The organism is Pseudomonas sp. FG13 (assembly GCF_057809755.1).
The window spans coordinates 228,084-273,313 of sequence record NZ_JBMDKO010000004.1; the positions used below are offsets into that span (position 1 = coordinate 228,084).

Sequence of the window (45,230 nt, forward strand, 5' to 3'; positions counted from 1 at the left end):
CTGTCGTTCGAATCCGGTGAGGGTGATTACCGCGTGCTTAAAAGTGTGCTGGACGGTTCCCTCGAACAGGCGCCGGACAACGTGTTGTTGTACGCCACGTCGAACCGCCGTCACCTGGTGCCGGAGAAGGAAAGCGACAACGAGAACTGGAAACGGGTCGACGGCGAACTTCATCCCAGTGAAGCCGTGGAGGACAAGATCGCGTTGTCCGACCGTTTCGGGTTGTGGCTGTCGTTCTATCCGTTTACCCAGGAGCATTTCCTCAACGTGGTGGAACACTGGATCGGCGAGCTGGCGGCGAAGGCCGGGCTGGCCTGGCAGCGTGACGAGGCGCTGGACGTGCTGGCGGTACGCTGGGCCACCGGACGCGGCAACCGCAACGGCCGTTGCGCCTATCAGTTTGCCCGTTATTGGGTGGGCCTGAAACTTCTGGAGCACAAGGCATGATCGATTTGAAGAGCACGGGCCTAGGCCTCGACGGCTACGGCTTGTTATCGGCACAACTGGAGTCCCTGCTGGCGGATGAGCGCGATTTCATCGCCAACGCCGCGCAGTTTTCGGCTTTCCTGTTCAGTCAGCTGGACGATTTGAACTGGGCCGGTTTTTACCTCAATCGCAACGAGGAACTGGTGCTGGGTCCGTTCCAGGGCCAGATCGCCTGTGTGCGGATTCCTTTCGGGCGGGGTGTTTGCGGCGCTGCAGCCGCGAGCGGCCAGACCCAACGTGTCGAGGATGTCCATGCTTTTCCCGGCCACATTGCCTGCGACAGCGCGTCGAACAGCGAGTTGGTGGTACCGCTGATCAAGGACGGGCGACTGATTGGCGTACTCGACCTGGACAGCCCGAAGCTGGCGCGCTTCAGCGAACGTGACCAGGCGGGCATCGAGCAATTGGCGGAGATTTTTCTGCGTTTGACCGATTGCTGAATGGGCAGGAACTTCAGTGGGAGCAAGGCTTGCCGGCGATGGCGGCGGCATGGTCGACATCGTTTTCAACTGAGCCACCGATCGCGAGCAGGCTCGCTCCCACAGGGATTGCGGCATGATCAGCATGACCGCAATCCCGCCTGGGCCAACAGGCTGTCCGCGTCGACGTCATCGATCTGCTGCGGATCGAGAAACTGGTTGGCGTAGCTCAGGTAGATCTGTTCATCGATGAACAGCCCGAACAGCTCGGGGTCGATGTGGGCCTCACGGCACATGGTGGCCATGATGCCCAGGGCTTCGCTCAGTTTCTTGGCTTTCTTGTAGGGGCGGTCGGCCGCGGTCAGTGCTTCGAAAATGTCCGCAATCGCCATCATGCGTGCCGGCAGGCTCATTTGCTCGCGCTTGAGCCGCTTGGGGTAGCCGGTACCGTCCATTTTCTCATGATGCCCCCCGGCGATTTCCGCGACATTTTCCAGATGGCTGGGGAAGGGCAACTGGCTGAGCATCAGGATCGTTTGCACCATGTGGTGATTGATCACGTAACGCTCTTCACGGGTCAGTGTGCCCCGCCTGATGCTGAGGTTGTAGAGTTCGCCACGGTTGTATTTCCATGGCGGGACGTCCAGCTGGAAGCCCCACGGGTTGTCTGCCGGGATCAATTCGGCATCGTGGTGCTCGAACAGATGCTCGGGTTTGTCGGCCAGCAACGGTTCCGAGACCGGAAGCGTTGGCTTGGGCGAGCGCGCCTGGCGTCGGTTTTCTTCCCAGGAAACCCCCAGGCGATCATCGAGGGTCCGGGTCCACGGACGTTGGGCAATGCGTTGCAGGCGTTGCAGGTCGGCGTCGGCCATGGCTTCGGCGCCCAGGTTGCAGTGGGCGACGAAGGCAAAGTCGTCGTCGAGGCTGGCCAGCGCCGCATCCCGTGACTGCGCCAGGGAGGACGGCTCGCCACCCATTGCCAGGGCCTGCCAGTAATCGATCCAGGCGTCGCGTTTCAGCACTTCGAAACGGGTGCGGATTTCGTGGATGCGGTCGTTCAGGGTTTCCAGTTTGGTGGCTTTGTCCACCACGTACTCGGGAGTGGTGACTTTTCCGCAATCATGCAGCCAGGCAGCGATGTGCAGGGCTTCCCACTCATCTTCCGTCGGTCGGTAGGCCTTGAACGCCGGTGTCTGGCTGGTGGCGGCGGCCTGGGCGAGCATCAGCGTCAGGACTGGCACTCGCTGGCAATGGCCACCGGTGTAAGGGCTCTTGGCATCGATGGCACCGGCCAGCAGTTGAATGAACGAATCCAGCAATTGTTTTTGCCTGGCCTGCAGGCGCTGGCTTTCGATGCTCACGGTAGCGGCACCGGACACGGCCTGCAGGAACGCGATGCGGTCCGGTTGCAGTTTTTCCAGGTCGGCCTCGGTGCCGCTGTCGTTGATCAACAGCACCAGGATACCCACGGTTTCCTGATGACGATTGCGCAGACGGATGCCGATCAGGTGCACGCGTGGAGCGTCCAATGCCCGCAGGACGCCTTGCAGGTCACCCGCCTGCTCGAAACCCAGGGAAGTGACGAGGTTATCCGAGACAGCCAGTTGCTGGAGCCATGGAGGGCTGTCGTTGCTGCTCAGCGCATGGCGCTGCAACTGGAAAGCGCCCAGGTCCTGTGGGGTCTGCTCGATCACCAACCCATAGGGTTTCATCTGATCGCTGTCGTTCTCGCGCAGGTAGATCAGGCCGGCTTGGGCCTGACCGATGTTCACGGTCTCGAACAGCACCCGCTCCAGCAGCGGGGCGAAGCGGGTTTCGGCGCGCAGGCTGGCGGTAATTTCGAAGAAGCTTGCCAGGGTCTCTTTCATCCGGGCCATCGAGAGGCTCAGCTGATCGACCTCCAGCACCAGGGAGCGGCGGGCCATCGGGTAATGGAAATCGAAGCTGCGAATGGCATCGGCCTCTTGCACCAGCGCGTCCAGAGGCTTGACCAGTATCCTGGAGGTCAGCCAGCCCAGGGGCAGGCACAGCAGCAGGGTGGCGAGGGTAATCAGCGCGCCTTGCCAGCGCATGCGATAGGCGTCGACCAGCAGTTCATCTTCCGGGACCAGCAACGCCAGTTCCAGGCCCTGGGGACCGCCTTCCTCCATATGGCTGCGGGAAACGATCCATCGACGTCCAGCCACCTCCAGGCGTGAGGCATCACTGCGCGCGTCCAGCACGGCGGCGATGGCCGGATTGAGGTCGCGGGCCTTGATCAGGCGTGCCGAGTGGGTATCGGTGAGTAAGCGGTTGCTGTCGGGGTAGCCCACCGCATTGCCAAGAGGGTCGAGCAGCACGATCTCGGTGTCGGTGGTGACCTTGTGCTTGGCAAGGGTCTGGGAAAGAGCCGCCAGGGTCAGGTCGGCACCGATGACCGCCTGGTCGCCGCTACGTCGGGCGAGGGTGGTACCGATGTCGTGGGTGGAGAAGAACACGTAGGGCTCGGTGGTGATCTGGCCGGCCGTTTCCAGCGCGCTGCGAAACCAGCTTCGGCGGCGTGGATCGAAGGTGTCACCGGGGTTGTCCTGGCGACCGATGAGCACCAGCGCCTGGTCGTAGAACAATGACTGGGAGCGGATCGGGCCTTCAGGGTTTGCGCGTTCCACGGTCCAGACCTGATAAAACGCGTTGGCAGGCGCTTTCAAGGCGGTCTTCAGTGCCTCGGTGCGTAGCGGCCGGACCATCAGGAAGTCACCGTTGCTATCGCCCAGATACAACGAAGCCAGGTTCGGGTTGTCTCGCAGCGCCTGGCTGAAGGGCCCTAACAGGGCCAGGCGTTGGTCCACGTTGGATGCCTGTGTCGCGGGATAGTCGGCCAGCAGGCTCAACACGTGGCGGATCGGTTCGTAGGTGTCGTACAGGTCCAGGCGCACGTCCTGTTCAATTCGGTTGAACAGCTTTTCACTGCTGGACAGGATGATCTGCGTCGTCTGCCGGTAGTTGAAGACCCCCAGTACCACACCAGTCAGCAACAGAAGCAGAGTGAACATCACGCTGATGTGGACGTGCAGGGGGAACCGACGTTGTTCCGGACGCGGCGCGCTGGGCATTGCAGTCCCTCCAGGAGTCAGGCGTTCTCAATGGTTTTGCACCGCGTTGCATTGACGCGAGCCAGGCAAGGCGCGGAGGGGAACACCATTGAGAACGCCCCTGGTGCGCACTGCCGAGCGAACAGCATAGTAAACCCCTGTTTATTTTGCCTTGGCGATCTCTGTTTCCAGGACCCGTTCCAGCTCGGTCATGGCGTGTTCGAGGGCTCCGGTGCATTCCTCGATCCGGTAACGTGCCAGTGCTTCATGGCAGGCCTGCTCCAGCGCCTCGCATCGCTGGATCAGCAAGGGCGACTGCACGATTCGGGCGGCACCTTTTATCTTGTGCGCCGCTTCGGTCAGTGCCTGCCGGTTCCCGCTTCGGGCGATAGCGAGTAGTTCCTGGCGATCCGATCTGTTGCTGTTGAGCAATTCTTCCAACAGGCGCTGGGTGTACAGGGGATTGCCGCCGGTGAGCGCGTGCAGGTTCTGTACATTGAAAACGTTTGAGCGACTGATGGGTTTGATGGCCTTCATCCATTGGCTGAGTTCGCTCAGGCTGATCGGTTTGAACAGGCAGTCGTCCATTCCTGCGGCTTGGCAGCGTTGTTTTTCCTCAGGCTGTGCATTGGCGGTGAACCCCAGAATGGTGCAGGGTGGCAATCGTTGTTCGGCTTCGTGCTTGCGAATCGCTCCGGCCAGTTCGTAGCCGCTCATGACGGGCATGTTGCAATCGGCAATGACCAGGTCGAAGTCCCCTTCAAGCCAGGTCTTGAGCGCTTCGGCACCCTCATGGGCGACCTGGTAGCGATGGCCGAGATATTCCAGTTGTTGCGACATCAGCAAGCGATTGGCCGAATGGTCGTCCACCACCAGAACGTTCAGGGCGGCCGTGGCGGTTTCTATTACCGGTTCAGGCTGTGTGCCCGTCGTGGTCGGGGGCAGAACGGTCAGCTTCAGGCAGACCCTGACCTGGGTACCGGTGCCTGGCTGGCTGTTCAAGTGCAGGCTACCGCCCATCATCCGGCACAGGTTGCGACTGATCACCAGCCCCAGCCCGGCACCCTTGCGAGCCATCCGGCCGGCATTGTCGGCCTGGGCAAAGGGTTCGAACAGCCGTTGCAGGTCGGTGGGGCTGATGCCGATGCCGCTGTCGCTGACTTCAAGTTGCATGTGCAGGGTATCGTCCTGGGCGGATCGAGTCAGTCTGACCTCGACCCTCACCCAGCCGTGTTCGGTGAATTTGAGTGCATTGCTGATCAGGTTCGAAAGCACCTGTTTGAACCGCAGAGGATCCACCAGCACATCAGGATTATCGTCCGCTGGTTCGAACCGCAATGACAGCACGAGATTTTTCTGCCGCGCCACGCCTTCGAACACTCGTGTCACCGATTGCAGCATCGCCCTGAGACTGACCCGTTCGGGTGCCAGGCTCAGGTGACCCGATTCGATGCGCGCGATATCCAGGATGTCGCCAATCAGCTCCAGCATGCCGGAGGCCGATTCGTAGGCCACTGCGATTGTCGAGCGATCCACGTGCCCTTTATCGGCGTGCATCAACGCCAGTTCAAGCATGCCGATCACAGCGTTCATGGGGGTGCGGATTTCATGGCTCATGGTTGCCAGGAAGGTGCTTTTGGCCCGGTTCGCGTCATCGGCCCGCTCCTTGGCGGCTCGCAACTCATCGAAAAGCTGTCGTCGTTCACTGATGTCGATCCAACCACCGATAATGCCCTGTACCTGGGCAGCGGAGTTTCGATAAGGGAGGATCCAGTGATAGATCGTCAGCTTTCTGTCCCCAATGTGCAGCGGCCGGTCCACGATCAGGGCAGTGCCTTCGGCCATGACGCGTTGATAGTCCGCCTGGTATTCCTGCGCTTCGAAGGCGTTGCTCATCGATCCGGGCATCACGTCCTTGCCGATGACGTCTTCACGTTTTGCACCGAACACTTCCAGGTAGCTGTCATTGCAACTTTGCAGGACGCCGTTGCGATCCCTTACGTAAATGGGGTGAGGGGTGCCGTTGACCAGTGAGCGCATGAATTCGAGCTGGTCGTTCAACGCCAGTTCGGCCCTTTGCCGTTGGCGGATCTGTCTCTGCATGTAGGCGTTCCAGGCCAATGAGATCAGCAATAGCAGGCCAACGCCGGCAACGATCTGGAAGAACAGGCGGTTATAGGTTCGCCAGGTGTGTTCCGATGCCGAAACGTAGCCTCGCCAACGGTTGTTGATCACGCCCAGTTCGTCGGGGTCGATGCTGGTCAAGGCTTTGTCGAGAATGGTGTTCAACTCGGTGGCGTTCTTGGCTGTGGCCAGGGAAAACAGGGCCTGCTGGGTGCCAACGGTGCTGCTGATTTGCAGCGTGTCCCGGAATGCGTGCGACGAGAGAAAATAATTGGCCATGACCAGGGCATTCACACTGCCGTCGGCCTGGCCTTGGGCGAGCAGTTCAATGGCGTGCGAGGGGGTTTCAGTCTCGACGATCCTGATGTCTGGATACTGCTTGTGCAACCACTCGATGACCGGGTTGCCCTTGGCGATCGCCAGGGTCCTGGTCCCGAACTGGTCGAGTGTGGCAGGCGTGTCGGACTGCTTTCGAGTCAGCAGGACGAACGAACTGTCGACGTAGGGGCGGCTGAATTTCACCTGTTGCTGCCGTTCGCTGCTGGGTACGAGTGCCGCAATCAGGTCGGCCTGGCCGTTCAGCAGCGCGGTAATCGCGTCGCTGTCGTTGCGCTTGTGCTGGATCTCCAGGCGCAGGCCTGTACGCAGCCGGATCAGCTCCAGCAGATCGGCACTGATCCCGCGAAAATCGCCGTCCGAATCAAAAAAAGTGAACGGGGCGAACGTTTCGTTCACGGCGACCCGAACTACCGGATGCCCGGCCAACCAGCGTCGCTCCCGATCGGTCAGTTGTATCCTGTGCTCCGTGAGGTAGAGGTCGGCGCCGGCACTCCAGCGTTTGGAGATCGCGGCTTGCTCGGCGATCGGGATCTGGTTCAGTGTGGTATTGATGATTTCCAGCAGCCGGGTGTCGTGACGTCTTAGCGCAAAACCGAATCCGTAGGATTCATGTTTGCCGAAGCTGGCCATGCGGATGTTGCTCAGGTAGCCCTTGCTGATCATGTAATGAGTGGAAATGGTATCGCCGAGGAATACGTCGGCCTGGCCGAAGGCAACGGCATTTATGGCGTTCTGATAGGACGGGTAGGTGGTGAGGTGCGCCTTTGGGTAGAGTTTTTCGATGTCCTGCAAGGGCAGGTAGTGATAGACCATGCTCAGCCGCAGTCCCTCGAGGTCCTCGTTCAGGGATCGGTTTTCATTGGTTCGGGTGACGAGAACGGGCTGGTCCACGGCATAAGGGGTCGACAGGACAAGGTCGGGGTCGCGGGCTTCGAAACCGTTGGCGCTACCCAGAAGGTCGATTTGTCCGTGCTTGAGCGCCGCGATCGCTGCCTCACGGGAACCGAATCGCAGGACTTTCATCGGCAGGCCGGTTGCGTCGGCGATGAGCCCGGCGTAATCGGCGGTCATGCCTTCGTAGTCGCGTCCGCTGGTGGACAGATCGAAGGGCGGGTAATCCGGCGCGGAGGTTCCCAGGACCAACTCCTTTCGCCCCAGCAGCCATGCACGCTGGGCCTCATCCAGGTTGACCTTGGGAGAAGCCGCCGTCGAGCGACCCAGAAGTGTGTAGGGCTCGGGCGCACCCGGCGCCGCGGCGAGAAATCCTGCATATAACCCTGCCATCAATAGCAGGAGGCATCCTTTCATGCATCTGAACATCCTGTTTATTCTCACACCAGTGCGTTTCGTTTCGCCATTTCAATCAGTTCTACCAGGGACTTGACCTTGAGTTTCTGCATCAACCGTTTCTTGTAGGTGCTAACGGTTTTATTGCTTAGAAACATACCTTTGGCTATTTCCTTGTTGGTGCGACCCTGGGCAAAAAGTTGCAATACCATCAATTCCCGATCATTGACGTTCTTGAACAGATCCAACTCTATACTGCGCGGATCGTCAGGGCGCATCGGATTCAGTGCCTGGCTGGGAAAATAGTTGTAGCCGGATAATACGGCCTTGATTGCGCTGACAAGTTCGCTGAGGTCTTCCTGTTTACAAACGTAACCGGAGGCTCCGGACTGCATGCACCGGATGCCAAACAGAGTCGGTGACTGTGCCGTGAGCACCAGCGTTTTGAGCGGGGTCGTCATGGCATTGAAGCGCGAGAGGATTTCCAGCCCGTCCAGCTTGGGGATGCTGATGTCCAGGATAACCAGATCCGGCATACACTCGCGCACCATTTGCATCGCATCGACGCCATTGTCGGTTTCTCCTACGACTTTATAACCTTCGTGCTCCAGAAGCATGCGAACGGCGAGGCGAATGACCGGATGATCGTCGACAATGAAAACGGAGTTCATGAATAAAGTCCCTTGCGAGCTTAAATAAAGCGCGCACCTTAGCCCAGTTAAAGCCGTGGTCGTATGAGGAGACGGGTGTACATATTCAATTTCAGAAGTTTCCTACAAAAAAAGAAGCGGAGTACTACGAGGTAATTAGGTTTTTAGTAGGTAATGGGAATGAGAAGGCCGCGTTTTTATGAGCGGGCTAAAGACCGGGAGAGGGTTTTAGAGCGTCAGCTTTTACAAGCAGGGCGAAAGTATGTTGTCAACACTGTGCAACTTACGTTGCGAATCCGTTGTGGGAGTGAGCCGGCTTCCGAAGCGGAGTGTCAGTCGCCATGAAGGCAAAGTGATCGGACGCTATCGTCGGATCGCCGCCCGGAGCAGGCTCGCTCCCACAGGGCAATGTCACTGGCGGGTACGACCGGTCATCTCCTGGGCCATTTCGCTGGCATAACTGTCTGTCATCCCGGCGATGAAATCGATCATCCGCAGGAACGCAGTATGCAAAGGACCATTGGGATCGGGGGCATTGTTCCCCAGCAGGTCGAGAATACGGCGATTCTTGAAGGAGGGTAGGCGGCCTCCATGCTGTTCCAGGGCTGCACCGCAAAAGCCGTTGAGCAGGATTTCAAGCGTGGTGTATGCACCGATTTCATTCAAGGTCTTACGTTTGTCCTGGAATATTTTCTTGCGCGCCATGTCCTTGGCATTCAACACGCAACGCTTGGCCGGGCCATGCATATGCTCTACCAGATCACCCGGCAACGTGCCGGCCAGTAACGCTTCCTGTTGCTCGACGAACGCCCGGGCGGCGGCGTTGGTCAGGTGTTCGATGGCCTTGCCCCGCAGGATCGCCAGTTTGCGTCGCCGGGAATCCAGTGGCCCGAGCTGGCGATAGGTGTCCGGAATATCGTCGCCCACCAGATCCAGGAGCAGCGACTCCACCTGGGAATAGTCCAGCAGTTCCATTTCCACGCCATCTTCCAGGTCGATCAGCGCGTAGCAGATGTCATCGGCGGCTTCCATCAGGTACACCAGCGGATGCCGTGCCCAGCGCTGGTCTTCAAGTTGTGGCAGGCCGAGCTTGTGGGCAATCTGCTCCAGCAACGGCAACTCGCTCTGGTAGCAGCCGAACTTGTGCTTCTTGTAGCCCAGGGAGTCGGCATGGCGGGCGGTCCAGGGATATTTCAGGTAGGTGCCGAGGGTGGCATAGGTCAGTCGGGTACCTCCATCGAACTGATGGTATTCAAGTTGCGTGAGGACCCGGAACCCTTGGGCGTTGCCTTCGAAGTTGAGAAAATCGCTGCGCTCGGCCTCGCTCATGGCGTCGAGCCAGCCGCGGCCAGCCGCCTGCTGGAACCAATAGCGGATAGCGTCTTCGCCGGAATGACCGAAGGGTGGGTTGCCGATATCGTGTGCCAGGCAGGCGGATTGCACCACCATCCCCAGGTCGCTCGGTTCGCACCAGTCAGGCAGGGCGCTACGGATGGTTTCCCCCACGCGCATGCCCAGGGAGCGCCCGACGCAACTGACCTCCAGCGAATGGGTCAGGCGCGTGTGGATGTGGTCGTTGCTGGACACCGGGTGTACCTGCGTCTTGCGTCCGAGGCGGCGGAAGGCTCCGGAAAAGATGATGCGGTCATGGTCCTTGTGAAAAGGACTGCGGCCCAGCTCTTCCGGGCTGTGTACAGGTTTTCCGAGACGTTCGCGAGTCAGCAGGGTATGCCAATCCAAGGCCGGTTGCTCCGTTGAGATAGAAATGCCCTAGCTTCCCGGTTCGTGAAGCGTCCCGCAAGCCCGTCAGGGCTTGCGTACGTTGCGGGCCAGTTTGATCAGCGGCACCAGGGTCGTTGCCAGTCGGATCAGGCGAATCAGCCCGCCGCTGCGTCCGCTGCGGGTCCGCTTGCCACCGATGAAGCCGAGCAAGGACACGGCTGCCATACCCCAGAGTGGCGCATGCTTGATGCCGAAGCCTTCGTGCCAGCTCTGGCCAAGGCCACGCATCCGCTGCAGCGGTTGCAACAGCTGGCGCGTTTCCTGACGGATTTCCTGGCGATGCATTTCCATGCGCAGGCGCACCAGTGCCTTGCGCATTTCCTGGCGGGTACGGGCTTGAGGGATGTCGGGAAGGCTCATGGCAGCAGGCGCTCCCGGTCGTTGTTCAGTTCTTCGAGTGTGGCGTGGAAGGGTGTCGATTCATCGTAGATCGCTGCCCTGAGTCGAAGGCCGCAGAACAATGCCGCCAACAGATAGAACAGGCACAGGCCGATGATGCCCGCGAGGCGATAGGTGTCCCACACCAGGATCAGCACCAGGGTCGAGAGCCCTACCAGGAGCAGCAAGGCAAACACCAGCGCCAGGCCGGCGAACAACAGGAGGCTGACAGTCCGGGCTTTCTGTTCCTGCAGTTCCATGCCGAACAGTTCAACGTGGCTGTGCAGCAGCCCGAGAAACGCCGCGCCCAGGCGGCGCGCTGAAGAGGCTGTGCCCGATTCGGACGAGCCGGAGTCGTTGATATCCATATCAGCGCCGTGTCGCCAGCAGGCCGATCAGAAAGCCCACCCCAGCGGCGATGCCGACGGACTGCCAAGGATTGGCCTGTACGTATTCCTCGGTAGCGATGACTGCGGCCTGGCCGCGTTCGCGCATGGAATCTTCGGTCAGCTTGAGGGTGTCGCGGGCGCGCAGGAGCGTTTCGTGGATCTGGCTGCGCAGCTCATCGGCCTGGTCGCCCGCCAGTGTCGCGGTGTGGTCCAGTAGCCGTTCGGTGTCGCTGACCAGCGTCTGAAAGTCTTCCATAAGGATTTCTTGAGCAGTCTTTGCCTGGGTTCTGGCCATGGGTGAGTCTCCGTAAATGACGTCTGAAGCGTTCGAGTATGAGCCTTGCCGGAAGGTTCAGTGAAAGTGACTGGTACAACTTTTGCTCGGTTTTGGCCCAAGGTTCTGCCATGTACTGGTGCGTCGTCCCGCGCTACTGCGCTGAAGCTGGGCGCAGCCCGCAAAACCTTAACCCAAATAATCAAAACCCGCGAAGCACCCCGCAGCGGAACGTCGCATTGCCATTTTTAACGCACCAAAGCGGTTCGTTGGCCTCCGGCCAGTAAGCGAACTGTTTCAACTTGGTGCGTTGGCAGGTGGGGCGAACCGCTTCGGTGCTTCTTCAACTTTTTCAGGTCTGCCAACACCATGGAAAATATGCAAAGTGCCGTGGACAATCTGGTCCACAGCTCCAACACCCTGTTCATCCTGCTCGGTGCGGTCATGGTCCTGGCCATGCATGCCGGCTTTGCGTTCCTGGAAGTTGGAACTGTCCGGCAAAAAAACCAGGTCAATGCGCTGTCGAAAATCCTCAGCGATTTTGCCGTCTCGACCCTGGCCTATTTCTTCATAGGTTACTGGATTTCCTACGGCGTGACGTTCCTGCAGCCGGCCGCAGTGCTGAGCACCGATCATGGCTACAGCCTGGTGAAGTTCTTTTTCCTGCTGACCTTCGCTGCCGCCATCCCGGCGATCATCTCCGGCGGTATTGCCGAACGTGCACGTTTTGCGCCGCAGCTGTGCGCCACGGTGTTGATCGTGGCATTCGTGTACCCCTTCTTCGAAGGCGTGGTCTGGAATGGTAATTTCGGCCTGCAAGCCTGGTTGCGGACCCGCTTTGGTGCCGGTTTCCACGATTTTGCCGGCTCCGTGGTGGTACATGCCATGGGTGGCTGGCTGGCGCTGGCGGCCGTGCTTCTGCTCGGGCCTCGTAACGGCCGTTACCGGGAGGGGCGCCTGGTAGCGTTCGCGCCATCGAGCATTCCATTCCTGGCCTTGGGTTCGTGGATCCTGATTGTCGGCTGGTTCGGTTTCAACGTGATGAGCGCCCAGACCCTGCCAGGGGTGAGCGGATTGGTGGCGGTCAATTCGTTGATGGCCATGGTCGGCGGTACCGTGGCGGCATTGCTTGTTGGACGCAACGACCCAGGTTTCCTGCACAACGGTCCGCTGGCCGGGCTGGTGGCGGTCTGTGCCGGTTCCGACCTGATGCACCCGGTAGGCGCGCTGGCGACCGGTGCCATTGCGGGCGCCTTGTTCGTCTGGTGTTTCACCGCGGCCCAGGGTAAGTGGAAAATCGACGACGTGCTCGGTGTCTGGCCCTTGCATGGCTTGTGTGGCGTCTGGGGTGGCATTGCTTGCGGCATCTTTGGCCAGGACGCCCTGGGCGGCCTGGGTGGGGTCAGCCTGGTCAGCCAACTGATCGGCACTGCCCTGGGCATTGTCATCGCATTGGCCGGCGGGTTCGCGGTCTACGGCGTGATCAAGGGGCTGTTGGGGCTACGCTTGTCCCAGGAAGAAGAGTATTACGGCGCTGACCTGTCGATTCACAAGATCGGTGCGGTCAGCCAGGACTGAGTCGTCACGCGTCCTTGTCCTGGTTACCGGGATAAAAACCATGTAACAGGCGATAGCGATCGTGACGGACCTGATCCACGTGCTGTCGGACCTGCTGTTCCGGCAGCCCGAGCATGATCAGGGCGTGGGAGGCCAGCATCAGGCTCGACTCCAGCAGTTCCGGGACCACTTCGCTGGCCCCGGCGGCCTGCAACTCGGCCAGTTGACTGTCGTCGCGGGTGCGCACCAGGATCGGGACCTGCGGGTTGACCCGCCGGGCCGCCCTGAGCACGGTCAAGGCGATGTCGGTCTTGTCGACCGCGATCACCAGTAATCGTGCGCGGCTCAGCCCCACGGCGGCCAGCAGGTCTCCTCGTCTCGAATCCCCGTAATGCACACTGCTTTCCCCGACGGTGGCTTCCTGGATGATGACCGGGTCATCGTCCAGGGCGACGAAAGCCTGGCCTTCCCGGCGCAGAAACCGTCCGATGGACTGGCCGACGCGTCCGTATCCACAAATGACGACGTGATCCGAGAGGCCCGCGTTCAGCGCGTTGATCTGGTCCAGTTGCGCTGCTTCGTTGGGTTTGCGATGCAGGCGTGCGGCTATGGTGGGTGCGGCCCGCAGCAAGAGTGGCGTGAGCAGCATTGAACAGAACGTCGCCGCCAGCAGCAGGCCACCGATGTCGGCGGGCATGAGGCGGTTCTGTTGCATCAGTGCCATCAAGGCAAAACAGAATTCGCCGCCCTGGGCCAGGGCCAGGCCGCTGCGCCAGGCGGTTTCACCGTCGCTGCCGTGCCATTTCACCAGGATGGCGACCACGCAGCCCTTGATGAGCATCAGTCCCAGGGTCAACCCGAGGATCAGCAAGCCGTCATCGACGAACAGTTGCAGGTCGATGAGCATGCCGATGCTGACGAAGAACAACCCCAGCAGGATGTCGCGGAACGGGCGGATATCGGCTTCGATCTGGTGGCGGTAATGACTTTCCCCCAGCAGCATGCCCGCCAGGAATGCCCCCAGGGCCGGTGAGAGGCCCAGCAGATGGGTCAGCCAGGCGGTCAGCAACACGATCACCAAGGCCAGCAGCACGAACAATTCGGCGGAGCGAGAGGCGGCGACTTCATGGAACAGGCGTGGCAGCAGCAGGCGGCTGGCCAGCAGCAACCCACCGAACAGGACCAGCGTCTTGCCCAGTGTCAGGGGCAAGGCCCAATACCACGCCTGCGAACTGCCGCCGGCGAACACCGGTACCAGGGTCAGCAACAGCACTGCGACAACGTCCTGGAACAGCAGCACGCCAATGGCGTTCTGCCCGTGGCTGCTGAAGATTTCCCCAAGGCTGGTCAGTTCCTTGCTGACAATGGCAGTCGACGACAGCGCCAGTCCGGCCCCGAGCAGCAACGCGGCCAATACCGGCGCGCCGCAGAGTACCAGCAGCACGCCCAGAAGCGCTCCCGAACACACCACCTGGAGGCTGCCGAGGCCGAACACCACCCGGCGCAGGTCGAGCATCCTGGACAGGGAGAATTCCAGCCCCAACGAAAACAACAGGAACACCACCCCGAGCTCGGCCAGGTCCGGCAGTTCTTCGCTGTCATTCACCCAGTCCAGGGCGGTAGGGCCTATGGCCAACCCGACGCACAGGTAGCCCAACACCGGTGGCAGGTGCAATCGCCTGAACAGGGCGATGACCACCAGTGACGAGGCGAGAATGATCAGCAGGTTGGCAAACAAGGGACACTCCGTTTCAAGGCTTGGTACACAGCGTAGAAGGGGAAAGCTGACCAGGGTTGTCGAAAAGGCATTTGTGTTCAGTGATTTGCATCAGCGTTTTGCTGATGCGGAGACCCGACTCGACGGTTTTCGAGGGCGCGCCTAGAATGACCGTCTATCTCTTATGGGTCTACCAGCCATGCTTCCTGAATGCCAACTGTTCGGTACCGTGGGTTGTCATCTCTGTGAGATCGCCGAGGGTGTGCTGATGCCTTTCGTTGACCATGGCTTGCTCGTAGAGCTGGTGGATATCGGTGATGGTCCGGAGAGCGAGGCGTTGATCGATACCTATGGACTGCGCATCCCGGTGCTGCGCCGGGTCGATACCGGTGTCGAACTTGACTGGCCTTTTGACGCCGATCAGGTAGTCGCCTTCCTGCGCTGACATCCTTCCGTTCATCGTGTCCCCACGTCGCCATTGGCGAAAAGGCTGCATTCGGTTACTGTATGTTCATACAGCTATCTGGAGTGCACCCCTTGGTCAATGTCGAACAATTGAAGAACAGCGTGAACAGGATGTCCGTAGACGTTGTCCACGAAGCCGTCCTGGAACTGCGCCTGGACGGGTTGGTGACCGAAGGCAAGACACCCTTCAACAAATTGCATTTCAACACCTGTTTCGCTGAGATCGAAGCGCTGTTCCAGCGTGCCGGCTATCACAAGCAACTGGATGTGGTGGGTTATCAGGGGCTGTTGTATGCGTTGTACGACCCAGGTCGCTGGGAGGCGGTGGAGGTGCTGCGTTGGTTGAAGGAGTTCACCGAGGCGGCAGCAGTGGCCTCTGTTCCGGCGTGAGGTAATCATTGCTGGGCTGGCTGGTGCGACTGTCGGATAATGTGGCCCCGCAAAATGTTCAAGAGTGTCCGATGTCCGGTTCATCGTTTACCGCTGCACACCATCAGGCCAGCACGTTGTACCTGCCCCCCGGTTCCTGGCAGACCGTGCTGGAATGCCTGTGCGAGCATTTCAGCGCCATCAGCCGCGAGCAGTGGCTGGATCGGATTGCCCGGGGCCGGGTGCTGGATGCTGAGGGCAAGGCGATTCCTGTCGATTTGCCGTACCGTGAAGGCTTGCGCATTCATTATTTTCGCGAAGTACCCGACGAGAAGCCGATCCCGGTCGTGGAGTCGATCCTGTACGCGGACGAGCATCTGGTGGTGGCGGACAAACCGCATTTCCTGCCTGTCACTCCGGCGGGGGAATATGTCGAGCAAACCCTGTTGCGACGGCTGATCCGGCGGCTGGACAATCCTCATCTGGTGCCCTTGCACCGGATTGACCGGCACACGGCCGGTCTGGTGCTGTTTTCGGCCAACCCCCAGAGCCGATCGGCTTACCAGTCATTGTTTCCAACGCGACAGATAGAGAAACGCTACCAGGCCATTGCCCGTGCGTTGCCTCAGCTGACCTTTCCGCGAGTGCATAGAAGCCGGATGATCGATGGCGACCCGTTCTTCAGGATGCAGGAGGGACCGGGCGAACCGAATACCGAAACGGCCATCGAAATCCTGGAAAGGAATGGCGAGCTATGGCGCTACGGCCTGTCTCCGGTCACCGGCAAGAAGCATCAGTTACGGGTTCATATGAATGCCCTGGGGGCGGGAATCTGCAACGACCCGTTCTACCCTGACGTGCTCAGGGATGCAGAGGATGATTACGCCAATCCCCTTAAACTGCTGGCTCAGGGGTTGCGTTTCATTGATCCGGTCACGGGTGAGGAGCGCATGTTCGAGAGCGGTATTACGCTGCAGTGGTAATTTTGGCTTTCCAGCCGCCAACAAAAAGCCCGCAATGTTGCATTGCGGGCTTTTCTGTATCGGGTTGCGGCGTCAGAGCTTACAGATCTTTAACGGTGCGAACCTGATCCTTGTTCACGCGGGTATGTTTGCCGTCCAGTTGTTCGAACTCGTAGAAGCCAGTGTCTTCATCGTACTTTGGGGTGTCGACGGCCTGGATTTCGCGACCGTCATTCAAGGTAATCACTGTAGGCGATGCGCACCCGGCAAGAGTGGCGAGGCCCAGTGCGAGCATGAAAGTGGCGAGGGTCCGTTGTGTCATGGTGTTTCTCCGAAAATGAATTCTTCAGGTTACTGACCTTCAGACGTATACATTGCACGCAAGTTCCTGGCTAGTGGCCTGTACGGTTAATTCGAGTACTCAAATTCGAGTGCCAGGGCTTGCCGGGCAAGGCGCTATGACGAGTCGTAGCCCCGCTACGGCGAGGAATGGCAACGCAGGCTGGCAAGTCCTGGCGCCGAAGTTGAGTAAACGAATTAGCCACACAGGCCACTAGTGGCCTTTATGTCGCGTCAGCAGTTCCGGCGTGTTCAGATTCGCCAACCGGGGATCGTCGGCCGGGCATTGCAGTGCGACGGCGTGCAGTGTGCGCATGATGCGGCCGGGGCTGCGTTCGCCTTCACTCCAGGCCTTTTCGAAAGCCGATGCCAATGCCAGTGGAATGATGCACAGCAGCGGTTCCCAATGTTCGCCGTGGCGCACCATCAGCGGTACATGGGGATGCTGGCTGGCCATCGTGCGCATGCTGTCGAGCAGGCTGGCATCGATCTGCGGTACATCGCATGGCAGCACCAGCAAATACGGATGCCTTGCCGCCTTGAGGCCGGCCCGGATGCCTGCCAGGGGGCCGGGATAATCACCTTCATCGTCATGCACCAAACGATCGGCATACCGTGCGTAACGTTCAGGGTTGCGGTTGCAGGAGATGATCAGGTCATCGCTCAATGCGCGGGTCTTGCGATGAAGATGGGCGATCAGCGGCTCGCCCTGCCATTCCACCAAACCCTTGTCCTGCCCACCCATGCGTTGTCCACGGCCACCGGCCAGCAGCAGGATGGAGCAAGATGGCAGGGCAGTATTCGAGGTCATGGTGTGTCTCCGCACAGGCGAAAAAATGAAGCGCTGTGATATAACACCGGGCTGTTTCCCCTACAACTGGACGAGCCTATGAAAGCCAAGGCTGATGTACCTTTCGTGCCGCTCAATATCGCGGTGCTGACTGTCAGTGATACCCGTACCCTGGAAACCGACACATCCGGACAGGTCTTCGTCGATCGACTCGGCGCGGCCGGGCATAACCTGGCGGCGCGGGTCCTGCTCAAAGATGATCTGTACAAGATTCGGGCACAAGTGGCGACCTGGATTGCCGATGAGGTGGTGCAGGTGGTGCTGATCACCGGTGGCACCGGCTTTACCGGGCGTGACAGCACCCCGGAAGCGGTCGCGTGCCTGCTGGACAAGCAGGTCGACGGTTTCGGTGAGTTGTTCCGGCAGATTTCCGTGGCGGACATCGGCACCTCCACTGTTCAGTCTCGAGCACTGGCGGGCCTGGCCAACGGCACGCTGGTGTGCTGTTTGCCGGGGTCTACCAACGCAGTGCGCACCGGCTGGGACGGGATTCTCGCTGAGCAGCTGGATGCGCGGCACCGCCCCTGTAACTTCGTGGCCCATTTGAAACAGGCGGCTCCTTGTGAATCCCGTGGGTAAACCTGGCAAGACCGGCGCCCTGATGGCTGTGGAAGTTGCATTGGAGCAACTGCTCGCCATGGCGGCAGCCACGCCGGTGACCCAGCGTGAGCGCCTGCCGCTGGCTGAGGCACAGGGGCGGGTGCTGGCGCAGGATCTGGTGTCGACCCTGGATCTGCCACCGTGGCCCAACAGCGCCATGGACGGTTATGCGTTGCGGCTGGCTGACTGGAAGGGTGAACCGCTGGTGGTCAGCCAGCGGATCTTTGCCGGACAGGCTCCGCAACCGCTGGCTGCTGGGACCTGCGCGCGGATTTTCACGGGAGCACCCGTTCCCGCTGGGGCCGACTGCGTGGAAATGCAGGAAAACGTCCTGGTTGAAAGCGACCAGCGAGTGCGGTTTACCGAGCCCTTGGCCAGTGGACAGAACATCCGTCCTCAAGGGCAGGAAACCACCGTTGGCGAACAGGTGCTGGCTGCCGGCACTCGCTTGGGACCGATCGAACTGGGCCTGGCCGCATCCCTGGGTTGTGCATCCCTCGACGTGATTCGCAAGGTCCGGGTTGCGGTCCTGTCCACGGGGGATGAGCTGGTGGAGCCTGGCCAGCCGCTGGGCCCCGGCCAGATCTATAACAGCAACCGTGTGCTGCTCTGCGGTTGGCTGCAGCGCCTGGGTTGTGAAGTGCTCGACGCAGGTATCCTGCCGGACGACTTGCCGACTACCCGGGCCCGCTTGGCCCAGCTGTCGGATGTTGATCTGATCCTGTCCACCGGTGGTGTATCGGTCGGGGAAGCCGACTTCCTGGGCGTCGTGCTGCGCGAGGAGGGTGAGCTGACACTCTGGAAGCTCGCCATCAAACCCGGGAAGCCGCTAACGGTTGGGCACTTCCGCGGCGTGCCGGTCATAGGCTTGCCTGGTAATCCTGCCTCGACACTGGTGACTTTTGCGTTGCTGGCCAGGCCCTACCTGTTGCGACGCCAAGGCGTTCAATCGGTGGCGCCGCTCAGGTTCAAGGTGCCGGCGGGGTTTGTCTGGGCCAAGCCTGGCAGTCGGCGAGAATACCTGCGAGGTCGCATGGAAAACGGCCGGGCAATCATCTACCGGAATCAGAGCTCCGGTGTGCTGCGCAGTGCGGCGTGGGCCGAAGGGCTGGTCGAAGTGCTCGAAGGGCAGACGCTGGTCGAGGGCGACGAAGTCAGCTTTATCCCCTTGAGCGAGCTCCTGGATTAGTGGTCTGTCTCGCAGATACAGGTTTTTCTGACGGCCGCTTTCACGGCAACGAACGTCATCAGAAATAAACAGTATTTGTGAGACGGAACACCACCTCTGCAGGCGCTGTACTCCAACCCAAGTCGATGTTCGAGTGTGGTGTCCATCGCCTTTATCGCGACAGCAGCATCACCAGTTGATCGAAACGGCTGTTCGCGATCCAGCCCAGGAGGCCGACGATCACCGCCGCCGCACCGGCCGAATAGGCCAGTCTGTGTCGGATCACCTTCACATCGGTGCGGATTTCATCCATGTCTCGACGGATGTACTTAAGGTGGGTTTCCAGTTCAACGACGCGCGGTTCCAAATCAATTCCTCCAACGGGATTACTGCAACTTTTGCATTCGTTCTGAGCATCGGTCCGCTCGCCTCCGATAGGTGCGAATTGACGAGGTGACAGCTTGTATTCATGGCTATGCATGGGACGCTTCATCCCTTTGGCCATAACTGTTCGAACCACTGATCCGTCCCTTGCGGGCCGTGACGTATCCATCCATGGGTTAGCACTTCCTTGTGTAATAAGTGTTTTTATCGGTCCAGCACAACAGAATGCCAAGGTGTCTCAATACTGCTGGAGGGTCAATTGAGCTGATTCGCCAAGTCTTGTAAGAAAACTCTTTGAGTGCAGCGGCATCGCTCCGATGGGGCGCTGGCCGTTTATCCGTGGACCGGGTAGCGGCTTTTCTTGTGAAAAAATTGACGCGGCAAGGGCTTTTTCAGCCGAATGCGCGGTCCCAATCCCTGGAACCTTCCAATGACGGAGATCGGGATGAGCAAAGGCAAGGCGCTATTGATTCTGCATGGCAAGCAAGCGCTCAACGAAGAGGTTCGCGCCGCAGTGATGCTCAGGCGCAAGCAGGGTTGGGACCTGGCGGTACGACTGACCTGGGAGGCGGGCGATGCCCGACGGTGTGTCGAAGAGGCGCTGGAAGCCGGTTATACGCGACTGATCGCCGGTGGCGGTGACGGAACCTTGCGTGATATCGCCGAAGCGATGGCCCTACACTCCAGCGATGCCAGTCTGGTGTTGCTGCCCCTGGGAACTGCCAATGATTTTGCCCGGGCGGTCGGGGTCCCGCTGGAACCGGATCGAGCGCTGGATCTGCTGGACGTTGAGCCGCACCCCATCGATCTGGGAGAGGTCGGCGGACGGATCTTCCTCAACATGGCCACGGGCGGCTTCGGCAGCCAGGTCACTGCGAATACCTCTGAAGAGCTTAAAAAGGTGTTGGGGGGAGCCGCTTACCTGTTCACCGGACTCACGCGCTTCAGTGAGCTGAGTGCGGCCTATGGCGAGTTGCAGGGGCCGGGGTTCAATTGGCGGGGCGATCTCCTGGCGTTGGGCATTGGTAATGGCCGGCAGGCCGGAGGAGGCCATGAGTTGTGTCCCCAGGCATTGGTCGATGACGGATTGCTGGACATCAGTATCCTGCCCGCCCCTCAGGAGGTGGTCAGTACGCTAAAGGACTTGCTGGCTGGTGGCCTGGGCATCGACAACATGTTCGTGCGGGCACGCTTGCCATGGGTGGAAATCAAGGTCGCCCAGGGCCTGGACATAAATCTGGATGGCGAACCCTTGCAGGTCGACAGCCTGCGGTTTACGGTGCGTCCGAAGGCGCTGCGTGTCCATTTGCCGCCCGATTCGCCTTTGCTGGCGGCCTCGGCGGCGCTCAATCGTCCAGGCTGATGATCTGCTCTCGCACCGCGAAAAGCACCAGTCCGGCCACGTCATGGATCTGCAGGCGCTTCATGATCTGGGCCCGGTGGGTTTCCACGGTCTTGATGCTCAGGCTCAGGCCGTTGGCAATTTCGCGGGTGGATTTGCCACGCACGATCAGCCGCAGGATTTCCAGCTGGCGTGCCGTCAGATTGTGGGTCTGGGCCGGAGAAGGTTGGTGCTTCTGCTGGGTACGGGTCAGGGCCTGGTTGATCACCGTATGGGCGATGGCGGGGCTCAAGTAATGCTCGTCGTTGCGTAATGCGTTCAGGGCGTGTTCCAGCTCGGTGGCTGTCGTGTCCTTGAGCAGATACCCATGGGCACCGGATTCCAGCGCCTGCATGATCAGCGCCGGATCGGTGTGCATCGACAGGATCAGCACCTTGCTGCGTGGCCGTACCTGCTTGAGCTCGCGCAGGGCATCCAGGCCGCTGGTGTTCTTCATGGAAATATCCAGCAGCACGATATCGGGATCCAGCCGTTCGACCAGCGCCGGCAGCTGTGCGCCGTCGCTGGCTTCACCGATGACGGCATAGCCGGGTAGGTCCATGATCAGTGCGCGCACACCAGCGCGGATCAGTGAGTGGTCGTCTACCAGAAGCAAATTACAAGTCAATGGAGAACCTTATTTTTACCGGCCCGTGCCAGGGCGCGAGGTGCCCAGGGGAAACGGGCTTCGATGTGCGTGCCTTTGCCGGCTTCACTGATGACTTTCAGCGTGCCGCCCAACTGCTCGACTCGCTCCGACATGCCGGCCATGCCGCGTTGTCCTTCGCGGGCGGGGTGGGGCGCGGGGACAAATCCATGACCGTCATCGTGGATCAGCAAGAGCAAGCCCTCGGGCAGGCGTTGCAGGCGCACCAGCAGATTATTCGCTTGGGCATGGCGCAAGACGTTGGTGACCGCTTCCTGGGTGATTCGAAAGGCGGCGACTGACATTTCCTCCGGGATGCCCGTCATGCGCTGCTGGCAGTCGAGGCTCCATTTTATCGGGGTATTGGCCAATGTCTTGAGCAGGTGCGCACGCAGACTGGCTTCAAGCCCGAGGCTGGTCAACTGCCTCGGGTTGAGAATGGCCGAAACGTCGCGGACTTTATCGAGGGTTTCGTCCAGGGTTTCGCAGAGGATCGAGCACTGCGCTTGCAATTCGTCCGGCACCCGGCGCTTGAGCCATTCGCTCTGCAGTTTCGCCGCCGTCAGAAGCTGGCCAATGTCGTCATGCAATTCGCGACTGAGTCGATGGCGTTCGTTTTCCTGGACTTCGAGCAACCGGTCGGCCAACTCCTCGGGTTGGAACTTGATGGACTTTCGCGACAGCTGGTACCGGACCCAGACACAGGCCAGGGCCGCGATGTTCAACATCAGCAAGCTCAATGGCAACGCACGGGCAGACAGATAGGTCAGCAGGCAGCCGAGGGTCGAGCAGGTGCACAGAAACAGTGTGAACCGGCGGGCGTTTTCTCGGGAAGGTGGCCAGGTGATGAATGACTTGAGGCTGGCGTACATGACGGATGGAGCCAATGAATGTTCGCTGCGGGCGAGCCGGTCAGCACATGGGACGGCCCGGGTCGGTAAATGGTTCAGGTCGAGGTTGGCTTCAGATCGACGGCATTTCTTGCCGCTGTTTTGAAGCGTCTGACGCGAGACATAGTACCACTTCATCCATGGTTGGTCGCGCTCGGCATGGCGTATTGAAAGCGCCGTGGAGCAGGCGCGTCGAGCTGGGCCGGCATCGTCGGTATCACGCTTGTTTCTGTGAATAGGTAAGCAGGCTCAGCGGAGGTGCTGCGGTCAATATCTCGCAGGGATTCTGGCCCACCTGGAGTGCAAATGCTTCGATCAACGAGGTCTGCTCGCTGTTGTCCAGGCCGAGCTGGCCGGTGGTAGGGTCGACCAGTTCAAGTTGCCATGCCATCAGCGTGAAGCAATCCTTCAACGCCTCCAGGGCTTGATCATGCAATTCCATGTGGTGTTGTGCATGGCTGAGCAGGCCATGGATATGCAGCGAAAACTCCGAAACGGTTTCCAGCGCCAAGGCATTGGCCTTGTTTGCCAACTTCAGCAGGGTGCTGAGCATGCAATCGATCGCGTCCTTGTCGTTGTTGATCAACTGCAGGTGGCTCAGGCATTCCTCCGACTTGGCCAACAGTGTCTCGGCTTCGGTCAGGAACTCGGGAAAGCGCTGGAGCCAATTCTTACGATCGTTTGGCATGCTTATCTCCACAACATCATGTCAGGCGAAAGGAGACCGCTTGAGGCGAACGACGGAACCGAGCGGTCGGCAACGAACGAACCTGCGTCGTTGCGCCTTTGCCTTGGGTAAGGACGAGCCTGCAAGCAATTGCACTGGCGGGATCGGCCGAAAGGCTGGAAGTCCGATGTCCTGCGGTCGCGCACAAAGGCCTGACTCCGTTCAGCAATGAGAATGGCGTCACATTAATGGCTATTGGATAGCGGGAATATCAGGTTGGACCTGATTGTGCCTAGGGGAATCCCTTAGGCAGGGGAACTTTGTGCGCAAAACGAGGTCGCGCAGCGGAGAAAACCGGTGGAATGAGAAGGTGAACGCAGTAAAGCATGATGTTAAGGTGATATCAATCCTTCGCGCAGGTATTTCTGGCAGGGGTCAAGATCCGGTCTGGGCGGCCGATAGCTGTTCTATTGGATTCATCCGAACAATCCCAGGAGTCATCGATGGCCAGCATTCTCGACACAGTAGATCAACGAACCCAGCTAGTGGGTGAGAATCGCCTGGAAATTCTCATGTTTCGCCTGGCGGGCCGGCAATTGTTCGCCATTAACGTGTTTAAGGTCCAGGAGGTGTTGCAACTGCCCAAGTTGACCCTGATGCCGCAGCGTCATCCATTTGTCTGTGGCGTGGTCAACCTGCGGGGCCAGACGTTGCCGGTGATCGATCTGTCCCAGGCTATCGGCATGCGTCCATTGGTGCCGGGGGCCAATAGCACCATTATCGTGACTGAATACAATCGCTCGGTTCAGGCGTTCTTGGTGGGTGGTGTGGACCGCATCGTCAACATGAACTGGGAAGCGATCATGCCACCCCCGGGCAGTGCTGGCCGTGAACACTACCTGACCGCCATCAGCAAGGTGGACGATCAGTTGGTTGAAATCATCGACGTGGAAAAAGTCCTTGCCGAAATCGTGCCTTACAACGCCAAGGTTTCCCGGGACAAACTCGAGGATCCGGTGCTGGAACGTGCCCGTGGGCGCGAAGTGCTGCTGGTGGACGACTCTAAAGTCGCGCTCTCGCAACTGCGCGACACCCTCGGGCAGTTGGGCATAAAGATGCACGTTGCCGGTGACGGCTTGAAGGCCCTGAACATGCTCAAGGCCTGGGCCGACAGTGGTGAGGTGATGACCGACAAATTGCTGATGATCTTCACCGACGCGGAAATGCCGGAAATGGACGGTTACCGCCTGACCACCGAAATCCGCAACGACCCGCGTTTGCGTGGGCTCTACGTGGTATTGCACACCTCGCTGTCCGGCAGCTTCAACGACTCGATGGTCAAGAAGGTCGGTTGTGACAACTTCCTCTCCAAATTCCAGCCGGACAAACTGGTCGATGTGGTGCGCCAGCGACTGATGCTCGACTGAAACTGATCGTGGTTTGCTTCGATGGCTGGCTCGTATATGGTGGCGTTTTTCCATCGTCCGAGAGCTGACCATGTTGCGTCTGAGCGCGCTGTACCGTTATCCGTTGAAGTCCGGCAAGGGCCAGTCTTTGCAGGAGATTGGCCTGGACAAGCTCGGCTTGGACGGTGACCGGCGCTGGATGCTGGTGGATGAAGCCAGTGGGCGATTCCTGACCCAGCGGGCCGTGGCGAAGATGAGCCAGCTCTCGGCACTGTGGAACGAGGCGGGTGGCCTGACCCTCAGCGCGCCGGGTTACGGCAGCATCGATGTGCCGCTGCCATCTGCCCAAGAAGAGCAACGCCGTGGGGTGATCATCTGGCGCGATACCCTGCGTGTGCCGGATGCCGGTGACGAGGCGGGGGCCTGGGTCAGCGAATTCATCGGCAATGCCACCCGCCTGGTACATGTGCCGGTGGAGCTGGCGCGCACCACGGCAGCCGGTTATGGCAAGGACGACGACAAGGTTGCTTTCGCCGACGGATTCCCGTTGCTACTGATTGGCCAGGCCTCGTTGCAGGATCTGTCGAGTCGGGTCGGTCGTCCGATGGAGATGTTGCGCTTTCGTCCCAACCTGGTGGTCGAAGGCAGCCAGGCGTTTGCCGAGGATGGGTGGAAGCGCATCCGTATCGGCGATGTGGAGTTCCGGGTGGTCAAACCCTGCTCGCGTTGCATCATGACCACGGTGGACCCGCAGACTGGCGAGCGCGATCCGAGCCGCGAGCCTTTCGCCACTTTGCAGCAGTATCGTTCGACACCGGACGGTCCGATGTTCGGTCAGAACCTGGTCAATGACAGCAATGGCCAGCTTGAAGTCGGCATGCCGGTTGAAGTGCTCGAGTAAATCCTGCGCAGCCCTCTGTAGGAGCTGCCGAAGGCTGCGATCTTTTGATTATCGGTCTTTCGCTAAAGACTCAACTGCCAGGGACAGGATCGCAGCCTCGTTGCACTAGACAGCTCCTACGCGCGGTATTCACACAGGTAGGCCGTGTCCACCGCCACCTTGAGCTGGAACTTGCTGTCGGCCGGTATATTGAACCGGCTGCCGGCCGCGAAGGTTTCCCATTCGGTGCTGCCGGGCAGTTTCACGGTCAGGGCGCCGGACACAACGTGCATGATTTCCCGCTGGGCCGTGCCGAATTCGTATTCGCCCGGCGCCATGACGCCGATGGTCGCAGGGCCTTCAGCCGTGCCGAAAGCGATCGACTTGACGGTGCCGTCGAAGTACTCGTTGACTTTGAACATGGGCGATTCCTCGAAAAAAGGGCTGAAAAAGGCCGGCCAGTATGCACAAGGCTTCAACACTCGTCATCTGTGGCGGGACAGATCAGTCCGCCAGCACCAGGGGCAATAACCTTGCCGTGTTGCGCGCATCTTCCAGGGCGCGGTGTTGTTGACCGGAAAACTGCAGGCCGGCCAGTTGCAGCGCCCCGTTAAGCCCCAGCGGCCGTTCGAGTCGACGGGCCTTGGCAAAGCGTTGCTTGAGGTTCATGTGGGGCACGCGGGCGAGAACACTGTGCAACTGTTGCTGCTGCCATTCCTGGAGCAGCTGCTTGCGGTCGTAGTCACCCCAACTGACCCAGCCACCCAGGTTCGCGTGGTAGGGCGCCAGCCAGTGTTCGAATGCAGGCCAGACCTCCGAGATGGGCGCTGCGCTGTCGATATTGGCTTGGGTAATGTGCGTCAGCTCGCGGCAAAAGGGCGTGAGCAGCGGGCGTCTCAGGGGGCGTACGAAACGCTGGAAGTGATCCAGCTCGCGCCCGTCACGGTTCACCAGCGTGGCACCGATCTCGATAATTTCCATTTCGGCTACCGGCCAGCCACCTTCATCGGTGGTGGCCTCCAGATCAATTACCAGCCATTGAGGCATCGCGGGCTTCCCGGTATCGGCGTGCAGATGGCTTTGAGCGTAGTCAAACGCGTTACGTTCGCCTAGGGGGGTTGGACTGATTCGTGCACGTAACTTCTGCCCGAGCGCTTGCTTGGGTGGCCGGCTCAGCTTAAATTGCCGGCGCCACGACGATTGCGGGAGAGAATGGGTGGACGAGCGAAAAGCCCTGACGGTGATGCATGAGCTGGTTGGTCTCGGACAATTGACCGACCCGGACAGTGCTCGCGGCAAACTGCTCCAGACCGCCGCCCACCTGTTCCGCAACAAAGGCTTCGAACGCACCACGGTGCGCGACTTGGCAAGCGCCGTGGGTATTCAATCCGGCAGCATTTTCCACCACTTCAAAAGCAAGGACGAGATCCTGCGGGCGGTGATGGAAGAAACCATCCGCTACAACACCGCCTTGATGCGCGCGGCGCTGGCCGAGGCGGGCGACGTGCGTGAACGGGTGCTCGCGCTGATCCGCTGCGAATTGCAGTCGATCATGGGGGGCACCGGCGAGGCGATGGCGGTATTGGTCTACGAGTGGCGCTCGCTGTCCCAGGAGGGACAACGGCAAGTATTGGCCTTGCGGGATATTTACGAAGACTTGTGGCTCGAGGTATTGGGCCAGGCCAAGGATGCCGGGTATATTCGCGGGGACGTGTTCATTACCCGGCGTTTTCTCACTGGCGCGTTGTCCTGGACCACCACCTGGTTTCGCGCCGAGGGCAGCCTGAGCCTCGACCAGTTGGCCGAGCAAGCGCTGATCCTGGTGCTGGAAGAAAAACAATAATCGTACGGCTTCTTTAAGTGGTCGTGGAGCTGGCTAAGTGGCTGAAACCGCCTAGCTTGAATGTATGGATGGACTTTTGGGGGAGTGGTGGCCTTGATGTTTTCGCCGAAGGGTAAGAGCTTGCGTGTTTTGCTCGCTACACTGGCTGTCTTTCTGATGATGCCGGTCTCGGCGGCGCAACTGGTCAGGATCGGAGCCGCGCATTTCCCGCCTTATACCGTGCGCCCCGAGAACGGCGCCGACACCGGCCTGCTGCCGCAGTTGGTCGAAGCCCTGAATCACTCCCAGACCGATTATCAGTTCGAACTGGTACCCACGTCGATTCCACGCCGTTTCAATGATTTCAAACAAGGCCGGGTCGATATGGCGATCTTCGAGAACCCCGACTGGGGCTGGAAGGATGTACCTCATACCGCAGTGGACATGGGGCTTGAGGATGCGGAAGTCTTCGTCACCCAGCGCCAGCCGGATCGCCAGCAGAGCTATTTCGCCGACCTCAGGGGCAAGCGCCTGGCCCTGTTCAGCGGCTACCACTACGCCTTTGCCGAGTTCAACGCCGACCCCAAGTTCCTGGTTGGGCAGTACAACGCCACGCTGACGTACTCCCACGACAGCAACCTGTTGATGGTATTGCGGGGGCGTGCGGACATCGCCCTGGTGACCCGTTCGTACCTGAACGATTACATATTGCGCAATCCTGAGGTCGGCCCCCAGCTGTTGGTGTCCGAGCGTATCGATCAGGTTTACCACCACTATGCCCTGATTCGGCCGCAGGCGCCGATCACCAGTGAAGTGTTTGGACAGTTGCTGCAGAAGCTTCGGGATAACGGTCAACTGCTGGCGATTTTCAAGCCTTACCAGATCGCGCTGGTGCCATCACACGTTCATTGACCGCAGTCTCAGGGGCTCCTTGCTCACGCCTGGCGATGGCTTCAGGCCGGCGAATCGGCGCGATAAAGCGAGCAGCATTTTTCAGGCTGATTGAAAAAGACATCACCGGGTGCAAACGCGCCGATTTTCTGGAAGGTGTCATTGACCGCATCCATCAAGCCGAACTGTTCCTGTGTCTGCGTGTGGCTACACGCAGCCAGTAGCGCTTAAAAAAAGAGCAGCTTTGCTTTGGCTCTTTGTCCGGACGCCCGGTCTGTGTTGACAGCTTTCGGTCTCAGGAGGTCGATCTGCTCCTGAGCGAAAGCTTCGAGCTCGACTTTTGTCATGGTTGGGTCTCCACCGATTGTTGTGAAACCTCACGCTATCGCCGGCAACCGAGTCGGTCTACTGTCAGACCTTACAGGTGCCTGTCGCAAATCCGATGGCCTCGGCGATTGACGGCTTGGCTTACAGCACGTCAGTCTGGCCAGGTTTTTTCACGTGCAAACAAGGAGGTCATCGATGCCCTTTGCAACTCTTGACGGACAACCTCTTCATTATCTGGACCAGGGCCACGGCCCGGTGGTGATACTGGGCAGCAGCTATTTGTGGGACCACGGCATGTGGGCGCCGCAGATCGAGGCATTGTCGCGGCATTACCGGGTGATCGCCCCGGACCTGTGGGGCCATGGTCAATCCGGACGTTTGCCCGAGGGCATGAGTTCCTTGGACGACCTGGCTCGCCAGGTCCTGGGGTTGATGGATCATCTGGACATCGATCGCTTCAGTCTGGTGGGGCTTTCGGTGGGCGGGATGTGGGGCGCGCGGCTGGCGTTGACGGCGCCGAAACGGCTCCAGGCGCTGGTGTTGATGGACACTTATGTGGGCGTCGAACCGGAGCCAACGCGGCTGTATTACTTCTCGTTGTTCGACAAGATCGAAGCCAGCGGCAGCATTCCCGAACCGTTGCTGGATATTGTCGTGCCGATCTTCTTCCGGCCTGGCATCGATCCGCAGTCGCCGCTGTACCGGCAATTTCGCGCGACACTGGCCGCGCTGCCGGCCGATCGTCTGCGCGACAGCATCGTGCCGTTGGGACGGATCATTTTTGGCCGGGACGATATCCTGCCGCGCCTGGGTGAGCTGGATGCCAGCAGCACCTGGGTGATGTGCGGTGACCAGGACAAGCCGCGGCCACCCTCCGAGTCTCTGGAAATGGCCGAGTTGATCGGTTGTCCCCATGTGCTGATTCCGGAGGCGGGGCACATTTCCAATCTGGAGAATCCGGGGTTCGTTACCGAGGCATTGCTTGAGTTTTTGCGTAGCTGACCCTGCGCAATCGCGAGCAGGCTCGCTCCCACAGAGGTCCGGTTTCAGCAGGCCAATGTGGGAGCGAGCCTGCTCGTGAAAGGGGCGGCTCGATCCACATCACTTCGGTCCGAGAATCTTCACCAGCTTGTCCGGTGATGGGGCGCCTTGCTGCTGTTGCAGCCCGCCTTTGTCATCCAGGTAGAAAATCGCCGGGGTGGCGGACAGCTCCAGTTCGTCCATCAACTGCTGGTTGGCGTCGAGCTTGGCCTGAACGGCGGGCGGTATGTCCTTGAGGGGCTTGAGCGTACTGCCCTTGCCGGATTTCTCATGGTCTTCCAGGGCTTTTTGCGGGTCCTTGGCCGCCAGCAGCGCGGCGGATTTGCCGGGACTGTCTTCGCGGATGATGCCCACCATGATGTGACGCAACTGCACCTTGCCGGCCTTGACCCATGGCCGGGCCTGTTCCCAGAACATGTTGCAGTACGGGCAGTTGGGGTCACTGAACAGGTACACGGTGCGCGGTGCGTCCTTGTTGCCGTCGGCGATCCAGTTGCTCGCCTCCATTTTTGCCCAGATTTCCTTCGCCATCGGTGCATAGACCAGTTTTTGCAGCGGCTCGGCGCTCAGGTCCTTGCCGTCGGCGTCATACAGGTTGCCGAGCAGGACGTGCTGGCCGTCCGGGGTCAGGTACAGCGCCATGCCGCGGTTCTGGTATTGCGCCGCGTAGCCGCGTAGCCCATCCGGTGCCTCGAAGGTGCCGACGATCTTCGCGCCCTTGGCTTCGATTTTCTGGATGGCTGCCGGCAGTTCTTCGGCCTGTAGCAGCGGCGCTTGCAACAGCGCCGTGGCGACGGCCAGGGTCAGCAGGTGGCGGAGGCGAGGCATGGCTGTTTCCTTGTGGCGGGGTGGGATGCCGTGGTTGAACCCGGCGTTTCGAAGTTTTCCAGGGCTCGGGCCAGGCTTGCCTCCGACAGTTCACCCAGATGACTGCCCAGCAGACGGCCGTCGGCGCTATAGAACAGCGTCGTCGGCAGCGCCATGGAACCCACGGCCTGGCCGAGGCGACCGCTGCCGTCGAACAAGATGTTGTCCAGGCTCAGGCCCTGGGTAGCGAGGTAGGTGCTGACGCTCTGCATGCTTTCGGCCTGGTTGACGAACAGGAAGGTCAGGTCCGGACGCTGTTGTTGGGCTTCTTCCAGCACCGGCATTTCACGCCGGCAGGGCGGGCACCAGGTGGCCCAGAGATTGATCACCAGGGGGCCGCCCTGATAATCGGTGAGTTTCACGGTCTGTCCGTTGGCGTCGCGCAGGTCGATGTCCGGCAATCGGGTGCCCTGTTCATAGATCGTCAGCGCCATCGTCGCCACCAGCCAGAACAGCAGGCCGCTGCCGACGCCAAAACCCAATGGCCGGCGCAGGGCCGGTCGACGTCGGGCCCACAGCAATGTCCCGATTACCAATGCCACAACGCCTGGCCAGGCCAGGAAGCCGCCGTCGCGCAAGTCGACGATCTGCCATGGATCGTTCTGGTAATGGCTCCAATAGGCGACGACAAAGCTGATCCGCGCGGCCAGGAGCCCCAGCAGGAACAGCATGAAAAGCACCGACTCGGGGTTCTGGCCACCGCGCTTGGCCACCCGCCAGCCCACGAAGGTCGCCAGCGCCAGGGCACTGATCAGCAACAGGTGGTTAAGGGCGATGGCAAAGGTGCCCAAGGTGAGCGTCAGCATCAGTTCGCGTCCCGGGTGCTGTTCCAGCGCTCCAGGAAGCCCTTGGCATCGATTTCCCCGGTGATGCGCTGGCTGCGGCGCTCTTCACCGTCGGCGCCGATCCACAGCAGGCTGGGCGGCCCGGGTACCTGATAGCGGCTCAGCAGTTCGCGGCTGGCGGCGTTGTCAGCGGTCACGTCGAGGCGCAGCAGGCGGACGTCCGCCAAGGCGTTCAGCACTTCGGCGCGGCCGAACACCTGTTTTTCCATGATTTTGCAGGACACGCACCAGTCGGCGTAATAGTCCACGAGCACCCACTGCCCCTGGGCCTTGGCCGCATCCAGTTCCCGTTGCAGGACGGCAGGCTCGCTGATCGTGATGAAGGCGTCGTGGGCGCTGACGCTCGCGCTGCCCTGGGCGCCGGTGTAGATCTTCAGGGGCTGGAGGAAATCGTCGCTGCCACCGGCAGCACCCACCAGCAGCGCGCTGCCCCACAGGCCAAACAGCAGTGACGCGCTGCCGCAGGCATAGGCCATGCGGCCGAACCCTTCGGTCTGGCGCCAAGCGCTGTAGGCGGCGATCAACAACAGCACACCCCACAGTGCGATCCACAGCGAGCCGTCGATGACTGGACGAATCATCAGCAGCGCGGTGCCCAGGAACAGGAAGCCGAACATACCCTTGACCAGGTCCATCCAGGCGCCGGGTTTGGGCAGGAAGCGGTTGCCCACGGTTACCAGCAACAACAGTGGCAGGCCGATGCCAATGCCCATCGCAAACAGGATAAGGCCGCCGTGCAACGCGTTACCGCTCTGGGCGATGTACAGCAACGCGCCAGCCAGCGGGGCGGTCATGCAGGGACCTACCAGCAGGCCGGACAGTGCGCCGAGAACTCCGGCGCCCACCAGGCTGCCGCCGCGGCGCTGACGCCCGGCATTCTCCAGGCGGTCGCGCAAGGCGGGCGGCAGTTGCAATTCGAAGAAACCGAACATGGGCAGCGCCAGCACCACGAACACCGCGGCGAAGGTGCCCAGCAGCCACGGCTGTTGCAGCAAGGCCTGCAGGTTGGCGCCCAGCAGCGCGGCAAGCACGCCCATGGCGGCGTATACCAGGGCCATGCTGATCACGTAGCTGCCCGCCAAAGCCAGGCCGCGTCGAGGCCCGGCACCGCTGCCGACGACCAGCCCGGCGAGGATCGGCAGCATCGGCAGGGAACACGGCGTGAACGCCAGCAGCAGACCGAGGCCGAAGAACACCAGCAGGCTCCAGCCCAACGCCCGTTGTTGCAGGCCGCTGGCCAGGGCCTGGTCCGGCGCTTCGCCTTTGGCCACCGCAGGGGAACCACCGCCCAGGTCGACCACCTGGGTCTGGGGTGGGTAGCACAGTCCTGCGTCGGCACAGCCTTGGAAACCCACTTTGATCTTGCCGGTGGCGCCCGCCGGAATCTTCAACTCCAGTGCTTGGCGATAGACCTGTTGGTCGCCGAAAAACTCATCGCTGTGGGCTTCTCCCGCCGGGAGCTTCGGTTTCTGCGCGTCGGCAAGGCCATCGAATTTGAGTCGCTTCTGATAGAGATAGTACCCATCGGCGATCTGCCAGAAGAGCTGGGTCTCACCGGAATCCAGGCGTTCGGACGTAAACACGAAGGCCTTTTCCACCGGCAGGAAATCGGGTTTGGTTTCGAAGGGATTGGCGGCCTGGGCCAGGCCCGAAATCAACAGCAGCCACAGCAAAAACAATCGACGCATGGATAAAGCCTTAGAACGAAGCAAGTGGATAGCACGATGGCGGCTGGCGATTAACCGTCGATTAAACGGCGAGGGCCGGTCTGCAGCAATGATCGCCCATGTTTGCCACTCTCGTCGCATAATGTCGGCTTAATCGGCCGGCGGCCTAATGTACCTTTTTCCACGAGGCTTACCATGCGTGTACTGGTTTGCGAAGACGATGAACTGATCGCCAGCGGGATCGTCGCCGGTCTTACGGCCCAGGGCCTGACCGTCGAGCACGTGGGGTCGGCCTCGGCGGCGCGGGCGATGATCGGCGTGGCCGAGTTCGATGTCATGGTGCTGGACCTGGGGCTGCCCGATGAGGATGGTCTTAAACTGCTCAAGCAATTGCGCCAGCAAGGGCTGGAGATTCCGGTGCTGATCCTCACCGCGCGGGATTCGGTGACCGATCGGGTGGACGGTTTGCAAGCCGGCGCCGATGACTATCTGCTCAAGCCTTTCGACCTGCGGGAGCTGGCGGCGCGCCTGCACACGTTGTTGCGCCGCGTGGCGGGTCGTAGCGTCAACCTGATCGAGCACGGTCGCCTGACTTACGATCCCAGCAGCCGCGAAACCCTCCTGGATGGCCAGCCGGTGGATCTATCCAGGCGTGAGCAGTCACTGTTGCAGGCGCTGTTGCACAGCCGTGGCCGGGTGTTGTCCACCGAGCAGCTCAAGGACAGCGTGTACGGCTTCAATGACGAACTGGAAAGCAACGCCCTCAACGTCCACATCCATCACCTGCGGCGCAAGCTCGGCAACGGGATTGTCGAGACGGTACGCGGGCTGGGTTATCGCCTGGGACCGGCCGATGGTGGAGAACCTTCCAAGTGATGAGCTTGCGATTGCGCCTGAGCCTGACCCTGGGCGCGGCCTTCATTCTGATCTGGGCCCTGGCGGCGGCGTGGATGCTCAGCGATCTGCGCAACCAGATGATGTTTTCCCTTGATCAGCGGCTGGTGGCGTCGGCGCGGATGGTCGCAGGACTGTTGGAGCAATTGCCGCCGCTGCCGAGCAAGGGCGAGGGCACGCATTTCAGCGCCGAGCAGTTGAGCATCCCCGGGGGCATGGCCTGCCAGGTCAGCTCCTTGCGGGGCGAAATCCTGGCTCGCAGCCATGGTACGCCGGAGCAGGTCCTGGAAGCCGAGAAAATGGGGTTCCACGACCAGATGATCGACGGCGTGCCCTGGCGCAGCTTCACCCTGGCCCGGGGCGATGTGCGCATTACCACCGCCGACCGCCAGACCGAACGGGAAGCCCTGAACCTGTCGATTCTGTTGGCAGCCTCGGTGCCGGTGGGAGTGGCGTTGCTCGGCTGCCTGTGCCTGCTGTGGCTGGGCATTGGCCAGGGCCTGGCGCCACTTAACCGTATGCGCGACGCGCTGATGCGCCGCAATGCCGACTCCCTGGAACCTCTCCAGATCCATCCATTGCCCAGTGAGCTGCGCCCCCTGCTGGAAACCCAGAATCAGCTGTTCCAGCGTATCGGCAAGACCATCGAGCGCGAGCGCAGGCTGACCGGCGATGCGGCCCATGAACTGCGCAGCCCTTTGACGGCCATCAAGACTCACCTGCAAGTGGCGCGCATGACCGAAGGGGTCGCACGTGACCAGTCCCTGGCTCGGGCCGAGGAGGGCGCTGACCGATTGCATCGCACACTCGAGCAGTTGCTGTTGCTGGCTCGGGTGGAGGGCAGCCTGTCCTTCGACGATGGGGTGCAATGCAACGCCGAACAGGTCGCGCGGCTGGCGATCCATGACGCGGCCAATGGCGATTCCGGGCGAATCAGTCTGCTGGTCTCTCCTGGGGTGTCCGATGCACCGGTGCAGATGCCGGCGGTGCTTTCCATCGCTGCGTTGCGCAACCTGCTGGATAACGCGCTGCGTCATACCCCGGAGGATACCGTGGTGGAACTCAGTCTGGAGATGATTGGGCAGCGGGTCCGTTTCCGGGTTCGCGACCATGGTCCCGGCATTGCCGCCGATGATATCCAGCACCTGACCCAGCGCTTCTGGCGCAACGGCCAGAGCACCGGTTGCGGCCTGGGGCTCGCGATCGTCCAGGCCATCGTCCAGCGTTGTGGGTGCGGCCTGCATTTCGACAGCCGCCCGGATGGGTTGCGGGTGGAGTTGACGATGCCGGTGCAGGTTTCATAGCGACACGCTGCAAGGACGCTACCTTGTAGTTTCCTGCAATCATTCTCATTGGCGCCCCCGGCTTATCCGGGTCTATGTTTTTTTCAGCTCGACTCAAGGACTGAGGAAAACAGCGTCATGGACACGTTCATCGAAATCAGTACCGCCGCGCCCGGCGATGCCGGCATCGTCAGCCGGATCGCCGAGCGCTCCATCCGGGTCGGTTGTGCCGCAGAACACCGTAACGACCCGCGCATCGTGGCCGCCTGGACCCGCAACAATACCCCCGCGTGTATTCGCCCCTGGGTGGTCGATCCGCGATTGCGCCTGACCCTGGCGCGTCTGCATGGTCGACCGGTGGGCGTCGCGATGGCGTCGGTCAGTGGTCGGATCGCGTTCTGCTATGTGCAGCCGGAGTGGTTTCGGCGCGGGGCCGGGCGGGCGCTGGTGCAGGACATCGAGGCGTGGTTGCGTGGCCGCGGGCTCGCCCGGATTCGCCTCAACAGCACAAGCACTAGCTATGGGTTCTATCGCCGCCTGGGGTTTGAGCAAAGCGCCAAGGCGTTTGCCATCTGCGGTGTCGCGGCCATTGCGATGCACAAGTCACTGGGCTAACGGTTGAAGCATTAGGTCAGGGTGCTGGCTGCCCAATGCAGGCTGGTCAAGCCCATCCCCGTGGGAGCAAAGCTTGCTCGCGATAGCGGCGAACCAGCCTAAGCCGTTGTCGACTGACTGGCCTCAATCGCGAGCAAGCTTTGCTCCCACGGGGCTCGCAGGGTGTCCGCGGCTACTTGAACCGCCGCTCTACACCTTTCTCCACGAGGATCTTCGCCGAAATCTCCTCCACGGAAAAATGCGTGGAGTTGATGTGGGGGATGTTTTCCCGTCGGAACAGGTTTTCCACCTCGCGCACTTCGAATTCACACTGGGCGTAGCTCGAATAGCGACTGTTGGGCTTGCGCTCGTTGCGGATCGCGGTGAGGCGGTCCGGGTCGATGGTCAGGCCGAACAGCTTGTGCTGATGGGCGCGCAGGGCGCTGGGCAGTTGCAGGCGTTCCATGTCTTCTTCGGTCAGCGGATAGTTGGCCGCGCGGATGCCGAACTGCATCGCCATGTACAGACACGTCGGTGTCTTACCACAACGCGACACCCCCACTAGGATCAGGTCGGCCTTGTCGTAATAATGCGTGCGGGCGCCGTCATCGTTGTCCAGCGCGAAGTTGACCGCCTCGATCCGCTCCATGTAATTGGAGTTGTGACCGATGGAGTGGGATTTGCCGACCGAGTAGGAAGAATGCTCGCTCAGCTCCTGCTCCAGGGGGGCCAGGAAGGTAGAAAAAATGTCGATCATGAAACCATTGGACGTTGCGAGAATCTCACGGATGTCTTGATTGACGATGGTATCGAAGATGATCGGGCGAAAGCCGTCGGTTTCGGCGGCTTTATTGATTTGCTGTACCATCGCCCGCGCCTTGTCGACGCTGTCGATGTACGGACGTGTCAGCTTGGCGAAGGTAATGTTTTCGAACTGCGCCAGTAGGCTTTGGCCCAGGGTTTCGGCGGTGATGCCGGTACCATCGGAGATAAAGAAAGCAGATCGTTTCATTTGCACCTTGGGCCTTAAGCTAATAGCGTTTCTTGGATATGATAGGCGCGATTTGCCGGCCGCCAATGGCCAGCATTCTCACTTATTTTCCAGGTCCAGGCCATATCGCCGGCCAACGCTCCCCAGGAGTCGCCGGTGCCTTGAGCTTTTCCAACACAGTTAGTGGAGAGATCACCTTGGTAGAGTACGTAGTTTCCCTCGATAAGCTCGGCGTCCATGATGTGGAGCATGTGGGGGGCAAGAACGCATCCCTGGGCGAGATGATCAGTAACCTCGCCGGTGCCGGCGTATCGGTGCCGGGTGGCTTCGCCACGACAGCTCAGGCTTATCGTGATTTCCTGGAACTGAGCGGCCTGAACAAGCAGATCCACGATGCGCTCGATGCCCTGGATGTCGATGACGTCAATGCCCTGGCCAAGACCGGCGCCCAGATCCGCCAATGGATCATGGAAGCCGAATTCCCCGAGCAACTGAACAGCGAAATCCGTACCGCTTTCGCCAAGCTCTCCGAAGGCAACCCCGACATCGCTGTCGCCGTGCGCTCCTCGGCCACCGCCGAAGACCTGCCAGACGCTTCCTTTGCCGGCCAGCAGGAAACCTTCCTGAACATTCGTGGTGTGGAAAACGTCATCCGCGCCGCCAAGGAAGTCTTCGCTTCCCTTTTCAACGACCGTGCCATTTCCTACCGCGTGCACCAGGGCTTTGACCACAAGCTGGTCGCCCTGTCCGCAGGCGTGCAGCGCATGGTCCGTTCCGAAACCGGCACCGCCGGCGTGATGTTCACCCTCGACACCGAGTCGGGCTTCCGTGACGTGGTGTTCATCACCGGCGCCTACGGCCTGGGTGAAACCGTCGTACAGGGCGCGGTCAACCCGGACGAGTTCTATGTCCATAAAGGCACGCTGCAGGCCGGTCGCCCGGCCATCCTGCGCCGTAACCTGGGCAGCAAGGCCATCAAGATGATCTACGGCGACGAAGCCAAGGCCGGTCGTTCGGTGAAAACCGTCGATGTGGACAAGGCCGAGCGCGCCCGTTTCTGCCTGACCGACGCCGAAGTCAGCGAGCTGGCCAAGCAGGCGATGATCATCGAGCAGCACTACAAGTGCCCGATGGACATCGAATGGGCCAAGGACGGTGACGACGGCAAGCTGTACATCGTGCAGGCCCGCCCGGAAACCGTGAAGAGCCGCACCCAGGCCAACGTCATGGAGCGCTACCTGCTCAAGGAAACCGGCACCGTGCTGGTGGAAGGCCGTGCCATCGGCCAGCGCATCGGCGCCGGCAAGGTGCGGATCATCAAGGACGTCTCGGAAATGGACAAGGTCCAGGCCGGCGACGTGCTGGTCTCCGACATGACCGACCCGGACTGGGAGCCGGTGATGAAGCGCGCCAGCGCCATCGTCACCAACCGTGGCGGCCGTACCTGCCACGCGGCGATCATCGCCCGTGAACTGGGTATCCCGGCGGTGGTGGGTTGCGGCAACGCCACCCAGTTGCTCAAGGACGGCCAGGGCGTGACCGTTTCCTGCGCCGAAGGCGATACCGGCTACATCTTCGAAGGTGAGCTGGGCTTCGACATCAAGAAGAACTCCGTGGACGCCATGCCGGAGCTGCCGTTCAAGATCATGATGAACGTCGGCAACCCGGACCGTGCCTTCGACTTCGCGCAGTTGCCGAACGCCGGCGTGGGCCTGGCCCGCCTGGAGTTCATCATCAACCGCATGATCGGCGTGCACCCCAAGGCGTTGCTGAACTACAGCGGCTTGCCGCCAGAGATCAAGGACAGCGTCGACAAGCGCATTGCCGGCTACGACGATCCGGTCGGTTTCTATGTCGAGAAGCTGGTGGAAGGTATCAGCACCCTGGCGGCGGCGTTCTGGCCGAAAAAGGTCATCGTGCGCCTGTCGGACTTCAAGTCCAACGAATACGCCAACCTGATCGGCGGCAAGCTCTACGAGCCGGAAGAAGAAAACCCGATGCTGGGCTTCCGCGGTGCTTCGCGCTATATCAGCGAGACGTTCCGTGACTGCTTCGAACTCGAATGCCGTGCCCTCAAGCGCGTACGCAATGACATGGGCCTGACCAACGTCGAGATCATGGTGCCGTTCGTGCGCACCCTGGGTGAAGCGAGCCAGGTGGTCGACCTGCTGGCGGAAAACGGCCTGGCCCGTGGCGAGAACGGCCTGCGGGTGATCATGATGTGCGAACTGCCCTCCAACGCGATCCTGGCGGAAGAGTTCCTGGAGTTCTTCGACGGTTTCTCCATCGGCTCCAACGACCTGACCCAGTTGACCCTGGGCCTGGACCGCGACTCCGGGATCATTGCGCACCTGTTCGATGAGCGGAACCCGGCGGTCAAGAAGCTGCTGGCCAATGCCATTGCCGCCTGCAACAAGGCAGGCAAGTACATCGGCATCTGCGGCCAGGGCCCTTCGGACCACCCGGACCTGGCCAAGTGGCTGATGGAGCAGGGCATCGAAAGCGTGTCGTTGAATCCGGACTCCGTACTGGAAACCTGGTTCTTCCTGGCCGAGGGCCAGGGCGCGGCCTGAGTGGAGCGGGGCATCTAACGGCAATGCCGATGAGTTGAGCTGCAAATCTGTGGGAGCGAGCCTGCTCGCGAAAGCGCTGTGTCAGTCGCCATCAATGGGCCTGATCCACTGAATTCGCGAGCAGGCTCGCTCCCACAAGACTTTGTCGCCAAGCCCCTTTGATTTAAGTAGGGCGGGCTCCTGTCGGAAGCCGCCCTTTTTTGTGCAAGAGTATTATGCAAAGCAGCAGCAACCTTTTTCCTGTCGCCCTGATCAGCGCCGAGCGGCGTGGCGATCTGAGCGAAGATGTCTACCGGCTGAAACCCGGCAACAGCCCGGACCCCAGCGTCGAACTGGCTGTCACCCGCCTGGGCATGGCCGACGCCGGACAGGTCCGCGGCGTCCCGGTGATCCTGTTGCACGGCAGCTTCTCCAACCGGCGCTTCTGGTACTCGCCCAAGGGGCTGGGCCTGGGTGTGTATCTGACGCGGTTGGGATTCGATGTGTGGGTTCCCGAGATGCGCGGCCATGGGCTGTCCCAGCGCAACCAGGGTTACCGCAACAATCGCGTGGCCGACTATGCCCGCTATGACTTGCCGGCCATCGGCGCCTTCGTGCGCGAGCAGAGTGGACAAGTGCCGCACTGGCTCGGCCATTCCCTGGGCGGCATCACCCTGGCGGCAGCCTTGGGTGGCCACTATCTGGGCGAACCGGCCGTGGCGTCAGCGGCGTTCTTCGGCACCCAGGTCAGCCGCACCTACTGGCCGCTGAAAATTCCACCCGTGGAGTGGGGCGGACGGTTCATCCTCAAGCGTTTTGCGCAGTTGTCCGGCTCCCGACTCAAGCGCGGCCCGGAGGACGAACCCATCGGCCTGGCCCTGGAGAGCATGCGTTGGTACGGCTTGTTCGGACGGTTCGGCGATGCCGAGAAGGACTGGTGGGCTGGGCTGGCTGAGGTGCAAGTGCCAGTGCTCGCAGTGAGCGCCGCCGGCGATCATCAGGATCCGACCTGGGCTTGCCGCAAGCTCTTCGAACAGATGGGGGCCGAGCGTAAGCAGTTTGTCTGCCTGGGCCGGGAGCATGGCTTCGGTGACGATTTCGGTCATGTGGAGATGCTGGTCAGCAAGGCTGCCCAGGCCGAGGTCTGGCCTTTGGTGGCGCGTTGGCTGGAGGAGCAGAGCATCCCTGTGCCGGCAACCCTGCCGGTTCTGGCCGAGGCGGTTTGAGGCGAAGGGCATTTCGCTCTGGTCGGCTTGCGGATAAGATATGACGCGTTAAACGGTTCCGGTCACAAACGGTTGCTCATCCAGTCTGACGTTCCAGCCTTCCAGGAGTTGTTCGATGAACCATTACCTCACGCCCGACCTGTGCGATGCCTACCCGGACCTGGTGCAGGTGTTGGAACCGATGTTCAGCAATTTCGGCGGCCGCGATTCGTTTGGCGGTGAAATCGTGACCATCAAGTGCTTCGAGGACAACTCCCTGGTCAAGGAGCAGGTCGAACTCAAGGGCGACGGTAAGGTACTGGTCGTCGACGGTGGGGGCTCCCTGCGCCGGGCGCTGTTGGGCGACATGCTGGCCGAGAAAGCGGCGAAAAACGGCTGGGAAGGGCTGGTGATCTACGGCTGCATCCGCGACGTGGATGTCATCGCCCAGACCGATCTCGGTGTCCAGGCCCTCGCCAGCCATCCCATGAAAACCGACAAGCGTGGTATCGGTGATCTTAACGTTGCCGTGACCTTTGCCGGCGTGACGTTTCGTCCGGGTGAATATGTCTATGCGGACAATAACGGCGTGATCGTCTCGCCAAGCCCGTTGAAAATGCCTGAATGAAGCGTCAAAGCCGTAAGGGATGAGGATGTTCGAGGAAGAAAACGCGCAGTGGGGGCTGGTGCATGCCCTGGTGCTGGACGGTAAGGGCGGCGCACGTTCGATTGCCCGGACCGAGCTCGACGATCTGCAGTTGCAGGCGCACGAAAGCCTGTGGCTGCATTGGGATCGCAGCCATCCGCAGACCCATACCTGGCTGCGTAAATCCAGCGGACTGAGCGAGTTCAACTGCGATCTGCTGCTTGAGGAAAATACCCGGCCGCGCCTGTTGTCGTTGCCCGAAGCCGAGCTGCTGCTGTTTCTCAGGGGCATCAACCTCAACCCGGGTGCCGAGCCGGAAGACATGGTTTCGGTGCGGATTTTCGCCTCCGCCCAGCGCGTGATCTCCCTGCGTCTTCGTCCTTTGCGCGCCACCGATGAGCTACTGGCGCACCTGGCCGAAGGCAAGGGACCGAAAACCGCGTCGGAACTCATCCTTTATATGGCGCAGTACCTGACCAACAAGGTCCAGGATCTGGTTTCCCAGCTCTCGGAAATCGTCGATGGCGAAGAAGAAATGCTCGATGCCGACGAACGGTATACCCCCGAGCACGACGCCATTTTGCACATTCGTCGTCGGGCCGCCGGACTGAAACGGTTCCTGGCGCCGCAGCGGGACATTTTCGGCCAGATGTCGCGAATCAAACTGCCGTGGTTCGTCGAGGACGACGGCGATTACTGGAATGAATTGAACAACAGCCTGACCCGCTATCTCGAGGAGCTGGAATTGACCCGAGAGCGCGTGGGGCTTGTGCTGGAGGCTGAAGACCGGCGCCTTTCCGTGCGCATGAACCGGACGATGTATCGCTTCGGCATCGTCACCGGGATCTTCCTGCCGATGAGTTTTCTCACGGGCCTGCTGGGCATCAATGTCGGCGGTATCCCATTTTCCCAAAGCCCCTACGGCTTTCTGGTCGCCTGCCTGCTGATGGCCGGCGTGGCCCTGGGACAGTGGTGGCTGTTCCGTCGTCTGCGCTGGGTGTGACAGGTTTCATGTGACCCGACGAAATTTGATCGCGTCTTTCACAGACATCACGAGAGGTGCGTATGCACGATCCGTTTGAACAGTCTTTGCGCGACATGCTCAAGGCTTCGCCGTCCAGCCGGGATGACGATGCATGCTTGGGGCGTGTGCTGAAAACCGCCAACCGCCAGGTCGGCGCCGGTGATCTGTTCAGCCTGCTGGGCCGTTGGCTGCCCGCGCTGATGATCGCCTTGAACAACGGGTCGGCCCATGTCTCGCCGGTTTCCCGTCGTAAACCTGTCACCCGCACCGCTGATAAGGCTGATTGAATATGGAACTGAATCTCTGGACCCAGAGCCTCGTCGCGGCAATGACTGCGTTGTGGACCAAAGTGGCCAATTTCATCCCGAACCTCTTCGGTGCCCTGGTGGTGGTGCTGTTGGGGTTCGTCGTGGCCAAGCTGCTGGACACGCTGCTTTCCAAGCTGCTCGCCAAACTGGGTCTGGATCGCCTGATGGGCGGCACGGGCTTGACCAAGTTGCTGTCCCGTGGCGGCATCCAGGTACCGATCTCGACCCTGGTGGGCAAGATTGTCTATTGGTTCGTGCTGCTGATTTTTCTCGTCTCCGCGGCTGAGTCCCTGGGACTGCAGCGGGTTTCGGCAACCCTCGACATGCTTGCGCTGTACCTGCCCAAGGTGTTCGGGGCGGCCCTGGTGTTGCTGGTCGGCGTACTGCTGGCTCAATTGGCCAACGGGCTGGTGCGCGGCGCAGCCGAAGGCGTAGGTCTGGATTACGCCTCGGGCCTGGGGCGAATAGCCCAGGGCCTGGTGATCATCATCAGTATTTCTGTCGCGATCAGCCAGTTGGAGGTCAAGACCGACCTGCTCAACCATGTGATCGTGATCGTATTGATTACCGTTGGTCTGGCGATTGCGCTGGCAATGGGATTGGGAAGCCGGGAAATCGCCGGGCAGATTCTCGCGGGGATCTATGTGCGTGAGCTGTATGAAGTTGGGCAACAAGTGCGGATTGGCGAGGTTGAAGGGCAGATCGAGGAGATCGGCACGGTGAAGACCACATTGCTGACCGAGGAGGGCGAACTGGTGTCGCTCTCCAATCGGATCCTGCTGGAGCAGCATGTGAGTAGCCGCTAACCCGGCAAACTCTGCTAATGTATGCCGCCGCAAAACGCCTGCTACCGCAGGCTGCGGCGCACATTGACCTAGACCGTCGGCCCGACTTGTTTTGAACAAACCCCAATCGCTGTCCACGCGCTATGACCCCCGTGATCTCTCTGATGAGGAGTTGGTCGCGCGCGCACATACGGAGCTGTTCCACGTAACACGTGCTTACGAAGAGTTGATGCGCCGTTACCAGCGAACATTATTTAACGTTTGTGCACGTTATCTGGGGAACGATCGCGACGCTGACGATGTCTGTCAGGAGGTGATGTTGAAGGTGCTGTATGGCCTGAAGAACTTCGAGGGGAAATCGAAGTTCAAGACATGGCTATATAGCATCACCTACAACGAATGCATCACACAGTATCGCAAGGAACGGCGAAAGCGTCGCTTGATGGACGCTTTGAGCCTTGACCCTCTCGAGGAAGCGTCTGAAGAAAAGGCGCCCAAGCCCGAGGAAAAGGGTGGACTCGATCGCTGGCTGGTTTATGTGAACCCGATTGACCGTGAAATTCTGGTGCTACGATTTGTCGCAGAACTGGAATTCCAAGAGATCGCAGACATAATGCACATGGGTTTGAGCGCGACAAAAATGCGTTACAAGCGCGCTCTCGATAAGCTGCGTGAGAAATTTGCAGGCATTGCCGAAACTTAGTTCGGCGCAAATATCTCTTACGTGTAGGCAAGTTCTGATAGACTTGCCGCCGAGTTGTCCCCCGGTTTGCGGGACTGCTTCACAATCACCAGATGGGGATTTAACGGATGAAACTGAAAAACACCTTGGGCTTTGCCATTGGTTCTCTTATTGCCGCCACTTCGTTCGGCGCTCTGGCACAAGGCCAAGGCGCAGTTGAAATCGAAGGCTTCGCCAAGAAAGAGCAATTCGACAGCGCTCGTAACTTCAAGAACAACGGCAACCTGTTCGGCGGTTCGGTTGGTTACTTCCTGACCGACGACGTTGAACTGCGTCTGGGCTACGATGAAGTTCACAACGTTCGTTCCGACGACGGTCGTAACATCAAGGGCGCCAACACTGCACTGGACGCTCTGTACCACTTCAACAACCCAGGCGACATGCTGCGTCCGTACGTCTCGGCCGGTTTCTCCGACCAGAGCATCGGTCAGAACGGCTCGAGCGGTCGTAACCGTTCGACCTTCGCCAACGTTGGCGGCGGCGCCAAGCTGTACTTCACCGAGAACTTCTACGCTCGTGCCGGCGTTGAAGCTCAATACAACATCGACCAGGGCGACACCGAGTGGGCTCCAAGCGTCGGTATCGGTGTGAACTTCGGTGGCGGCTCCAAGCCTGCTGCTGCTCCAGTTCCAGCTCCAGCTGAAGTCTGCTCCGACAGCGACAACGATGGCGTGTGCGACAACGTCGACAAGTGCCCTGACACCCCAGCCAACGTAACCGTTGACGCTGATGGCTGCCCAGCGGCTGCTGAAACCGTACGTGTTGAGCTGGACGTGAAATTCGACTTCGACAAGTCGGTCGTCAAGCCAAACAGCTACGGCGACATCAAGAACCTGGCTGACTTCATGAAGCAGTACCCAGAAACCACCACCACTGTTGAAGGTCACACTGACTCCGTCGGTCCTGACGCTTACAACCAGAAACTGTCCGAGCGTCGTGCAAACGCCGTTAAGCAAGTTCTGACCAACCAGTACGGTGTTGAAGCGTCCCGCGTTCAGTCCGTTGGCTACGGCGAAACCCGCCCAGTTGCTGACAACGCCACTGAAGCTGGTCGTGCTGTTAACCGTCGCGTAGAAGCGCAGACTGAAACTAAAGCCAAGTAATTAGCTGATAGTTTGGGAAAAGCCCGGCTTATGCCGGGCTTTTCTTTGCCTGCGATTTACCCAATGCGAAGTACAGAACCTGTGGGAGCGAGCCAGCTCGCGATAGCGGCGGGTCGGCTTGCGTCAATGTCGAATGTACCGCCGCATCGGGTGCTGGGTGGGT

The 45,230-nt window shown here is 60.4% G+C and carries 45 protein-coding genes (1 of these 45 only partly in view); 25 read left to right on the plus strand and 20 right to left on the minus strand.

Features of this window, described 5'->3' with window-relative positions; translation table 11 throughout:
- Positions 1–447, plus strand: partial view of an ATP-binding protein gene (locus ACODTO_RS06275; protein WP_139646994.1) — the 3' portion only. 444 nt of this gene lie to the left of the window's left edge; only the last 447 of its 891 coding nucleotides appear in the window; its start codon lies off the left edge, out of view; its stop codon occupies positions 445–447.
- Complete coding sequence (locus tag ACODTO_RS06280; protein WP_139646992.1) at positions 444–926, plus strand: GAF domain-containing protein; 483 nt, start codon at positions 444–446, stop codon at positions 924–926. The genes ACODTO_RS06275 and ACODTO_RS06280 overlap by 4 nt, the downstream gene beginning before the upstream one ends.
- 119 nt (positions 927–1,045) lie before the next feature.
- On the opposite strand, the gene ACODTO_RS06285 is transcribed toward ACODTO_RS06280, so the two are convergent.
- From ACODTO_RS06285 to ACODTO_RS06315, 7 genes are all read right to left on the minus strand, one after another.
- Positions 1,046–3,997, minus strand: a complete 2,952-nt coding sequence (locus tag ACODTO_RS06285) for an HD domain-containing phosphohydrolase (protein ID WP_139646990.1) — start codon at positions 3,995–3,997, stop codon at positions 1,046–1,048.
- A 141-nt stretch (positions 3,998–4,138) separates the two neighbouring features.
- Positions 4,139–7,747: a transporter substrate-binding domain-containing protein gene (locus tag ACODTO_RS06290; protein WP_489106096.1), complete on the minus strand. Its 3,609-nt coding sequence runs from the start codon at positions 7,745–7,747 to the stop codon at positions 4,139–4,141.
- Between the two features lie 23 nt (positions 7,748–7,770).
- The gene (locus ACODTO_RS06295) at positions 7,771–8,397 is read right to left on the minus strand and encodes a response regulator transcription factor (RefSeq protein ID WP_041020693.1); all 627 of its coding nucleotides are present in this window, start codon (positions 8,395–8,397) and stop codon (positions 7,771–7,773) included.
- Between the two features lie 390 nt (positions 8,398–8,787).
- Positions 8,788–10,116, minus strand: coding sequence for a deoxyguanosinetriphosphate triphosphohydrolase (locus ACODTO_RS06300; RefSeq protein WP_139646986.1), 1,329 nt, complete (start codon positions 10,114–10,116; stop codon positions 8,788–8,790).
- 66 nt (positions 10,117–10,182) lie between these two features.
- The gene (locus ACODTO_RS06305) at positions 10,183–10,518 is read right to left on the minus strand and encodes a hypothetical protein (protein WP_139646984.1); all 336 of its coding nucleotides are present in this window, start codon (positions 10,516–10,518) and stop codon (positions 10,183–10,185) included.
- Positions 10,515–10,904: a phage holin family protein gene (locus tag ACODTO_RS06310; RefSeq protein WP_139646982.1), complete on the minus strand. Its 390-nt coding sequence runs from the start codon at positions 10,902–10,904 to the stop codon at positions 10,515–10,517. The genes ACODTO_RS06305 and ACODTO_RS06310 overlap by 4 nt, the downstream gene beginning before the upstream one ends.
- Before the next feature lies 1 nt (position 10,905).
- On the minus strand, positions 10,906–11,220 hold the full coding sequence (locus ACODTO_RS06315; RefSeq protein ID WP_041020697.1) for an ElaB/YgaM/YqjD family protein: 315 nt from the start codon (positions 11,218–11,220) through the stop codon (positions 10,906–10,908).
- 348 nt (positions 11,221–11,568) lie between these two features.
- Here ACODTO_RS06315 and ACODTO_RS06320 point away from each other — a divergent pair, with 348 nt between their 5' ends.
- Complete coding sequence (locus ACODTO_RS06320) at positions 11,569–12,777, plus strand: ammonium transporter (RefSeq protein ID WP_489106097.1); 1,209 nt, start codon at positions 11,569–11,571, stop codon at positions 12,775–12,777.
- 4 nt (positions 12,778–12,781) lie between these two features.
- On the opposite strand, the gene ACODTO_RS06325 is transcribed toward ACODTO_RS06320, so the two are convergent.
- The gene (locus ACODTO_RS06325; protein WP_175362950.1) at positions 12,782–14,494 is read right to left on the minus strand and encodes a cation:proton antiporter; all 1,713 of its coding nucleotides are present in this window, start codon (positions 14,492–14,494) and stop codon (positions 12,782–12,784) included.
- A gap of 178 nt (positions 14,495–14,672) precedes the next feature.
- Here ACODTO_RS06325 and ACODTO_RS06330 point away from each other — a divergent pair, with 178 nt between their 5' ends.
- The 3 genes from ACODTO_RS06330 (at position 14,673) to ACODTO_RS06340 (ending at position 16,290) form a co-directional block, all read left to right on the plus strand.
- Positions 14,673–14,918 (plus strand): glutaredoxin family protein, encoded by a 246-nt coding sequence (locus ACODTO_RS06330; RefSeq protein WP_041020700.1) that lies wholly within the window; start codon positions 14,673–14,675, stop codon positions 14,916–14,918.
- Positions 14,919–15,010: 92 nt separating this feature from the next.
- On the plus strand, positions 15,011–15,328 hold the full coding sequence (locus ACODTO_RS06335; protein WP_489106098.1) for a transcriptional regulator: 318 nt from the start codon (positions 15,011–15,013) through the stop codon (positions 15,326–15,328).
- A gap of 71 nt (positions 15,329–15,399) precedes the next feature.
- Positions 15,400–16,290 carry a pseudouridine synthase gene (locus ACODTO_RS06340; protein WP_175385737.1) on the plus strand — a complete coding sequence of 297 codons (891 nt, stop codon included), beginning with the start codon at positions 15,400–15,402 and terminating at the stop codon, positions 16,288–16,290.
- A gap of 79 nt (positions 16,291–16,369) precedes the next feature.
- On the opposite strand, the gene ACODTO_RS06345 is transcribed toward ACODTO_RS06340, so the two are convergent.
- Positions 16,370–16,591, minus strand: coding sequence for a YgdI/YgdR family lipoprotein (locus ACODTO_RS06345; RefSeq protein ID WP_041020703.1), 222 nt, complete (start codon positions 16,589–16,591; stop codon positions 16,370–16,372).
- A 231-nt stretch (positions 16,592–16,822) separates the two neighbouring features.
- Entirely contained in the window at positions 16,823–17,419 is a 597-nt protein-coding gene (gene mobA / locus ACODTO_RS06350) for a molybdenum cofactor guanylyltransferase MobA (RefSeq protein ID WP_175362948.1), read from the minus strand.
- A gap of 78 nt (positions 17,420–17,497) precedes the next feature.
- Here mobA and moaB point away from each other — a divergent pair, with 78 nt between their 5' ends.
- Positions 17,498–18,037: a molybdenum cofactor biosynthesis protein B gene (gene moaB, locus ACODTO_RS06355; RefSeq protein WP_047701515.1), complete on the plus strand. Its 540-nt coding sequence runs from the start codon at positions 17,498–17,500 to the stop codon at positions 18,035–18,037.
- A gap of 22 nt (positions 18,038–18,059) precedes the next feature.
- Positions 18,060–19,247, plus strand: coding sequence for a molybdopterin molybdotransferase MoeA (locus tag ACODTO_RS06360; RefSeq protein ID WP_489106109.1), 1,188 nt, complete (start codon positions 18,060–18,062; stop codon positions 19,245–19,247).
- A gap of 151 nt (positions 19,248–19,398) precedes the next feature.
- Here ACODTO_RS06360 and ACODTO_RS06365 read toward each other — a convergent pair whose 3' ends face one another.
- Positions 19,399–19,707, minus strand: a complete 309-nt coding sequence (locus tag ACODTO_RS06365; protein ID WP_231983244.1) for a hypothetical protein — start codon at positions 19,705–19,707, stop codon at positions 19,399–19,401.
- A gap of 348 nt (positions 19,708–20,055) precedes the next feature.
- On the opposite strand from ACODTO_RS06365, the gene yegS reads away from it, so the two are divergent.
- Positions 20,056–20,973: a lipid kinase YegS gene (yegS, locus tag ACODTO_RS06370; RefSeq protein ID WP_489106099.1), complete on the plus strand. Its 918-nt coding sequence runs from the start codon at positions 20,056–20,058 to the stop codon at positions 20,971–20,973.
- Here yegS and ACODTO_RS06375 read toward each other — a convergent pair.
- The 3 genes from ACODTO_RS06375 to ACODTO_RS06385 all read right to left on the minus strand — a co-directional run bounded on the left by ACODTO_RS06375 (position 20,957) and on the right by ACODTO_RS06385 (position 23,215).
- Positions 20,957–21,619: a response regulator transcription factor gene (locus tag ACODTO_RS06375; RefSeq protein ID WP_139646968.1), complete on the minus strand. Its 663-nt coding sequence runs from the start codon at positions 21,617–21,619 to the stop codon at positions 20,957–20,959. The two genes, yegS and ACODTO_RS06375, sit on opposite strands and share 17 nt — an antisense overlap.
- Positions 21,616–22,509, minus strand: a complete 894-nt coding sequence (locus tag ACODTO_RS06380) for a sensor histidine kinase (RefSeq protein WP_489106110.1) — start codon at positions 22,507–22,509, stop codon at positions 21,616–21,618. Before ACODTO_RS06380 ends, ACODTO_RS06375 begins: the two co-directional genes overlap by 4 nt.
- Positions 22,510–22,744: 235 nt before the next feature.
- The gene (locus ACODTO_RS06385) at positions 22,745–23,215 is read right to left on the minus strand and encodes a hypothetical protein (RefSeq protein WP_139646966.1); all 471 of its coding nucleotides are present in this window, start codon (positions 23,213–23,215) and stop codon (positions 22,745–22,747) included.
- Positions 23,216–23,697: 482 nt separating this feature from the next.
- On the opposite strand from ACODTO_RS06385, the gene ACODTO_RS06390 reads away from it, so the two are divergent.
- Both ACODTO_RS06390 and ACODTO_RS06395 read left to right on the plus strand, forming a co-directional pair.
- Positions 23,698–24,621 carry a chemotaxis protein CheV gene (locus tag ACODTO_RS06390; RefSeq protein WP_139646964.1) on the plus strand — a complete coding sequence of 308 codons (924 nt, stop codon included), beginning with the start codon at positions 23,698–23,700 and terminating at the stop codon, positions 24,619–24,621.
- Between the two features lie 70 nt (positions 24,622–24,691).
- Positions 24,692–25,501 carry an MOSC domain-containing protein gene (locus ACODTO_RS06395; protein ID WP_139646962.1) on the plus strand — a complete coding sequence of 270 codons (810 nt, stop codon included), beginning with the start codon at positions 24,692–24,694 and terminating at the stop codon, positions 25,499–25,501.
- Between the two features lie 116 nt (positions 25,502–25,617).
- On the opposite strand, the gene ppnP is transcribed toward ACODTO_RS06395, so the two are convergent.
- On the minus strand, positions 25,618–25,902 hold the full coding sequence (gene ppnP, locus ACODTO_RS06400; protein ID WP_489106100.1) for a pyrimidine/purine nucleoside phosphorylase: 285 nt from the start codon (positions 25,900–25,902) through the stop codon (positions 25,618–25,620).
- Between the two features lie 82 nt (positions 25,903–25,984).
- Positions 25,985–26,527 carry a 3'-5' exonuclease gene (locus ACODTO_RS06405; protein ID WP_139646957.1) on the minus strand — a complete coding sequence of 181 codons (543 nt, stop codon included), beginning with the start codon at positions 26,525–26,527 and terminating at the stop codon, positions 25,985–25,987.
- A gap of 169 nt (positions 26,528–26,696) precedes the next feature.
- Here ACODTO_RS06405 and ACODTO_RS06410 point away from each other — a divergent pair, with 169 nt between their 5' ends.
- The 3 genes from ACODTO_RS06410 to ACODTO_RS06420 all read left to right on the plus strand — a co-directional run bounded on the left by ACODTO_RS06410 (position 26,697) and on the right by ACODTO_RS06420 (position 29,522).
- Positions 26,697–27,323: a TetR/AcrR family transcriptional regulator gene (locus ACODTO_RS06410; protein ID WP_241801777.1), complete on the plus strand. Its 627-nt coding sequence runs from the start codon at positions 26,697–26,699 to the stop codon at positions 27,321–27,323.
- 96 nt (positions 27,324–27,419) lie between these two features.
- On the plus strand, positions 27,420–28,214 hold the full coding sequence (locus ACODTO_RS06415) for a substrate-binding periplasmic protein (protein WP_489106101.1): 795 nt from the start codon (positions 27,420–27,422) through the stop codon (positions 28,212–28,214).
- A 501-nt stretch (positions 28,215–28,715) separates the two neighbouring features.
- Positions 28,716–29,522 (plus strand): alpha/beta fold hydrolase, encoded by an 807-nt coding sequence (locus ACODTO_RS06420; protein WP_139646949.1) that lies wholly within the window; start codon positions 28,716–28,718, stop codon positions 29,520–29,522.
- Positions 29,523–29,621: 99 nt separating this feature from the next.
- On the opposite strand, the gene dsbG is transcribed toward ACODTO_RS06420, so the two are convergent.
- Genes dsbG through dsbD form a run of 3 tightly spaced genes read right to left on the minus strand, consistent with a single transcriptional unit; the run spans position 29,622 to position 32,961 of the window.
- Positions 29,622–30,389: a thiol:disulfide interchange protein DsbG gene (gene dsbG / locus ACODTO_RS06425; RefSeq protein WP_489106102.1), complete on the minus strand. Its 768-nt coding sequence runs from the start codon at positions 30,387–30,389 to the stop codon at positions 29,622–29,624.
- On the minus strand, positions 30,365–31,234 hold the full coding sequence (locus ACODTO_RS06430) for a TlpA family protein disulfide reductase (protein ID WP_489106103.1): 870 nt from the start codon (positions 31,232–31,234) through the stop codon (positions 30,365–30,367). The genes dsbG and ACODTO_RS06430 overlap by 25 nt, the downstream gene beginning before the upstream one ends.
- Positions 31,234–32,961, minus strand: coding sequence for a protein-disulfide reductase DsbD (gene dsbD, locus ACODTO_RS06435; RefSeq protein WP_175385734.1), 1,728 nt, complete (start codon positions 32,959–32,961; stop codon positions 31,234–31,236). The genes ACODTO_RS06430 and dsbD overlap by 1 nt, the downstream gene beginning before the upstream one ends.
- A gap of 174 nt (positions 32,962–33,135) precedes the next feature.
- Here dsbD and ACODTO_RS06440 point away from each other — a divergent pair, with 174 nt between their 5' ends.
- The 3 genes from ACODTO_RS06440 (at position 33,136) to ACODTO_RS06450 (ending at position 35,732) form a co-directional block, all read left to right on the plus strand.
- On the plus strand, positions 33,136–33,816 hold the full coding sequence (locus tag ACODTO_RS06440) for a response regulator (RefSeq protein WP_047701500.1): 681 nt from the start codon (positions 33,136–33,138) through the stop codon (positions 33,814–33,816).
- Positions 33,813–35,138 carry a sensor histidine kinase gene (locus tag ACODTO_RS06445; protein WP_489106104.1) on the plus strand — a complete coding sequence of 442 codons (1,326 nt, stop codon included), beginning with the start codon at positions 33,813–33,815 and terminating at the stop codon, positions 35,136–35,138. Before ACODTO_RS06440 ends, ACODTO_RS06445 begins: the two co-directional genes overlap by 4 nt.
- Positions 35,139–35,255: 117 nt before the next feature.
- A complete protein-coding gene (locus ACODTO_RS06450) occupies positions 35,256–35,732 on the plus strand; it encodes a GNAT family N-acetyltransferase (protein ID WP_489106105.1) in 477 nt (158 codons plus the stop codon).
- Positions 35,733–35,904: 172 nt separating this feature from the next.
- Here the strand turns inward: ACODTO_RS06450 and ppsR are convergent, their stop codons facing one another.
- Positions 35,905–36,723, minus strand: a complete 819-nt coding sequence (gene ppsR / locus ACODTO_RS06455; RefSeq protein ID WP_024776743.1) for a posphoenolpyruvate synthetase regulatory kinase/phosphorylase PpsR — start codon at positions 36,721–36,723, stop codon at positions 35,905–35,907.
- 176 nt (positions 36,724–36,899) lie between these two features.
- On the opposite strand from ppsR, the gene ppsA reads away from it, so the two are divergent.
- From ppsA to ACODTO_RS06495, 8 genes are all read left to right on the plus strand, one after another.
- Positions 36,900–39,275 carry a phosphoenolpyruvate synthase gene (gene ppsA, locus ACODTO_RS06460; RefSeq protein ID WP_139646937.1) on the plus strand — a complete coding sequence of 792 codons (2,376 nt, stop codon included), beginning with the start codon at positions 36,900–36,902 and terminating at the stop codon, positions 39,273–39,275.
- 215 nt (positions 39,276–39,490) lie between these two features.
- Positions 39,491–40,480: an alpha/beta fold hydrolase gene (locus ACODTO_RS06465; RefSeq protein ID WP_489106106.1), complete on the plus strand. Its 990-nt coding sequence runs from the start codon at positions 39,491–39,493 to the stop codon at positions 40,478–40,480.
- A gap of 115 nt (positions 40,481–40,595) precedes the next feature.
- Entirely contained in the window at positions 40,596–41,087 is a 492-nt protein-coding gene (gene rraA, locus ACODTO_RS06470; RefSeq protein ID WP_139646933.1) for a ribonuclease E activity regulator RraA, read from the plus strand.
- Between the two features lie 25 nt (positions 41,088–41,112).
- Positions 41,113–42,108, plus strand: coding sequence for a zinc transporter ZntB (locus tag ACODTO_RS06475; protein WP_175385731.1), 996 nt, complete (start codon positions 41,113–41,115; stop codon positions 42,106–42,108).
- Positions 42,109–42,170: 62 nt separating this feature from the next.
- Positions 42,171–42,416: a hypothetical protein gene (locus ACODTO_RS06480; protein WP_014337331.1), complete on the plus strand. Its 246-nt coding sequence runs from the start codon at positions 42,171–42,173 to the stop codon at positions 42,414–42,416.
- Positions 42,417–42,418: 2 nt separating this feature from the next.
- Positions 42,419–43,243 carry a mechanosensitive ion channel family protein gene (locus tag ACODTO_RS06485; protein ID WP_139646931.1) on the plus strand — a complete coding sequence of 275 codons (825 nt, stop codon included), beginning with the start codon at positions 42,419–42,421 and terminating at the stop codon, positions 43,241–43,243.
- A 91-nt stretch (positions 43,244–43,334) separates the two neighbouring features.
- Positions 43,335–43,925 carry an RNA polymerase sigma factor SigX gene (gene sigX, locus ACODTO_RS06490; protein ID WP_025212681.1) on the plus strand — a complete coding sequence of 197 codons (591 nt, stop codon included), beginning with the start codon at positions 43,335–43,337 and terminating at the stop codon, positions 43,923–43,925.
- Positions 43,926–44,032: 107 nt separating this feature from the next.
- Positions 44,033–45,067 (plus strand): OmpA family protein, encoded by a 1,035-nt coding sequence (locus ACODTO_RS06495; protein WP_139646929.1) that lies wholly within the window; start codon positions 44,033–44,035, stop codon positions 45,065–45,067.
- Positions 45,068–45,230: the final 163 nt, after the last annotated feature.

Coding starts and splice junctions, on each gene's coding strand:
- ACODTO_RS06280 (WP_139646992.1), top strand. CDS start 444: ATGATCGATTTGAAGAGCACGGGCCTAGGCCTCGACGGCTACGGCTTG.
- ACODTO_RS06285 (WP_139646990.1), bottom strand. CDS start 3,997: ATGCCCAGCGCGCCGCGTCCGGAACAACGTCGGTTCCCCCTGCACGTC.
- ACODTO_RS06290 (WP_489106096.1), bottom strand. CDS start 7,747: ATGAAAGGATGCCTCCTGCTATTGATGGCAGGGTTATATGCAGGATTT.
- ACODTO_RS06295 (WP_041020693.1), bottom strand. CDS start 8,397: ATGAACTCCGTTTTCATTGTCGACGATCATCCGGTCATTCGCCTCGCC.
- ACODTO_RS06305 (WP_139646984.1), bottom strand. CDS start 10,518: ATGAGCCTTCCCGACATCCCTCAAGCCCGTACCCGCCAGGAAATGCGC.
- ACODTO_RS06310 (WP_139646982.1), bottom strand. CDS start 10,904: ATGGATATCAACGACTCCGGCTCGTCCGAATCGGGCACAGCCTCTTCA.
- ACODTO_RS06315 (WP_041020697.1), bottom strand. CDS start 11,220: ATGGCCAGAACCCAGGCAAAGACTGCTCAAGAAATCCTTATGGAAGAC.
- ACODTO_RS06320 (WP_489106097.1), top strand. CDS start 11,569: ATGGAAAATATGCAAAGTGCCGTGGACAATCTGGTCCACAGCTCCAAC.
- ACODTO_RS06330 (WP_041020700.1), top strand. CDS start 14,673: ATGCTTCCTGAATGCCAACTGTTCGGTACCGTGGGTTGTCATCTCTGT.
- ACODTO_RS06340 (WP_175385737.1), top strand. CDS start 15,400: ATGTCCGGTTCATCGTTTACCGCTGCACACCATCAGGCCAGCACGTTG.
- ACODTO_RS06345 (WP_041020703.1), bottom strand. CDS start 16,591: ATGACACAACGGACCCTCGCCACTTTCATGCTCGCACTGGGCCTCGCC.
- mobA (WP_175362948.1), bottom strand. CDS start 17,419: ATGACCTCGAATACTGCCCTGCCATCTTGCTCCATCCTGCTGCTGGCC.
- moaB (WP_047701515.1), top strand. CDS start 17,498: ATGAAAGCCAAGGCTGATGTACCTTTCGTGCCGCTCAATATCGCGGTG.
- ACODTO_RS06360 (WP_489106109.1), top strand. CDS start 18,060: ATGGCTGTGGAAGTTGCATTGGAGCAACTGCTCGCCATGGCGGCAGCC.
- ACODTO_RS06365 (WP_231983244.1), bottom strand. CDS start 19,707: ATGCATAGCCATGAATACAAGCTGTCACCTCGTCAATTCGCACCTATC.
- yegS (WP_489106099.1), top strand. CDS start 20,056: ATGAGCAAAGGCAAGGCGCTATTGATTCTGCATGGCAAGCAAGCGCTC.
- ACODTO_RS06380 (WP_489106110.1), bottom strand. CDS start 22,509: ATGTACGCCAGCCTCAAGTCATTCATCACCTGGCCACCTTCCCGAGAA.
- ACODTO_RS06385 (WP_139646966.1), bottom strand. CDS start 23,215: ATGCCAAACGATCGTAAGAATTGGCTCCAGCGCTTTCCCGAGTTCCTG.
- ACODTO_RS06390 (WP_139646964.1), top strand. CDS start 23,698: ATGGCCAGCATTCTCGACACAGTAGATCAACGAACCCAGCTAGTGGGT.
- ACODTO_RS06395 (WP_139646962.1), top strand. CDS start 24,692: ATGTTGCGTCTGAGCGCGCTGTACCGTTATCCGTTGAAGTCCGGCAAG.
- ppnP (WP_489106100.1), bottom strand. CDS start 25,902: ATGTTCAAAGTCAACGAGTACTTCGACGGCACCGTCAAGTCGATCGCT.
- ACODTO_RS06405 (WP_139646957.1), bottom strand. CDS start 26,527: ATGCCTCAATGGCTGGTAATTGATCTGGAGGCCACCACCGATGAAGGT.
- ACODTO_RS06415 (WP_489106101.1), top strand. CDS start 27,420: ATGTTTTCGCCGAAGGGTAAGAGCTTGCGTGTTTTGCTCGCTACACTG.
- ACODTO_RS06420 (WP_139646949.1), top strand. CDS start 28,716: ATGCCCTTTGCAACTCTTGACGGACAACCTCTTCATTATCTGGACCAG.
- dsbG (WP_489106102.1), bottom strand. CDS start 30,389: ATGCCTCGCCTCCGCCACCTGCTGACCCTGGCCGTCGCCACGGCGCTG.
- ACODTO_RS06430 (WP_489106103.1), bottom strand. CDS start 31,234: ATGCTGACGCTCACCTTGGGCACCTTTGCCATCGCCCTTAACCACCTG.
- dsbD (WP_175385734.1), bottom strand. CDS start 32,961: ATGCGTCGATTGTTTTTGCTGTGGCTGCTGTTGATTTCGGGCCTGGCC.
- ACODTO_RS06440 (WP_047701500.1), top strand. CDS start 33,136: ATGCGTGTACTGGTTTGCGAAGACGATGAACTGATCGCCAGCGGGATC.
- ACODTO_RS06450 (WP_489106105.1), top strand. CDS start 35,256: ATGGACACGTTCATCGAAATCAGTACCGCCGCGCCCGGCGATGCCGGC.
- ppsR (WP_024776743.1), bottom strand. CDS start 36,723: ATGAAACGATCTGCTTTCTTTATCTCCGATGGTACCGGCATCACCGCC.
- ACODTO_RS06465 (WP_489106106.1), top strand. CDS start 39,491: ATGCAAAGCAGCAGCAACCTTTTTCCTGTCGCCCTGATCAGCGCCGAG.
- rraA (WP_139646933.1), top strand. CDS start 40,596: ATGAACCATTACCTCACGCCCGACCTGTGCGATGCCTACCCGGACCTG.
- ACODTO_RS06475 (WP_175385731.1), top strand. CDS start 41,113: ATGTTCGAGGAAGAAAACGCGCAGTGGGGGCTGGTGCATGCCCTGGTG.
- ACODTO_RS06480 (WP_014337331.1), top strand. CDS start 42,171: ATGCACGATCCGTTTGAACAGTCTTTGCGCGACATGCTCAAGGCTTCG.
- ACODTO_RS06485 (WP_139646931.1), top strand. CDS start 42,419: ATGGAACTGAATCTCTGGACCCAGAGCCTCGTCGCGGCAATGACTGCG.
- ACODTO_RS06495 (WP_139646929.1), top strand. CDS start 44,033: ATGAAACTGAAAAACACCTTGGGCTTTGCCATTGGTTCTCTTATTGCC.